This window comes from Capnocytophaga ochracea DSM 7271, assembly GCF_000023285.1.
GTDB lineage: Bacteria > Bacteroidota > Bacteroidia > Flavobacteriales > Flavobacteriaceae > Capnocytophaga > Capnocytophaga ochracea.
Genome location: NC_013162.1, coordinates 953,186 through 1,010,856, shown reverse-complemented (window position 1 = coordinate 1,010,856; position 57,671 = coordinate 953,186). Strand labels below are relative to the sequence as shown.

General features: G+C 38.8%; 53 protein-coding genes, 1 other RNA gene and 1 pseudogene. 29 read left to right on the top strand and 26 right to left on the bottom strand.

What is annotated here, in order from left to right:
• Positions 1–423 precede the first annotated feature (423 nt).
• Positions 424–2,646, bottom strand: coding sequence for an FAD-dependent oxidoreductase (locus COCH_RS04260; RefSeq protein ID WP_015782078.1), 2,223 nt, complete (start codon positions 2,644–2,646; stop codon positions 424–426).
• Between the two features lie 88 nt (positions 2,647–2,734).
• Between COCH_RS04260 and COCH_RS04255 the strand changes: the two genes are divergently transcribed.
• Complete coding sequence (locus COCH_RS04255) at positions 2,735–3,439, top strand: response regulator transcription factor (RefSeq protein WP_015782077.1); 705 nt, start codon at positions 2,735–2,737, stop codon at positions 3,437–3,439.
• 12 nt (positions 3,440–3,451) lie between these two features.
• Here the strand turns inward: COCH_RS04255 and COCH_RS04250 are convergent, their stop codons facing one another.
• From COCH_RS04250 to COCH_RS04235, 4 genes are all read right to left on the bottom strand, one after another.
• Positions 3,452–4,114: a hypothetical protein gene (locus COCH_RS04250; RefSeq protein WP_015782076.1), complete on the bottom strand. Its 663-nt coding sequence runs from the start codon at positions 4,112–4,114 to the stop codon at positions 3,452–3,454.
• 173 nt (positions 4,115–4,287) lie between these two features.
• A complete protein-coding gene (gene mutS / locus COCH_RS04245; protein ID WP_015782075.1) occupies positions 4,288–6,870 on the bottom strand; it encodes a DNA mismatch repair protein MutS in 2,583 nt (860 codons plus the stop codon).
• Positions 6,871–6,901: 31 nt separating this feature from the next.
• Complete coding sequence (locus tag COCH_RS04240; RefSeq protein ID WP_015782074.1) at positions 6,902–7,222, bottom strand: type II toxin-antitoxin system YafQ family toxin; 321 nt, start codon at positions 7,220–7,222, stop codon at positions 6,902–6,904.
• The gene (locus tag COCH_RS04235; protein ID WP_015782073.1) at positions 7,215–7,490 is read right to left on the bottom strand and encodes a hypothetical protein; all 276 of its coding nucleotides are present in this window, start codon (positions 7,488–7,490) and stop codon (positions 7,215–7,217) included. The genes COCH_RS04240 and COCH_RS04235 overlap by 8 nt, the downstream gene beginning before the upstream one ends.
• Positions 7,491–8,102: 612 nt before the next feature.
• Between COCH_RS04235 and COCH_RS12650 the strand changes: the two genes are divergently transcribed.
• Together COCH_RS12650 and COCH_RS04230 are read left to right on the top strand one after the other, a co-directional pair.
• On the top strand, positions 8,103–8,282 hold the full coding sequence (locus COCH_RS12650; protein WP_081433012.1) for a phosphinothricin acetyltransferase: 180 nt from the start codon (positions 8,103–8,105) through the stop codon (positions 8,280–8,282).
• Positions 8,283–8,356: 74 nt separating this feature from the next.
• Positions 8,357–10,489 carry a glycoside hydrolase family 65 protein gene (locus COCH_RS04230; protein ID WP_015782072.1) on the top strand — a complete coding sequence of 711 codons (2,133 nt, stop codon included), beginning with the start codon at positions 8,357–8,359 and terminating at the stop codon, positions 10,487–10,489.
• On the opposite strand, the gene COCH_RS04225 is transcribed toward COCH_RS04230, so the two are convergent.
• Entirely contained in the window at positions 10,482–11,189 is a 708-nt protein-coding gene (locus tag COCH_RS04225; RefSeq protein WP_015782071.1) for a WG repeat-containing protein, read from the bottom strand. The genes COCH_RS04230 and COCH_RS04225 overlap by 8 nt on opposite strands.
• Positions 11,190–11,209: 20 nt before the next feature.
• On the bottom strand, positions 11,210–12,001 hold the full coding sequence (locus COCH_RS04220; protein ID WP_015782070.1) for a hypothetical protein: 792 nt from the start codon (positions 11,999–12,001) through the stop codon (positions 11,210–11,212).
• A gap of 181 nt (positions 12,002–12,182) precedes the next feature.
• On the opposite strand from COCH_RS04220, the gene COCH_RS04215 reads away from it, so the two are divergent.
• From COCH_RS04215 to COCH_RS04205, 3 genes are all read left to right on the top strand, one after another.
• A complete protein-coding gene (locus COCH_RS04215; protein WP_015782069.1) occupies positions 12,183–12,515 on the top strand; it encodes a hypothetical protein in 333 nt (110 codons plus the stop codon).
• 115 nt (positions 12,516–12,630) lie between these two features.
• A complete protein-coding gene (locus tag COCH_RS04210) occupies positions 12,631–13,452 on the top strand; it encodes a class I SAM-dependent methyltransferase (protein WP_015782068.1) in 822 nt (273 codons plus the stop codon).
• A 386-nt stretch (positions 13,453–13,838) separates the two neighbouring features.
• On the top strand, positions 13,839–14,351 hold the full coding sequence (locus tag COCH_RS04205) for an OmpH family outer membrane protein (protein WP_015782067.1): 513 nt from the start codon (positions 13,839–13,841) through the stop codon (positions 14,349–14,351).
• A 118-nt stretch (positions 14,352–14,469) separates the two neighbouring features.
• On the opposite strand, the gene COCH_RS04200 is transcribed toward COCH_RS04205, so the two are convergent.
• The 7 genes from COCH_RS04200 to COCH_RS04170 all read right to left on the bottom strand — a co-directional run bounded on the left by COCH_RS04200 (position 14,470) and on the right by COCH_RS04170 (position 20,841).
• The gene (locus COCH_RS04200; protein WP_015782066.1) at positions 14,470–15,135 is read right to left on the bottom strand and encodes a LysE family translocator; all 666 of its coding nucleotides are present in this window, start codon (positions 15,133–15,135) and stop codon (positions 14,470–14,472) included.
• A 121-nt stretch (positions 15,136–15,256) separates the two neighbouring features.
• Complete coding sequence (locus tag COCH_RS04195) at positions 15,257–15,715, bottom strand: hypothetical protein (protein ID WP_015782065.1); 459 nt, start codon at positions 15,713–15,715, stop codon at positions 15,257–15,259.
• Positions 15,716–15,737: 22 nt separating this feature from the next.
• Positions 15,738–16,262, bottom strand: coding sequence for a hypothetical protein (locus COCH_RS04190; RefSeq protein ID WP_015782064.1), 525 nt, complete (start codon positions 16,260–16,262; stop codon positions 15,738–15,740).
• A 425-nt stretch (positions 16,263–16,687) separates the two neighbouring features.
• Positions 16,688–18,916: a ribonuclease R gene (gene rnr / locus COCH_RS04185; RefSeq protein ID WP_015782063.1), complete on the bottom strand. Its 2,229-nt coding sequence runs from the start codon at positions 18,914–18,916 to the stop codon at positions 16,688–16,690.
• Positions 18,917–19,442: 526 nt separating this feature from the next.
• Positions 19,443–19,637 carry a 30S ribosomal protein S21 gene (rpsU, locus tag COCH_RS04180; protein WP_015782062.1) on the bottom strand — a complete coding sequence of 65 codons (195 nt, stop codon included), beginning with the start codon at positions 19,635–19,637 and terminating at the stop codon, positions 19,443–19,445.
• A gap of 87 nt (positions 19,638–19,724) precedes the next feature.
• Positions 19,725–20,309, bottom strand: coding sequence for a TatD family hydrolase (locus COCH_RS04175; RefSeq protein ID WP_015782061.1), 585 nt, complete (start codon positions 20,307–20,309; stop codon positions 19,725–19,727).
• Positions 20,310–20,364: 55 nt separating this feature from the next.
• Complete coding sequence (locus tag COCH_RS04170; protein ID WP_041546676.1) at positions 20,365–20,841, bottom strand: CAP domain-containing protein; 477 nt, start codon at positions 20,839–20,841, stop codon at positions 20,365–20,367.
• Between the two features lie 161 nt (positions 20,842–21,002).
• Between COCH_RS04170 and ffs the strand changes: the two genes are divergently transcribed.
• An RNA gene (gene ffs / locus COCH_RS11095) (signal recognition particle sRNA small type) lies at positions 21,003–21,101 on the top strand.
• Between the two features lie 27 nt (positions 21,102–21,128).
• On the opposite strand, the gene COCH_RS04165 is transcribed toward ffs, so the two are convergent.
• Both COCH_RS04165 and COCH_RS04160 read right to left on the bottom strand, forming a co-directional pair.
• Positions 21,129–21,854 carry a molecular chaperone DjiA gene (locus tag COCH_RS04165; protein WP_002674396.1) on the bottom strand — a complete coding sequence of 242 codons (726 nt, stop codon included), beginning with the start codon at positions 21,852–21,854 and terminating at the stop codon, positions 21,129–21,131.
• 75 nt (positions 21,855–21,929) lie between these two features.
• Positions 21,930–22,790 (bottom strand): hypothetical protein, encoded by an 861-nt coding sequence (locus COCH_RS04160; RefSeq protein WP_015782059.1) that lies wholly within the window; start codon positions 22,788–22,790, stop codon positions 21,930–21,932.
• A 650-nt stretch (positions 22,791–23,440) separates the two neighbouring features.
• Between COCH_RS04160 and COCH_RS04155 the strand changes: the two genes are divergently transcribed.
• The 10 genes from COCH_RS04155 to aspS all read left to right on the top strand — a co-directional run bounded on the left by COCH_RS04155 (position 23,441) and on the right by aspS (position 34,111).
• Positions 23,441–24,730: a M23 family metallopeptidase gene (locus COCH_RS04155; protein WP_015782057.1), complete on the top strand. Its 1,290-nt coding sequence runs from the start codon at positions 23,441–23,443 to the stop codon at positions 24,728–24,730.
• A 272-nt stretch (positions 24,731–25,002) separates the two neighbouring features.
• Positions 25,003–25,959 (top strand): DNA cytosine methyltransferase, encoded by a 957-nt coding sequence (gene dcm, locus COCH_RS04150; protein ID WP_015782056.1) that lies wholly within the window; start codon positions 25,003–25,005, stop codon positions 25,957–25,959.
• Positions 25,956–27,107 carry a restriction endonuclease gene (locus COCH_RS04145; protein WP_015782055.1) on the top strand — a complete coding sequence of 384 codons (1,152 nt, stop codon included), beginning with the start codon at positions 25,956–25,958 and terminating at the stop codon, positions 27,105–27,107. Before dcm ends, COCH_RS04145 begins: the two co-directional genes overlap by 4 nt.
• A gap of 58 nt (positions 27,108–27,165) precedes the next feature.
• Positions 27,166–27,615: a hypothetical protein gene (locus tag COCH_RS04140; RefSeq protein ID WP_009410492.1), complete on the top strand. Its 450-nt coding sequence runs from the start codon at positions 27,166–27,168 to the stop codon at positions 27,613–27,615.
• Between the two features lie 258 nt (positions 27,616–27,873).
• A complete protein-coding gene (gene pgi / locus COCH_RS04135) occupies positions 27,874–29,493 on the top strand; it encodes a glucose-6-phosphate isomerase (protein WP_015782054.1) in 1,620 nt (539 codons plus the stop codon).
• Positions 29,494–29,566: 73 nt separating this feature from the next.
• A complete protein-coding gene (gene map, locus COCH_RS04130) occupies positions 29,567–30,373 on the top strand; it encodes a type I methionyl aminopeptidase (protein ID WP_015782053.1) in 807 nt (268 codons plus the stop codon).
• Positions 30,374–30,509: 136 nt separating this feature from the next.
• Positions 30,510–31,667, top strand: coding sequence for a DUF4595 domain-containing protein (locus COCH_RS04125; protein ID WP_041546921.1), 1,158 nt, complete (start codon positions 30,510–30,512; stop codon positions 31,665–31,667).
• 140 nt (positions 31,668–31,807) lie between these two features.
• Positions 31,808–32,032: a hypothetical protein gene (locus tag COCH_RS04120; RefSeq protein ID WP_015782051.1), complete on the top strand. Its 225-nt coding sequence runs from the start codon at positions 31,808–31,810 to the stop codon at positions 32,030–32,032.
• Positions 32,033–32,034: 2 nt separating this feature from the next.
• On the top strand, positions 32,035–32,340 hold the full coding sequence (locus tag COCH_RS04115) for a type II toxin-antitoxin system YafQ family toxin (protein ID WP_015782050.1): 306 nt from the start codon (positions 32,035–32,037) through the stop codon (positions 32,338–32,340).
• Between the two features lie 22 nt (positions 32,341–32,362).
• A complete protein-coding gene (gene aspS, locus COCH_RS04110; RefSeq protein WP_015782049.1) occupies positions 32,363–34,111 on the top strand; it encodes an aspartate--tRNA ligase in 1,749 nt (582 codons plus the stop codon).
• A gap of 326 nt (positions 34,112–34,437) precedes the next feature.
• On the opposite strand, the gene COCH_RS04105 is transcribed toward aspS, so the two are convergent.
• The gene (locus tag COCH_RS04105) at positions 34,438–34,989 is read right to left on the bottom strand and encodes a hypothetical protein (RefSeq protein WP_015782048.1); all 552 of its coding nucleotides are present in this window, start codon (positions 34,987–34,989) and stop codon (positions 34,438–34,440) included.
• A 398-nt stretch (positions 34,990–35,387) separates the two neighbouring features.
• Here COCH_RS04105 and COCH_RS04100 point away from each other — a divergent pair, with 398 nt between their 5' ends.
• The 9 genes from COCH_RS04100 to recA all read left to right on the top strand — a co-directional run bounded on the left by COCH_RS04100 (position 35,388) and on the right by recA (position 46,541).
• The gene (locus COCH_RS04100; RefSeq protein ID WP_422647619.1) at positions 35,388–35,969 is read left to right on the top strand and encodes an outer membrane beta-barrel protein; all 582 of its coding nucleotides are present in this window, start codon (positions 35,388–35,390) and stop codon (positions 35,967–35,969) included.
• 1,163 nt (positions 35,970–37,132) lie between these two features.
• Positions 37,133–37,711: an outer membrane beta-barrel protein gene (locus COCH_RS04095; protein ID WP_015782046.1), complete on the top strand. Its 579-nt coding sequence runs from the start codon at positions 37,133–37,135 to the stop codon at positions 37,709–37,711.
• A 125-nt stretch (positions 37,712–37,836) separates the two neighbouring features.
• Entirely contained in the window at positions 37,837–39,963 is a 2,127-nt protein-coding gene (locus tag COCH_RS04090; RefSeq protein WP_015782045.1) for a prolyl oligopeptidase family serine peptidase, read from the top strand.
• 276 nt (positions 39,964–40,239) lie between these two features.
• Entirely contained in the window at positions 40,240–41,616 is a 1,377-nt protein-coding gene (gene porK / locus COCH_RS04085; RefSeq protein ID WP_002674370.1) for a T9SS ring complex lipoprotein PorK/GldK, read from the top strand.
• 59 nt (positions 41,617–41,675) lie between these two features.
• Positions 41,676–42,341, top strand: coding sequence for a type IX secretion system motor protein PorL/GldL (porL, locus tag COCH_RS04080; protein WP_002674368.1), 666 nt, complete (start codon positions 41,676–41,678; stop codon positions 42,339–42,341).
• A 36-nt stretch (positions 42,342–42,377) separates the two neighbouring features.
• Entirely contained in the window at positions 42,378–43,958 is a 1,581-nt protein-coding gene (gene porM / locus COCH_RS04075) for a type IX secretion system motor protein PorM/GldM (protein WP_002674366.1), read from the top strand.
• Positions 43,959–43,971: 13 nt separating this feature from the next.
• Positions 43,972–44,871, top strand: coding sequence for a type IX secretion system ring subunit PorN/GldN (gene porN / locus COCH_RS04070; RefSeq protein WP_009418520.1), 900 nt, complete (start codon positions 43,972–43,974; stop codon positions 44,869–44,871).
• Between the two features lie 105 nt (positions 44,872–44,976).
• The gene (locus COCH_RS04065; protein ID WP_002674362.1) at positions 44,977–45,303 is read left to right on the top strand and encodes a nucleotide pyrophosphohydrolase; all 327 of its coding nucleotides are present in this window, start codon (positions 44,977–44,979) and stop codon (positions 45,301–45,303) included.
• A gap of 68 nt (positions 45,304–45,371) precedes the next feature.
• Entirely contained in the window at positions 45,372–46,541 is a 1,170-nt protein-coding gene (recA, locus tag COCH_RS04060; protein ID WP_015782044.1) for a recombinase RecA, read from the top strand.
• A 73-nt stretch (positions 46,542–46,614) separates the two neighbouring features.
• On the opposite strand, the gene COCH_RS04055 is transcribed toward recA, so the two are convergent.
• From COCH_RS04055 to COCH_RS12375, 9 genes and pseudogenes are all read right to left on the bottom strand, one after another.
• The gene (locus COCH_RS04055) at positions 46,615–47,280 is read right to left on the bottom strand and encodes a DUF4377 domain-containing protein (protein ID WP_015782043.1); all 666 of its coding nucleotides are present in this window, start codon (positions 47,278–47,280) and stop codon (positions 46,615–46,617) included.
• A 65-nt stretch (positions 47,281–47,345) separates the two neighbouring features.
• A complete protein-coding gene (locus COCH_RS04050; protein WP_009418499.1) occupies positions 47,346–47,840 on the bottom strand; it encodes a TlpA family protein disulfide reductase in 495 nt (164 codons plus the stop codon).
• 108 nt (positions 47,841–47,948) lie between these two features.
• Positions 47,949–48,848, bottom strand: a complete 900-nt coding sequence (gene cysD, locus COCH_RS04045; RefSeq protein ID WP_002674358.1) for a sulfate adenylyltransferase subunit CysD — start codon at positions 48,846–48,848, stop codon at positions 47,949–47,951.
• A gap of 5 nt (positions 48,849–48,853) precedes the next feature.
• On the bottom strand, positions 48,854–49,087 hold the full coding sequence (locus tag COCH_RS11370; RefSeq protein ID WP_244834084.1) for a type II toxin-antitoxin system RelE/ParE family toxin: 234 nt from the start codon (positions 49,085–49,087) through the stop codon (positions 48,854–48,856).
• A gap of 63 nt (positions 49,088–49,150) precedes the next feature.
• A complete protein-coding gene (locus COCH_RS04040; protein WP_009420581.1) occupies positions 49,151–49,387 on the bottom strand; it encodes a hypothetical protein in 237 nt (78 codons plus the stop codon).
• Between the two features lie 5 nt (positions 49,388–49,392).
• Positions 49,393–49,821 carry an energy transducer TonB gene (locus COCH_RS04035; RefSeq protein WP_015782042.1) on the bottom strand — a complete coding sequence of 143 codons (429 nt, stop codon included), beginning with the start codon at positions 49,819–49,821 and terminating at the stop codon, positions 49,393–49,395.
• Between the two features lie 784 nt (positions 49,822–50,605).
• Complete coding sequence (locus tag COCH_RS04030; RefSeq protein ID WP_015782040.1) at positions 50,606–52,924, bottom strand: outer membrane beta-barrel protein; 2,319 nt, start codon at positions 52,922–52,924, stop codon at positions 50,606–50,608.
• A gap of 322 nt (positions 52,925–53,246) precedes the next feature.
• The gene (locus COCH_RS04025) at positions 53,247–54,197 is read right to left on the bottom strand and encodes a PhoH family protein (protein WP_015782039.1); all 951 of its coding nucleotides are present in this window, start codon (positions 54,195–54,197) and stop codon (positions 53,247–53,249) included.
• 149 nt (positions 54,198–54,346) lie between these two features.
• Positions 54,347–54,506: pseudogene (locus COCH_RS12375) on the bottom strand (phosphinothricin acetyltransferase).
• 571 nt (positions 54,507–55,077) lie between these two features.
• Here COCH_RS12375 and COCH_RS04015 point away from each other — a divergent pair.
• The 3 genes from COCH_RS04015 (at position 55,078) to COCH_RS04005 (ending at position 57,549) form a co-directional block, all read left to right on the top strand.
• Positions 55,078–56,196: a DUF4434 domain-containing protein gene (locus tag COCH_RS04015; protein ID WP_015782037.1), complete on the top strand. Its 1,119-nt coding sequence runs from the start codon at positions 55,078–55,080 to the stop codon at positions 56,194–56,196.
• Positions 56,197–56,217: 21 nt separating this feature from the next.
• Positions 56,218–56,640, top strand: coding sequence for a ribose 5-phosphate isomerase B (gene rpiB / locus COCH_RS04010; protein WP_015782036.1), 423 nt, complete (start codon positions 56,218–56,220; stop codon positions 56,638–56,640).
• A gap of 168 nt (positions 56,641–56,808) precedes the next feature.
• On the top strand, positions 56,809–57,549 hold the full coding sequence (locus tag COCH_RS04005) for a tRNA threonylcarbamoyladenosine dehydratase (protein WP_015782035.1): 741 nt from the start codon (positions 56,809–56,811) through the stop codon (positions 57,547–57,549).
• The last annotated feature ends 122 nt before the right edge of the window (positions 57,550–57,671 follow it).

Below are 57,671 nucleotides of genomic sequence, written 5' to 3'. Positions count from 1 at the left end.
TGGGTATGTGCGGGCTGTTAAATTAGCAGATTAGCAAATGTGGAAATTAGAAAATGGTGGAGGTTTGAGGAGTTCGGAAGGAAACGGAAAAGTTCGGAAGAGAGGAGGGAGGGTTTTTGGTGAAAAAAGGGTGTAAGGAGGGTGGGGTTAGCTTATAGAGAGCTTATAGGAAGCTTATACGAATCTTGGAAGATTGGTATAGAAAGGGTGTATAAGTGGTTGATTTGTAATGTGATACAACAATACAAAAAATGTTAAAAACGGGGTTTCGAGGCGAAAGAAAAGGAATCCTCACCCCGTCCCTCTCCAAAGGAGAGGGGAATGTGGTGACGGAAAAGTAATGCGAGTTATACAGGCAGGTGCGAGGTCGTGGCACGACAGGCGAGTAGAGACTTTGCCAAAGTTTTTTATATAACTATAAAATTACCCTCCGAAATCGTCTTTAAAGATGGTTGTGGCGGGTACGTTTTCTTTTAACAAGAGCTCTTGCATTGCTTTGGTAAAGCTATTGGTTCCCACGATGTAATAGTCACAATCGGTGAGGGTGTGGAGATGCTCCTTTAAAAAATCGGTATTGAGGCGCTTTTGGGTGGCGGTGAACACAGGCAGATAGGTATAGTTAGCCAAAGTGCTATGCTGTAAATCGTTGTGAAAAGCAGCTGAGGCTTCGGTTTTATTGGAGTAAAATACTACTACTTCACCTGCAAATTGCTGTTGTTCTAATGTTTTGAGCATCGGGAGTACGGGGGTAATGCCAATGCCTGAGGCGAGGAACACAATGCGCTTATTTTTTCCTTTAAGAGTGAAATTACCCATAGGAGCGAATATCGTGGCTGTATCACCTATCGCCATTTCGACAACACTTTTCTTAAAACTGCTATCGCTGAGGCGCATTGCAAACTGCAAAGTATCTTCATCAGGATGAGAGACCATTGAGAGCGGGCGCAAAGGCATATCCAATTCGGTATAACGAGGGTTGTTGAGCCTCAATACGGCATACTGTCCTGCTTTATACTGCAAATCTTTAGGTTTTTCAAAAGTGAGCAAGATAGTATTATGGGCGATAAATTCTTTTGCTAAGAGTTTTACACAGCGTTCATCGGCGAGAGTTGAGGGTGGGTAGTTGTGCCATTTCACTTGGGTTTTCATCTTGCTTGCCGTCATAAAACCGCTGTAAATCGCCCCTGAATAGCCACCCCCCGAAGGCGCCCAAGCTGAGGCAAAGTACAAGTTTTTCAGCGGTGAAGCGGTGAGTTTATCGCGTTTAGGGTAGGTTTGTTTCACCGATTGCACATAGCCATACGGAGTGCCCTGCGGATTTAAAGTGTATCTTTTTATGGTTTTGGCAGTGGCTACCTCATAACACTCCAAGTATTCGAGAATAGTAGGAAATTCGGCTTCTAAACGGGTTAAAAACAGCTGTGCGACCCTTTCCTTCTTCTGTTGATATTCCGCTTCGCTGAGTCCTTCCCATTCTTTGAGGTAATCCACGGCACAAATCACGGCTACCGTCTTCCCCTCAGGAGCTAACTGAGCATCTATCCTTCCGTAATTCACAAAAGTAAATGATTTTTGAGCCCAATCGCCCTGCGAATCGGCTTTTACATCTTTCAGTTTATAATCTTTTTGACCTTGAATGATGGTAGAATAGTGGTTTACGCCGAGTTTTTTCAAATCGGTATTGAAGCCCAAATAGATGGTGAGCAGTGAGCAGGCGAGTTCTAAAGGCGCTACCTTTTGCGCTAATTTAGAGCGATAAGGCTCGGGGAGCATTTGAGCTACAATAGGTTGGGCGGCATTGGCGACCACGGTATCGGCATAGAGCGATTGCTTAGCCGCCGAAGTGTTGAACGTATCGCGATAGCTCACCCCCACTGCTTGGTTGTTTTCCACTAAAATCTCTTCTACGAATTTACCCGTAAGCACTTGTCCGCCACGTTTTTCGATAAAGCGCACCAAGTAGTTAGACAGCGACTGTGAACCCCCTTTTACGAAGTTGCCTCCTCCGTTTAAATAGCTACCTTGCGCCATCAGGAAGTACATCAGCGAGAGGTTATAAGGGTCATCGGTATAATAACCCAAATTAGCCGTGAGTACGTTTTTGAGTGCTTCATTTTTGATATTTGCATCGAGCCATTTACCCACATTCATTGTAGAAGTTTTGATGATGGTAGGAATCAAGAAAGGCATCAGCGGGTAGAGCAATATATTGAGCCATTTGCTACGGGGGAGTCGGCGCATTTCGGTGTAAAGCCTATTGATGAGTTCAAAAAAGCGTTCTATTTCGACTTTACTATCGGGAAAATCGGCGATGAGTTTTGCTTTGGCTTCTGCCCCGTGATGAAGAGTACACTGGAAGTTTTGCTTCTTCAAATGGTAGAATTCGGGTACTTTTAGAAATTCTACTTCCTCAAACACCCCTAAAAGTTCTAAGATAGGACGTTTAGGGTCAGTTTCGTTCAATCCGTCGATTTCGTGCAAACCTACTTCCATTAGGTAATCTTTACGTTTGAAAGCAGTAGCACAACCACCTGCGATATAGTGTTGTTCGAGCACAATTACCTTCTTGCCCCAGAGAGCCAAAGTAGCTCCAGCGATGAGTCCGCCCAAGCCACTACCTATAATAATACTGTTGTAATTTTTCATCTTTGAGAAATAATTATTAATTTTGGGGCAAAATTACGGCGGTTGCGCAATTGTGGCAATACGCAAAAATAACCATTTTTAATTGACGATGAGCACCTCAGCCTCTATGGAATTCTTAGCACAGAAGTATATCCCTTATGCCAAAATGCTAGCAAAAATAGGGAATAATGCCGTTTTTATAGTAGATAAAAACGAGCATTTCTATTTTATTTCCGATAAGTTTAAACTCTTTGGTTACGACGATATTCCTAAGAATGACAGTAGTGAAATGCAAGATTATCCGCTAAAACGACGCATTCACCCCGATGATTTGGCGATGAAAGAGCTCATAGATGAGAAGATTTACGAGTTTCTATCGTCCTTACCCAAAGAAGAACAAGTGCAGTACAAATACATTTACGACTATCGCGGAATGGCAACCGATGGCACTTATGGGCGCGTGACTAACGAGGTGCAACTATTAGAAGTTACTGACGATAATTACCTCGCCTTAGGCATTATAGAAATTGCCCCTGACCAATCGGAGAACTTGCCGGTAAGGGTGCAAATGAAACACTGTATCACAGGGGAGATTATCCCCATAAAAATAGAAGAGGAAGATTTTGTGCTTACCCCGCGAGAAAAGGAAATACTCACACTTGCCTCGCAAGGCTTTTCGAGCAAAGAAATAGCTGAACAGTTATTCATCAGCACTTACACAGTGAATAGGCACCGGCAAAATATACGGGAAAAATTCAATGTCGAAAGCCTTATAGAAGCAATTGATTTAGCAAGAAGGAAAGGAATATTGTGATAAGTAACAGGTTTAATACGCTGTTACCTTTTGAGCAATACTTTCGTAGTGAGTGAAAATACGATAGGTACCTACTTTCATTATTTTATTCTCACTGTCTTTTTTTTCAGTAACTGTTAGTACAAACGCTAAGTTTTTAATACCTTGAGGAGTCAGTTCTCCTGAAATTAGGGTTACATCGTTATTCTTTACACCTTCTGTATTAGCAGCGTGGTTTAGGAAGACGGTAAACTTGTTACCACTACCTGAAATGATAGCACCAGAGCCTGTAGCTGTATCAAACACTCCGAATTTCAGTGCTTTGTAATCAGATTTTACCTTTACTCCTTGTTGATCATAAAACTTATATTTATAATCGGCAGCTGGATCTCCTTTGGTAAAGTAATGATCGTCGGGGTCGCTGGTGTAAAGGAATTTGAGATTGTCGAGCAAATAGATACCCTCGATATTAGGTGGATTAGTTCCTTCGTGAATGGTCATTCCGTTGGCAACCATTTCGGTAAGAGTTTTGTCGGGCAGAATAGTTTTAGCTTCCTTAGGAATATTGAAGTTTGTAACTTCGATATCATTTTTATCCTTGTTCTTTTTGCTGTCGTTGTCATCTGATTTAGAGCATCCAACAATTGTAAGCAGTGCAAATACGCCTGCACAAAGTGTGTAAATTGTTTTTTTCATTTTTATTATTGTTTTTTAGGTGTTAGGTGTCAGGGGGTAGGTTTCTAACTTTGGCAAAGGTCGTAGCACGACGGGCGAGTAGAAACTTTGGCAAAGGTGCGAGCCACACAGGCAATTTGAAACTTTGACAAAATTTCTAGCACTACTCATTTGCTAATTTTCATATTTGCTAATTAGCTAATTCGTTTTCTCATTTCGTTGAGTTTCATCAGTGCCTCTACGGGAGTGAGGGTGTTGATGTCGAGACTGAGTAAATCTTCTTTTAGGGCTTCTAAAAGTGGATCGTTCATATCAAAGAAGCTCAATTGCATTTCTTTTTGGGCGTTTTTAACCACTTCGGCAGTGGGTACTACATTATGACTCTCTTCGAGCTTTTTAAGCATTTTATTCGCCTTCTGAATCACATATTGGGGCATTCCCGCCATCTTCGCTACGTGTATCCCAAAACTGTGCGCTGAACCGCCCTCGGTGAGTTTGCGCAAGAAAAGTACGCTGTCTTTGGTTTCTTTTACCGATACATTGTAATTCTTGATGCGCTCGAACTGCTCACTCATCTCGTTGAGTTCGTGATAGTGGGTAGCAAAAAGGGTTTTGGCTTTGCTAGGGTGCTCGTGCAAATATTCGGCGATTGCCCACGCTATGGAAATACCGTCGTAGGTGCTAGTACCACGCCCGATTTCGTCCAAGAGCACCAAACTTCTATCGGAGATGTTGTTCAAAATAAGGGCTGCCTCGTTCATCTCCACCATAAAAGTAGATTCGCCCATAGAGATGTTATCGCTTGCGCCTACACGGGTGAATATCTTATCAACTATACCTAATTGAGCAGTAGCAGCAGGTACAAAACTACCTATCTGTGCCAAGAGTACTATCAGGGCGGTTTGTCTCAGAATAGCCGATTTACCCGACATATTAGGTCCGGTAATCATTATGATTTGCTGGCGTTCGCGGTCTAAATACACATCGTTGGCAATGTAGGGCGTACCTACGGGTAGTTGCTTCTCAATCACAGGGTGGCGACCGTCCTTAATTTCAATGGCATACCCTTCGTTCATCTCGGGGCGGTGATAGTTGTTTTCCATTGCCAAAGTAGCAAAACTACAAAGGCAATCCAGCTGACCGATAAGGGTGGCGTTCGTTTGTACCTGACCGATATATTCACTGATAAAAGCAATCAGTTCGGCGTATAGCGATTGCTCTAACTGAGCGATTTTTTCTTCAGCTCCTAATATTTTGGTTTCGTATTCTTTGAGTTCTCCGGTGATATAACGCTCGGCATTCACAAGAGTTTGCTTGCGTATCCAATCGGGCGGGACTTTATCTTTATGGGTGTTGCGCACTTCGATATAGTAGCCAAACACGTTGTTGCTATCTATTTTCAGAGAAGGAATACCTGTGCGTTGGCTTTCACGCAAGAGCAAATCGTCTAAATAACTTTTGCCCGAATGCGAGAGTCCGCGTAGTTCGTCCAATTCTGCCGAAAAACCTTTGGCGATAGCATTACCTTTGGCTATGTTCACAGGAGCATCTTCACTAAGTGTTTCGGCGATGCGTGCGCTGAGCTGTTCGCAACTGTGGAGTTTATCGCCCAAAAGGGTAAGCGATTCATTGGCAGAAGCCAAACACAACTGTTTTATCAGGGGGATATGTTCCAAAGAAGCGCGCAATTGCACTACCTCCCGCGGATTGATTTTAAGGGTAGCAACCTTAGAAATCAGTCGTTCGATGTCGCCCATATGACTGAGGGCAGTTTTCACCTGCTCTAATACATCGATGTGTTTCAAAAAGTAATCGACCACCTCGTGACGCTGACGGATTTTGTCTAACTTCTTGAGCGGTAACGCCAACCAGCGTTTGAGGGTACGACTGCCCATAGGCGATAGCGTTTTATCAATCACATCGAGCAAACTCACCGAGGGGGTGGTATTGCCCACATAGAGTTCCAAATTGCGAATGGTAAACTTGTCGAGCCATACATAAGCCTCTTCGGCGATGCGCTGAATGGCAGTAATGTGTTGGAGTTGGTGGTGTTGGGTTTCGGATAAGTAGTAGAGAATAGCCCCTGCAGTAAGAATTGCTTCGGTGAGTTCGTCTACACCAAAGCCTTTGAGAGAGTTGGTTTGGAAGTGTTTGGTAAGTACCTGCTGGGCATAATCATCTTTAAAAACCCAATCTTCCAAGTAGAAACAGTGAAAGTCGTCGCCAAAATGCTCAGCAAATTCCTTTTTTTGTTGTTTAGCAACAAGCAGTTCGCTGGGGCGGAAGTTCTGCAAGAGCTTATCGATATAGGTTTTTTCGCCTTGTGCTACCAAGAACTCACCGGTAGAAACATCGAGAAAAGCTGCCCCGCAACTTTGTTTGCCCAACCATACTGAGGCTAAGAAGTTGTTGCTCTTGCTTTGCAGTATATCGTCGTTGAGGGCGACTCCTGGGGTAACAAGTTCGGTAACACCTCGTTTTACGATGCCTTTCACGAGTTTAGGGTCTTCCAGCTGGTCGCATATTGCCACGCGGTAGCCTGCTTTTACGAGCTTGGGGAGATAGGTATTGATAGAATGGTAAGGAAAACCCGCCAATTCACTGCGCTCGGTGCCGTTGTTGCGGTTGGTGAGCACAATGTCGAGGGTATGAGCGGCTTTTACGGCATCTTCACCGAAGGTTTCGTAGAAATCGCCTACCCTAAACAGCAGTAAAGCATCAGGATATTTGCTTTTTATCTGATTGTACTGCTTCATCAAGGGGGTTTCTTTTGCCATATTTTTTAGTGAAAAAGTGAAAAAGTATTTATTATTTCTTATTTTTATAAAAAAGCTCTGAATGACTACCTATTCTATCTAACATAATTGTTTTTTCAGTATCATCTTGTTCCCAAATAAGTAGTAAGTCAGGTTCTATATGACATTCCATACAACCTTTATAATTTCCTGTTAAAAGATGAGGTTTTTTATCCATTGGGATACCTTCAGAACCTTTTTCTATCAAAATATTAATTATTTCTATAATTTTTGATAGCTTAATAGGTTGATTTTTATATTTTTTTAGATCCTTTTTAAAGGTCGTAGCATAGACAATACGATACAAATCTTTATTTTCTTTTGTGTCATTCATCTTCTTCAGATAAGATATCGTTAATCAATTCTTGAGCATTTGTATAACCTTTTACGAGTCCCTTTTTATATTTAGCGAGTTCTATTCTTCCTTCCTCAATAGCTTTTATAGTTTCTTTATTAGGAATATATTCCTCTACAGGTTCCGCTACTATAGTAGGTTCTACTATCACATTATATTTCTTGAAAAGAGATTCAAACATAGGTACGTCTCCCTCAGGGATACTCACATTGTAATTGACCATTTTATTGTAATTTACAGTTCTCATATTCTATTTTTTTTTGCAAAGATAATAATAATTTGCTAATCTGCTAATTTTACAATTGTCTATTCTATATCGGCAGTGGAATTATACTTTTGGATAAGAGTGATAAAAATTGTTTTTTGATAGGTCAGACTTGTTGGACAAATTGGATAGGTTAGAGAGAGCGGAAGGAAACGGAGAAGTTCGGAAGAGGGAAGGAAGAGTTTTTGGTGAAAAAAGGCTGTAAGATGGGTGGGGGTAGCTTATAGAGAGCTTATAGGAAGCTTATACGAATCTTGGACGATTGGTATAGGATGGGTATATAAGTAGTTGATTCATAATATAATACAACAAGGTTAAAAATGTTAAAAACGGGGTTTCGAGGCGAAAGAAAGAGGAAGAGGTGATAGGCCTTAGGCCATAGGCACTAGGGGGGAGTACGACGGAAAAGCGAGAGAATGACGAATGACGAAAAAGGGGGAATGTGACGAATCATTTATTGGGTAAGCCCCCGAACCCCCGAAGGGGGACAAGCTGGAAAAGGAGACAAACCTCCTCCTTTACACATACTCCGTTCTTGTGGGGTACATACCCAGCTGTCGCTGGCTACCTCAATGAGGGGGAATATGACGAGTCATTTATTCGGTAAGCCCCCGAACCCCCGAAGGGGGACAAGCTGGAAAAGGAGACAAACCTCCTCCTTTACACATACTACGTTCTCACGGGGTACATACCCAGCTGTCGCTGGCTACCTCCAAAGGGGAATTAATGATGGAAAAGTGTAATGGTAATCATTATTGGGTAGGGTATTTATGAGCTAATTTTACAAATTTGCTCGTTTGCTAATTATCTTCTACCTTTGCACTTTAAACTTGTGAAGACTAATAGCTATGAACACGTGGAACATTATCGTAGAGGGCTTTAATAAAGCTGAGGTTACCAAACACGAAAGTATTTTCAGCCTTGGAAATGGGGCTATGGGAATGCGCGCTAACTTTGAAGAGGACTATACGGGCGATACACTTCAAGGGAGCTACATCGGTGGGGTGTATTACCCCGATAAAACCCGAGTGGGCTGGTGGAAAAACGGCTATCCTGAGTACTTTGCCAAAGTGCTCAATGCGCCCAGCTGGATAGGACTGCACATCAAAATAGACGGGGAACTATTAGACTTAAATACTTGTTTGGAGGTAAAAAACTTCCGCCGACAACTGAATATGAAAGAGGGTTGGTACGAACGAAGGTTTACGGCTACGCTTCCTAACGGTGTGGAAATTGCTGTAAAAGTAGTGCGTTTGCTCTCGTTGCGTTATGATGAAATAGGAGCTTTACGTTATGAGATTAGTCCTCTTAATGCTGATACTTCCATAGAAATAGAAAGTTACTTAGACAGTGGTATTAAGAATAATGATGCTAACTGGGACGAGCTTTTTTGGAATACTTTGGAAATTTCTTCGGAAAACAACTGCGCTACTATACTTGCTGAAACTAAAAAGACAGCCTTTAAAGTGCAAACCTTTATGGAAAATCATCTTTTTATAGAAGGAAAAGAACTGAATATCAGTGAAAAAGAAAATAGAAAGGAGAACTATATAGGGTTGCAGTATGAAGTAACTGTTAAGCAAAACCAAACCTTTCGTATTGAAAAATATGGTGGCTATACACCTTTGACAAAGTCTAAAACTTTGTCAAAGGTGCGAGACGCACAGGCATTAACATTTGAGGGGTTATTGGAGATGCAGAAAGAAGATTGGGCGGCGATATGGGAAACATCGGATATTGTGATTGAAGGTGATGAGAAAGCACAACAAGGTATCCGGTTTAATATTTTTCAGCTCAACCAAACGTATCAGGGCAAGTATGCCCATTTGAACATAGGACCTAAGGGTTTTACGGGGGAAAAGTACGGTGGTAGTACCTATTGGGATACTGAGGCTTATTGCCTGCCTTTTTATATGGCTACCAAAGGCGCGGAAGTAGCTCGCAATTTGCTGTTGTACCGCTATAAACAGTTGCCACAAGCTATTGAAAACGCCCAAAAACTCGGTTTTACTGGCGGGGCTGCACTCTACCCTATGGTAACAATGAACGGTGAAGAGTGCCATAATGAATGGGAAATTACCTTTGAAGAAATACACCGCAACGGGGCGATTGCTTTTGCAATTTATAACTATACACGCTATACGGGCGATGAGTCGTACCTGAAAGAATATGGAATGGAAGTGCTTATTGCTATCGCACGTTTTTGGGCACAGAGAGTCAATTTTTCAGAAGAAAAGAAACAGTACGTAATCTTAGGAGTGACAGGACCTAATGAGTACGAAAACAATGTGAACAATAATTTCTATACGAACTATCTCGCCTCTTGGTGTTTGAGTTATGCAGCGACTATGGCACTGAAATACAAGAGCGAAAAGCAATGGGTGACTATTAAAGAATTGAAGGAGTGGAGTGATATTGTGGAACATATGTACTTGCCTTATAGCGAAAAGTATGATGTATACTTGCAACAAGACGGTTTTTTGGATAAAGACCTCAAGCCTGTGAGTGCCATTCCTACTGGGGAGCGCCCGCTCAACCAACATTGGTCGTGGGATAGGATATTGCGTTCGCCTTATATCAAACAGGCAGATACGTTACAGGGATTTTATTTCTTTGAAGAGCGATTTACCAAAGAACAACTTCAAAAGCACTATGAGTTTTATGAGCCTTTCACCGTACACGAGTCGTCACTCTCACCTTGTGTGCATAGTGTCCTCGCATCAGCCTTAGGGAAGACAGAGGAAGCCTACGCGCTCTACCTGCGTACAGCTCGGCTTGATTTGGACGACTACAACAAGGAGGTACACGAAGGGTTACACATCACCTCGATGGCGGGCACGTGGCTCAGCATTGTAGAGGGCTTTGCTGGTATGCGTGTAAAGAACGGTGCACTAACGTTTACGCCTCGCTTGCCTAAACAATGGAAGCGTTTATCGTTTAAAGTGATATTTAGAGGAGAAGTAAAAGAAGTGATTATTTAAATGACAAAAGATTACCTTCTTTATCTATATTTACCTCTCTGCCTTTCTTTATGAGGATATAGTAATAATCTTCCCATTCCTCATTGCTTTTAGTATAGGGTTCAGCCTGTTCATATTCAAAAGGAATGATTGTATTACCGAGATTATCAATCATTCCCCACTTACCTTTATACTTCACCATTGCCTTTTTACTATCGTTGAAATCATCAGCGTCATCATATACAAAAGGCAATACTACTTTACCTTTAGTATTTAAATAGCCATACTTATTACCTTGTTTAACACGAGCCAGACCACCGAAAAAGAAGTCTATTTCGTCATACCAAGGGGTGAGTGTTTCGTTATTAGTACTAAGAAGTTTTTTCTTATCATTGAGTTGTACAATAAAAACACCTTCGGAATACGAAATAAAATTATACTGAGCAGGAATGAGTTCTTCACCCGAAGGGCGTATCACCCCATATAAATTATTAATGGTAACATCATAAAAAGGTATTTCGGCAGAAGGGTAGATATTGATATAATCATACTTCAAAGGTGCTACGACGGTACCTTCGGCATTTACGAGTCCGTATTTATTATCTCTTCTTACCATTGAAATTCCGTTTTGAGACGGATATACCTCATCGTATTTTCTGCGCCAATCGGTATTACAAGCCGTACAGAACAAAGCTAAAGTAATAATAAATAGTCTTTTCATAAGTATATGTATTTTTAATATTAGTATTTTATTTCTCTTTCTGTAAATCCTACGATATATCCATTGACGAATACAATGCGAGTAACCCAATTACCTTGCTTATCAAAAGTATGTTCAAACTTCTGGTTATTTACGCCGGTAGGAATACCTTTTTTATCATATGTATAATGCATTACATCGGGTTTGGTGTTTCCCTCAGCAATACTGCGTTCCACTACCCTACCCTCACGGTCGTAACGCACTGAGATGCGCATCTCGGTAGGTGGATTTCCTTCGGTTACCATTTTGAGCAAAGTGCGCTGATTATTTTTATCAAACTCCTGGAATACCTTCGCTTTGCTATCGGGTGTTACTAAGAGACCTTCGGTAGGGTTACCGTTGGCGTCCCACTTGTTAAAAGTATAGGTTTGTGTAGGCGAAGCGCTACCCTCCATCATTGTACGATAAGTTACTAAATGCCCTTGGTTATTATATTCATAGAGTCCTGTAGAACTCTGTATACCTCCGTGAGCCATTCTCAATATTTTCACTTGTAGAGGTTTTTGCTCAACATTGTAAACATAGTCGTAACGCAAAGTAATACCACTATATTTTTGTTCTAACTGCAAGGTGTTTCCTTCTTCATTAAATTCATAATAATTTTCGGTTGCAAGACGTTTTTGTTTAAGATTACCTTGAAAGACGTCATAAGTACGTTCAATAAGAGCTTTTGCTTTACCATTGAGTTCTTTCTCCAAACGTGTAGCTGGAGTATTGATAATTTGTGCCATTCCGATAAAAGGAAATAACAACAGGAATGAAAACTTTTTCATACTGATATATTATTATTTTACGCCGACAAAGGTAATAAATATTTTTAAATAAAGCTATATATTCAATTCATAAATGTTCCACGTGGAACATTTATGAATTGACAATTGAGAATTGATAATTAACAATTCATTTGTTTATCTGCTAATTTCTCACTACTTTTGCCACATACTTTTTACTTATATGAATCGGTTTATAGTAAACAGATATTTAGTACCTAAGGGTTTTAGTGGTATTACCCTCTACCCCTTTATATTTACTAATGATACAAAACTATTGAAAGATGCACAATTCATCAACCACGAACGCATACATTTAGCTCAGCAACGAGAACTCTTGGTGATATTTTTCTATATATGGTATCTTGTGGATTTCATACTGAAATATATTAAGTATAAAGATAAGAAGAGAGCTTACCAAAATATCATCTTTGAACGTGAAGCGTACGAGAATGATTATAACCTTGAATATTTGAAGAAGAGAAAATTGTTTGCTTTCTTACGAGGTAAAAGGTAACAAGTAAAAGACAAAAAGTAAGTATATAAGAAATGTTCCACGTGAAACATTTTCAATTGATAATTCACAATTGATAATTGACAAGTAGTAACTAACGACTAAACACTAACAACTAATGACAATTAAAGATTACAGCGTATCACAAGAGGATTTTACCCTCGTATATGATTCATTATTAAAACTTTACCGCACTACTCCCCTACCTAATGACCTTGAAAAATACTATGAGAGTGAGAATTATATTTCGCATACAGACAGTCGCAAAACACTATTTGATAAACTCTACCAATGGGTAAAAAGTTATAACTTAAAGCACAAAATAAAACTCATTAAACAATACAAAAAAGGAAATGTTCGTCTGCTTGATATAGGTGCAGGCACAGGCGACTTTGTGCATAGTGGTAAAAAGTATGCACATTGGGAGACTATGGGCATAGAGCCCAGCGAGAAAGCACGTACCAAAGCAAAAGAAAAAGGAGTTTTGTTACAAGCTGATTTTAGCAACCTCCTCCCCCACTCTTTTGATGTGATTACTATGTGGCACGTATTGGAACACGTACCTGATGTAACACAAGAAATACAGCTTATCAGTAACTTACTGAAAGAAGGTGGTTTAGCGGTTATAGCTGTACCTAACTATCGTTCCTGGGACGCACAGCTCTACGGAGCCTATTGGGCAGCTTATGATGTGCCCCGACACTTATGGCATTTTTCTAAGGATAGCATCGAACAGCTTTTTGCCAAAGAAGGTTTTGAGTTGCTTGCCACCCACCCTATGCTTTTTGATGCCTTCTATGTGAGTATGCTTTCCGAGCAATATAAAACAGGAAAGAAAGATTTTCTTAAAGGTTTCATCAACGGAGTCCGTTCAAATTATTATGGTTGGAGGAAAGGAGAATACTCATCGCAGATTTATGTTTTAGGAGTTAGGGGATAGGGGTCAGGTTTCAGGAATCAGGAGAAAGTTTATTTTTTAAAAAACACATTTTTGAAGCTAAAAATAGCAAAAACTTAAAATAAGACGTTTTTATAAGACTTCTCAACTGTTACCTTATACTTTATTACTTTTTAAAAAATAATACTTAAAACAAGCTGTAATAAAGTCATTTTTGATAAAGTACACTTATAGAAGATTATTTCTGATATAGAATAAATTTATACAAGGTAAAAAAAGATAGCAAAATGTTTCACGTGAAACAAGGTGTAATGAATAGGGACGAAAGAGAGTATTTTTACTTTTTTAGTAACAAAATTAAAAAATATTTCTTTTACACGTAAAACTTTCTTACTTTTGCCACGTAATTCAAATTAAACATTATAAAAATGAAAAAACTCATCTTAACAGGCGTAGCACTGCTCGCCCTTACTGCTTGTACCGACAAGGTGGCGTTTGTAGATAACTCTAAACTTCTAAACGACTATCAAGAAAAAAAAGACATCGAGGCAAAACTAAAAGGACAAATTAGTGCCTACGAACGAAAACGCGACAGTATTTCAATGGCGTTCCAAACTGAAGCGCGTGCTTTCGACGCTCAGGCTAAAACTCTCCCTCAGAACGTAGCTCAGAAAAAATACAACGAACTGATGCAAAAAAGCCAAATATTGCAACAACATTTGCAACAAGAGGAACAAAAAATACAAATGGAAAGCCAAACTCAAATGGATTCTTTACTCAGCAAAGTGAAGAAAAATATTAAAGAGTACGGAAAACAAAAAGGTTACACTTTCATTCTTGGTGCTAATGACGGCGGTAGTGTACTCTACGGTACTGAGAAAAAAGATATTACCAAAGAAGTTACTGAATACTTAAATAATCAATACAAAGATAAGAAGTAATAAGGCCACAGACATTAGGCCATAGGCAATAGAAAATAGACTTTGTCAAGAGGTAAAGACCCGCGTGGCTTACAACTTTTGGCAAAGTTTTTTTATACACTATTTGTGCGAGTTGTACTTAATCAGTTAATTGTAATACGTTAGGAAAGAATGCTTGAAGTATCAAGAAAACTCCAAAGACTAACAATATAATGCTAATCGCGCGTTTAATTTTGTAAATATGAAAAGCAGTAAGTCGGTTTTTGAGTTTCTTAGCAATGAGAATTTTAAAAATATCTATACCAAAGTATACTAAAATAATAGAAGTGAAAAATACAAATATTCTACTGGCATTCATATCGAGTTTAGGACCAAAAACAATAATAATTCCCAACCAAAAACCCAAAACGCCTATGTTGATAAAATTCAGTAGAAAACCTTTGATAAAGAGGGCTACATAGTTCACTTTCTCAGCTACTTGCAAATAGGCATTCTCTTTGTTATCTATTGTTTTCTTGAAGTCTTTTTTTAGTTTGATGAACGAGATGAGTCCGTAAGTTATCATTATGAGCCCACCAGCAAAGAAGAGTTTAGGATCGTCCTTAATTTCGCGCAACAGACTGCTGGTAGTGAAATAGACAATGAGAATGAAAATAGCATCGGCTAATACTACTCCAGAATTGAAAGCAATAGCCGCCCTGAATCCTTTAGTAATGGCTGTTTCCAGCAATACAAAGAACACAGGACCTATGGTAAAAGCTAACAACAAGCCTAAAGGTAATGCAAGCAATACATCCGCAAACATCTATTTCTACCTAAAATTTGATTAACTGCACAAAAGTACTAAAAAACTACTGAAACACAAAAAATAAGGGAGAAGTTTTTAATACCTCTCCCCTACTCTATTGAAATTCAGTTGTTAGTCATTAGAAAACTACCAAATATTCTGTAGTATCTGAAACAAAGAAAGTTTTAGTATCTGGAAGATATACTACGTGCAAGGTTGTTCCTTGCGCTCCAAAATTCTTTACAATATTCTCTATTGCAGCTTCTTTAGTAGCAAATTGAGACTCATAATCTTCTTCATAACGCATACCTAATACAGTATATTTAGTATCGGAAGGTTTGTAGAAAAGAGGAGCTAAACCAATAGCCATATCTCCTTCAGCTTCTTTGTTAGAAAGTACTTCAATAGTTTTTTGAGTAGGATTTGCTTTGAAAGAAACCCAGCGCACTAAGTCTTTATCTTGCGAGGGTTGCATCACTACTGAAGCAAAATTATCATAGGATAACTGCTTATCATCAGTAGTATTATCCTTAGAGCAAGATATAAACGCTATGCCAAAGCATACCATTAGAAATAAAAATTTAAATATTTTTTTCATAGTATAAAATTTTGAATTTAAACTAAAATTCTCCTTCAACTTTTGATGACACTAATTCATCAATATTAGCTGATATATAAAAAGCTTTTATATCTGGAACATAAACCATATTAGCTTTACAAACAGTTGCGCATCCTCCTTGATTCAAGCAACTTTTAACTACACCTAAACAACTATATGCTTCACATTTTTTACTCCAGCCTTTATCACAAGTTACAATATAATCATACTTTCCTCCTTCATGAGAAGCTTCAAGCTCGTAATGCTTAACTATAGCATCCCAAACTACTTTTTCACTGGGAAAAGCCTCAGTACTTGACAATAAAGTAATAGTCTCATCTTTCGCATTAAATTCGTAAGAGATAAAAAGTACCTTATCTTCTGGAACGCTTACTTCTTTTTCTGAAACAGTTTTAAAGAAGTCTCCATAAGTCATTGACTTATTTTGCAAATCTTGCAATGGATCTTGATTTTTATCCTTAGAGCAAGACACTAACGCTACTACAAAACATAGTATAAAAAACGAAATCTTTATGAGTCTTTGCATACTAACTTTTTTAGTTAAAAAATACTTCTTTTGCACGTTTTTTTTATGAAGACAGTAATCCGTAGCTCAGTTAGGGGAAGTTATTTTTAAGGAAAAATTCTCACTATATTTCGTTTATAGAAGAAAACAACAAAATATATCTCCAAAGGAAATAATATCAGTATCAGGCATAGGCATTAGGATTTTATAGGACAAAGGTATATTATATTTTTATAACTTCCAAATATTTTTACAACTCTTTTAGTATCAATCTACAAAATAACTTATAATTATTTATATATCAATATTTTAAAAATATATTAGTAAATACATATTGTTACTCAATATATTATTAAAAGCATAAAAAACTTTGCCAAAGGTACGAGCCGTACGGGCAAGAAACTTTGGCAAAGTATGTGATGCAAAAACTGCTTGTTGTGCTACGACTAATCAATCAGTTCAAAATCTAATTGCTTTTTCATCAGGTCGGTGTTTTTCACACGTATCATTACTTCGTCGCCAAGCTGATAGGTTTTGCCAGTGGCTTGTCCTACCAAGGCGTATTGTTGTTCGTCGAAAGTGTAATAATCATCTTTGATATCACGAGCGCGTACCAATCCTTCGCATTTGTTGACCGTAATTTCTACATAAATACCCCATTCGGTTACACCCGAAATCACTCCTGCAAACTGCTGATTTTTATGGGCTTCCATATATTTCACCTGCATATATTTGATAGAATCACGCTCAGCTGAGGCTGCTAAACTCTCCATTTGTGACGAGTGTTTGCATTTGGTTTCATATTCAGCTTCGGGTTGTGAAGGGGCGTTATCTAAATAGAGTTGCAAAAGACGGTGTACCATCACATCGGGATAACGGCGTATAGGCGAAGTGAAATGGGTATAATACTCAAACGCCAAACCATAGTGTCCTATGTTTTTAGTAGTATAAGTAGCTTTTGCCATTGAACGTATTGCCAAAGTATCGACTAAGTTTTGTTCTTTTTTGCCTTTTACTTCTTCTAAGAGATTATTAAGTGAATCGGTAGTGGTTTGACGGTTGTTCAAGTTCAAGCTATAACCAAATCTACTAATTACCGCATTGAACTGTTGCAGTTTATCGGCATCGGGTTCATCGTGTACGCGGTATACGAATGTCTTTTTCATTTTGGCTACATACTCAGCTACCTTTCTGTTAGCCAAGAGCATAAACTCTTCAATCAGTTTGTTGGCTTCCTTGCTTTCTTTGAAATATACGCCTGTAGGGTTGCCATTCTCATCGAGGTCGAATTTCACTTCTACTTTATCAAAAGTAATAGCTCCCAAACGCATACGCTTACGGCGAAGTTTTTCGGCTAAGGTATTGAGTGTGAGAATAGCCTCTACTACCTCAGCAGGTATTGCACGCTCTTTATCGGTAATGGAAGTTTCAGCAGGAATGGTGTACCCCTCCCCTACTTTGGCTTGCTCTATTACTGATTGTGCTTCTTCGTAAGCAAACCTAAATGACGAGTGTGTTACGGTGCGTCCTATCCAAATATCTACCACTTCAGCCTTCTTATTCATCTCAAACACTGCCGAAAAGGTGTATTTATCTTCATCAGGACGGAGTGAACAAGCGAAGTTACAGAGCACTTCGGGTAACATTGGCACTACCCTATCTACCAAATACACAGAAGTAGCACGATTGTAAGCCTCTTCATCTAATATAGTACCTTCTTTTACGTAGTGCGATACATCGGCGATATGTACTCCTATCTCGTAATTGCCATTCTCCAAAAGTTTGAACGACAGTGCATCGTCAAAGTCTTTTGCATCACGAGGGTCGATAGTGAAAGTGAGGTTTTCACGCATATCACGACGACGGGCAATCTCCTCATCAGTAATAGAAAGGTCTAACTTTTTAGCAAAGGCTTCTACCTCTTCTGGATAGGTGTACGGCAGACCATATTCGGCTAAGATAGAGTGCATTTCGGTAGTTTGTTCACCTGGTTTACCGAGTATCTGCTCCACTACCCCCATAGGCGAATCACTTTTGTCTTTCCAATCTTCTATGCGTACAATCACACGGTCGCCGTCCTGAGCACCATTGAGTTTATCTTTTAACACAAAGAAATCAGTATACATACGGGCATCGGTAGGGACAACAAAAGCAAAGTTTTTGTGCATTTGCACAGTACCTACAAAGCGCACTTTGTTGCGTTCTAATACCTTACTAATTTCTCCTTCCATCTTATTGCGATTTCTAAAACGTGGAAATACATACACTTCCACCAAATCGCCGTGGAGAGCTTTATTTAGAAAATTCTGTGCTACAAAAATGTCGTTGTCTAAACCATCAACTATTACATAACCATTACCGCGCGCACTCACATCAAGCGTACCTACATAATAGTGTTGCATAGGGATAGCTTGATACTTCCCACGGTCGATTTCTACAATGCGTTTTTTCTCTTTCAGTTGTACGAGTTGTTTCACCAGCATATCACGACGTGGTGCATCGGTAATGTGGAGTTTGGCAGCAATTTGCTTGTAGTTAAAGCTCTCTTCGGGGTGTTCTTGTAACACCGAGAAAATCGCTTTGATAAGCTCTTGCTTGTTGCGTTTAGCTAAACTCTTATTCTTTTTAGGTTTTCCTGATTTTCCTTGCTTTTGAGTTTTATTTGTTTTTTTCATATTGCAAAAGTAAATATTTTTGAGTTATCAACAATCACCAAATTATAAATTGAAAAATATTTCTTTTTAAAAAAAGAAGGGTTATTATTATGATGACGTTCATAAGAGGGATAAAATTAAGCCTAAAAACTTGCTTTTTTCAGTTTAAGAATATTATGATTAGTTATCAACAATAAAAAGTGATTTACGGTTTTTTAAATGAATATTTTAAGCAAAATTGTTGATAACTCTTTTTGATATTATGCACAACTTTTTGTTGAGAACTTTTCACTTAGCAGATTGTTTATAACTGACAAAAAGTAGTGGATATTTTATAAGAAATAAATTTGCTTTTTTCATCTTCATTTTTGTATACACAGAAAACATAAAGAAGCAAATATTTTAGTGTTTTTTCTTCCTCAAGTTATACACAATTTAAGAATGGACAATGAACAATACCGATAAGGATAATGAACAACACTCAAATAAAAAAAGTAGGAACGAATATTATCCGTTCCTACTAAAAATTGAATATCTCCACAATGAACTATACTTCTTCTTGATCTTTCAAGTACTGAATGTATTGTGCTTTTTGGATTTCGGCTCTTCTACGCACAGAAGGTTTAGTGAAATGTTGTCTTTCACGTAGTTCACGTACTACACCTGTACGGTCGAATTTGCGTTTATAACGTTTTAAAGCTTTATCGATGCTTTCTCCGTCTTTTAAAGGAATTATTAACATAAAGATACACCCCCTTTCAATTTTCAGGGCGCAAAGATATGAAGTAATTAGCAAACGAGCAAATTTTTTAACTAGAAAATTTTAGATTTAGGTTTCAGACGTGATAAATCTGGCTTGTTTGACTTGTTTGATAACTAATGGTTGAATGCTGTCATCGCTTTCAAAAAACCGGTATTCAGGGGGGATTTTCTTAAAGACTTCTTGCAATTGATGAGAATAGAGTAGGGGAGTGCCAAAAGAAATGGCAATGCCGTGAGCAATGAGCTCTTGTGCTACTTTTAGGTTTTTTCTGAAGCCGTGCAATATCCATAACTGTTGTGAGCGGGTGCGTTTGCGGAGTTGTATTACTTCGGCATAAGCTTTCACACAGTGAATGATAAGTGGGAGCTCTAAACTTTCGGCTAATTCTATGTGCCTTAGAAAGATTTCTTGTTGTAAGGGTAGGGGAGAGGTAACGTTCTTATCGAGACCACATTCACCTATTGCCCAGCAGTTGAAATGCTGGGCTAAGGGTATGAGTGCATTCCACTGCGCCTCAAAATCGTTTAAAAACCAAGGGTGAATACCTACTGAGAAAGGTTCGCTAATATCGGCGGTAAGTGGATATTGATTGCGAATCACCAAAGTATCGGAAGTTGAATGCTGGGTATGCGAATGAACGTCGAGGTACATTTCTCAGGTAATAATAGGCAAAATCCGTTATTGCGGAGTATATCAGTAATAAGTATTATTTGGGTGCGGCAAAGAGTTGCGTCCAATACTTACCGCTACGACCAGCACCTACTTCGGTAACTTGGGCATTCATAATATTAGCGCAATGTCCTGGACTTTCGAGCCAACTTTTCATTGCTTCTTCTTCATTTTGTTGTCCCATAGCTACATTTTCAGTCCACGTAGCCCATTCATAACCAGCGTTAATAAGTCTCCCACCAGGATCTTGTCCGTTTTTACTATAGTGAGTTAATACGTTGCGTTTAAGCATATCGTCACTATGGGCTTTGGCTACTTTTCCTATTGTTTTATTCCACTTTACAGGAGGTACGGGTTTAAAATAATTACTACCACAATTGCAGCCTTTTTGTCGTTGCTGATTGATAAGGGTGAGCATCTTGTCAGAGTTCAAACCTGTGGTCTCACTATCTTGTGATTTACTACACTGTAACGATAGGAGTGCTAAGAATAAAAAGAATAGTTTTTTCATTATTGATATTTAATATTTTTCTTTGTTCTTTAACTGTTTTAATTAGATTTTGAAAGGTCGTTATACGATACTTTTGTGTGCAAAGGTAATAAAAATAGAGTTACTAAACAAGAAAAAAAATAGAAAAAATTTGCTATGTAATAAAAAAGTTGTACTTTTGTCGCCGGCAAGTCCTACACGACCAGCTCCTGAAAAATCCTCCAGGGTGGGAACACAGCAAAGGTATTCGGTTGTAGCGGTGCGATGTAGGTAGCTTGCCACTTTTTTGTTTATAAGGGTAAGCTATTTAGTTAGTTCATTCCTCTTTGGCGTGCGATTTGTTCATAGGCTTGTTGTACTTGTTTGAACTTTTCTTCGGCGCCTTTTTTTATGGCTTCATCTTCTGTAATCACTCTATCGGGGTGATATTTTTTTGCCATATTTCTGTAAGCTTGTTTTACTTCGGCATCAGTAGCTTGGGGGCTTATACCTAAAATAGCATAAGCATTTTCATTGGGAGTTTGGGTATAGCTATTACTACCATAAGTGTTAGCAAACATTGCTTTGATACTTATAAAATCACTTTTTTCTATCTGGAAGTAATAGGCTATTTGCTCTATTTGTTGTACTTCGTCTTGGCTTACTACTCCATCGGCTTGAGCAATACCAAAGAGAAAATAGAGGATTTGCAAGCGTGTTTCGTAGGTAGTACGCGCTCGTACGTACATTGCTACTCGGGGAGCTTCTATCTGGCGTCCTTTTATTAGTTCATTAAAACTGCGAAACACGGCATTAGCGCGTTCTTTACCATAAAGACGCACAAACTGCAAACGCACGAAATCTAATTCGGCTTGGGTAACACGTCCGTTGGCTTTGATAACTAGGCTACAAAGTGAGAGGAGATTCAGCTCGAATGTAGCGGGTGATATATTTTGCTGAAATGGGTTGCGAAAGGGCTGTTCGGTGGGTAGCTGTTGGGAAAGTTGTCTAAAAAGCCAAAAGAAAAAAAGAAATATAAGAATAGAGAATAAGCTCATACGATAAAAATTTTAATAATGCCAATAATACCAGAAATGCCAATAATACCAATAATTAAATATGAAGCTAATTTACTAATAATATGTGATTTCTCTTTCTACGATATATACTAATTTGCCTTCGGAAAAGCATTTCTTCTCTATCCAATTACCTTTTTCATCGTATTGATAAGAAAAGGTATAGTTTATTTTTTTTGCTTTATTATGGGTCTTCTTTTCGAAAATTAAGAGCATTTCAGTAGGAAAAGGCTCTTTTTTATAGGTATACACTGTTTCGAGGCTTTTATTCTTTTCGTTGGATTTGGTTATTTGGTGGGTAACGAATCCGTTTTTATTATACTTTGTCTTCTTGGTGTATTTTACTGATTTATCGGGATTGTAGACTTTGGTTTCGAGTTGGTTATCCTTCTTGTCGTACTTATATGAAGAGTAGTTTTTGATACTTTCATCGGTGTTGTAATAAGTAGCATAGGTAGGGTAACTACGTTTGTTTGTATCACTTGAAAGTACTAAATATTCCTTACCTGTTTTAGGAAAGTAGACAGTTTTCTGCATTTTTTTCTCTTTATCGTCATAAGTAAGGGTATACTCACGCAATAGAGTATCGGTTTCATCGTATACTTTTAAGTTTGTTTCTCGGTTATTATCGTCGTAAGTTACTTCTGTTTTAAGGTTGAACACATTTCGGTCGGCAAACATAATTTGTTGGACAACATATCCTTGCTCATTGGCTAAGAGAAACAGATTTTCATCGTAATAGAATTTCTTTACAGCTGTTTTTTGAATGCGGTGTTTCTTGTTTTCTTTTACTTGATAAGGGATAACGCGCACGGATTTTACGTTGCCTTTTAAAAAGAGTTCTTTGAGCAAAAATATGTTCTGCCCAAAGGCATTAGTGGCTGTTAGTAGGGCAATGAGAGTATAAAGATATTTCATAATAATTTGTTTTATGGGGGCAAAGATAGGAGGTAATTAGCAAATGAGCAAATTTGGAAAATGAGAAAATTTGGAAATGAGAAAATGAGAAAATGAGAAAATGAAGAAGAGTCTGGTTAGGAGCTCTCGGGGAGACTCGGGAAAGTGAGCCACACAGATAGTTTTTAAGAGAAATAGGGATAAGGATTTTCAAAAAGAAAAATTTACTATTGTATAGGTAGCTTGGACGAACCTTAAACGAATCTTGAACGAATGTTGGACGATAGATGGCGCTTTTTTGGGAGGAGGCATTTTGTAAAATGGAGTTTTGGTGGAAAAATGTACTACTTATATAGCTTGTAGGGTAGAAAAATGTACTGAGTAGGGGAGAGGGCATTTGGGTATGGCTAGGATTTAAGAAAAAGATAAGGCGAAGGGTAGCGGTAAAAGTGTTGAAAAAGAGGACATAGAAGCAGTTTGCAAAAATTGAGGTATACAGCTTAATACATTAATTATGAATAAATTAAAGGAGGTATATGCAGTTTTTTTAGTTTTTTTATTTGCGTAGTTCATTTTTTATTTGCACCTTTGTAAGATTTTTTGATACACTTGCGCCCTAAATGGCTTGGTGTTTGTGAACTAAAAAATGTAAAAACAGAAACAGAAAACTTATGATGAAGAAAGTCCTTTATTTTTCATTTTTTGCACTTCAGCTTTCGGTATTCACGGCTTGTAATGATACCCCTAATGCTGAGAAGGCAACAGCTTCGGCTACTGTTGAGGCACCTAAACCTCCGGTGTATGAATTTGGTTTCAACCTGAACGATTACACGATAGTGAAAGACACGATTAAGCAGGGTGATACCTTTGGTAAACTATTAGAAGAGAACAATATAGGAGCGGTGGATATTCATAATATCACCCAAAAAACCAAAGGAGAGTTTAACCCTAAGAATATACGTACGGGTAAGGTTTACGCTTTTTTGTACGATAAAAAAGACCCCTCGAAACCCCATAGCTTTATCTATCAGCCGAACGTTACGGATTACGTAGTGGTGCGTCTTGGAGACTCGGTTCACGCTTACAAAGCGCAACGCAAAGTAACGATTGTGGAAAAGGCATTGGCAGGAAATATCAACAGCAATCTTACAGTTGATGCGCTTGCGGCGGGTATCAGTGCGAATGCTACCTACCAAATGGGACAGATTTTTGATTACACCATCGACTTTTTCCGCTTGCAAAAAGGTGATAATTTTAAGATTATTTATGAGGAACGTTATGTGGACGACACTATTTTTGCGGGAGTTGAGAGAGTGAAAGCGGCTTATTTTGAGTGGCAAGGGAAACCTTATTACGCTTTTAACTTCACTACCGATTCGGCAAAAGGCACAAATGGTTATTACGACGAAAAGGGGAATATGATGAAGCGAATGTTTTTGAAATCGCCTTTGGATATCTTCCGCATTACGTCTAAATTTGGAATGCGTTTTCACCCTGTGCTTCACCGTATGAAGGGACATTTTGGTACCGACTATGCAGCACCTACGGGTACGCCTATACGGGTGACGGCATCAGGAACGGTGATTGAGGCGGGCTATAGTTCGGGTAATGGTAACTACGTGAAGGTGCGCCACAACAATATGTATACAACACAGTACTTGCATATGTCGAGAATATTGGCACGCAGAGGACAACACGTATCGCAAGGACAGGTGATTGGACTTGTGGGAAGTACCGGCTTGGCAACAGGTCCTCACGTGTGCTATCGTTTCTGGAAGAATGGAAGACAAGTAGACCCACTCAGAGAGAAGTTACCAGAATCGGTGCCTATTGATGCGCGACTTAAAGCTAAATATTTGAAGGAGATTGCGCCACTAAAAGAACAGCTTGATGCGCTAAAAGCGACCCCTATTGAAATGGAAGAGGAGGTAACGAATGTACAAAAGCAAACGGTGTCGTAACAATGGTTAATGATTAGTGATTAATGGTTAATTGAGCAGAAGTACGAATTTTTATTAGAATAGAAGGTCGTAGCACGACGGGTAAGTACGAGTTACATAGGCGATTATATAAAGCAATTTTAATTGTTTTTAATGAGAACTTGATGTAAACGAGTGATGCTGTACTTCCAAAATAGGAACTAATTAGTTTTTAAAATTAAAAGAGAATCAAGGATACGCCTTTGAGAAAGGGTTATTTAGGACTTTAGAGAGAAAAATAAGAGTTTTTGGATATGGGAAAAAGCGTTAAATTCATAGATTTATTTGCAGGGGTAGGGGGCTTCCGCTATGCTTTGCAGAATATAGGGGCTGAATGTGTCTTTTCGTCAGAATGGGACAAGTTCGCTCAGCAAACCTATAAGCTAAACTATGGAGAAGTTCCTTTTGGCGATATTACTTTACAAGAAACGAAAGATAATATTCCTAATGAATTTGATATACTTTGCGCAGGATTTCCTTGTCAAGCATTTTCTATAGCTGGATATCAAAAAGGTTTTGAAGATATTAGGGGAACACTTTTTTTTGAGATAGAAGAAATAGTAAGGAAGCATCGTCCTAAGGTTATTTTTTTAGAAAATGTAAAGAACTTAGTGAGTCACGATAAGGGTAAAACATTTAAGGTAATAACGAATATCTTAGAAGAGAAATTAGGTTACAAGATATTTTATAAAGTCCTCAATACAATGGAATATGCTAATATTCCACAAAATAGAGAGCGTATTTTTATAGTAGCTTTTGATCCTAAACAAGTTCCTAATTATAAAGAGTTCCAATTTCCTGAAAAAATTAAACTTACTAAAACGATTCATAGCTTTTTAGAGAAAGGAAAACAGAATGATTATTTTTATTATCAGCTATCTCACAAATACAGTCCAGAACTTATTAAAATAGTAACACGTAAAGATACTATTTATCAATGGAGGCGTGTGTATGTTCGAGAAAATAAGAACAATGTTTGTCCTACTTTAACAGCTAATATGGGTACAGGGGGACATAATGTACCGATTATTAAAGATAATTTTGGTATTAGGAAGTTAACCCCACGAGAATGTTTTAATTTTCAAGGTTATCCAAAAGGCTTTATACTTTCTAAAGAAATAGCTATATCAAAATTATATATGCAGGCAGGGAACTCTGTGACAATGCCTTTAATTCAAAGAGTAAGTGAACAAATTTTGAAAGTGTTATGAAGTCATTTGCTAAAATAGATAAAGAAAAGAATGGTGATTACTTGAAATTACTTTCTGCGGTTTCTAAGTTATCAGGACTTTTCAGTGAAAGTATAATTCCCTATATTAATTATAGGGTAGTTGAAAATGTTTTTTGTAAAAGTTTTGATGCTGAAAATCTTTCTCGTTCAGACACTGCTTTTGATGCAAATTACGAATCTATTGGAGTAGGATTAAAAACATTTACTTGTCCTTCAAATAGTAGTATAGAAAAAGTGGCTGAATTTAATTCTTTATCAACAATATTAAAACCTTTGAAAGGAAAAGAATTAGCACTAAAACTTGCAAAATTTCGTAATGAAAGAATAGATTTAGCCAATAGACTTTATAACATTAATAACTCACTATATCATATAGTAGCGAGACGAGAAAAGGAATTAATTCTGTTTGAGACAGACTACGATAAGATAGATATAAATAATATTCATTCTATAAAAGATACCAAGGCAAGTCTACAATTTGATGATGGTAAAAATCAGTATAATTTTAATTACTCGAAAAGTACTCTTTTTAGGAAATTTTATATTCCGCAAAATGCTTTTCATTTGCCAGTAGAAATTATAGAAGACCCTTATCAATTACTTTTAGAATTATTTGGAGATAAAGTTTTTAAACCTGCTAAAGATAAATTAATTAAAGGTATAAACTATGTGATACTTCCTTTGTACGGCAGAAAGCAAAAGAGAAAGTATGTCTTTGAGAAAAGTGGACTCAATCAGTGGAATGCTGGAGGGAGAAAAAGAGATTTAGGAGAAATATATATCCCTATACCAATTGAAATTCATAAACAGTTTCCTAATTTCTTTCCTAAAAGAGATGTACAGTTTAAACTTAAAGTCCCCACAGGAGAGATTCTCAGTGCAAAAGTTTGCCAAGATAACTCAAAAGCATTAATGACAAATCCTAATAAAGCTCTTTCAGATTGGTTATTAAGAAAAGTTTTTCAAGTAAAAGAAGGAGAACTTTTAACTATTCAGAAGATGAATGAATTAGGATTTGATAGTATTATCATTATTAAGGAAGACGAAGAGAATTACAAAATAGATAAAGCGAGACTTGATAGTTATGAAGTTTTTATCAATGGGAGCTCTGTCGAAAATGAAGAATAAGAAGAGAAAATGGTTTGATTAGTTTAAATATCAGAAAAACGTTTAAAATATTATTTCAATGAAAAAGTTTATTTTTTATCTATTGGCTCTTGTGGGCTTTACCGCCTCAGCACAAGTGTATGAATTTAAGGTAGTAACCGCTATTGAATCGGTGGTACCTTCGGGAGCAGGACGCTCGCGACTTATCTCGGCTAATGAAACACGCAATTATAAAGAATTTACCACTACGCGCTCGGAAGAAGGAGACGAACGCAACAAAAGCGACCGTGATGAGATTCGCGTAAGGGGCTTTGATGAGACCAAACTCCTCAACTTCTTTAATCTCGGGGGGATTCGTTTTCAGAACATCGCTGCCAACGATGCTCTTATCACTTCTAAGTTGAACACTATGAGTGAAGAAGGCTGGGAACTTGCTTTTGTTACCAGTGGAGTAGAGAGCAATGCAGGAAGCAATGATTCTACTGGTATTTTTATCACCCGTTTTGTGTTTAAAAGACTGAAAAAGTAAGTTTCATTAAGTAATTTGTCAATTAGTAAATTAGCCAATGGTGAGGCATCATTATCTTGTAGTTTTGCACCCTGAAAAGACAGATGTTAGTTGCTATTACATAGATTATAATTAAACAAATAGAGAATTCAACTGATTATTAAGATAATTAACTTTGCCAAAGTTTCAAACTTTGGCAAAGTGAAAGGTGCAAAATTTACAGACTAATTTGTGATTGACTATAAAAAGAATAACAACATTAAACATATATAAATAAAAATGTTAAAAAACAGTAATCCAACACAAACCAATGCGTGGAAAGCATTGCAAAAACATTTTGCGGAAGTAAAAGACCGCCATATGCTTTCTCTATTTGAGAAAGACCCCACTCGCGCGGAGAAATTCGCCATCAAATGGCACGACTTCTATGTAGATTATTCTAAAAACCGCATAGACGAAGAAACTCTTAAACTCCTTGTGCAACTCGCCGAGGAATGTGGTTTAAAGGACGCTATTGGCAAATACTTCGGTGGCGACCTTATCAACAACACCGAAAAACGCGCGGTTTTGCACACTGCCCTTCGCGCGCCCGAAAACAGCGTGATAAACGTAGATGGGAAGAATGTAATGCCCGAAGTAGCGGCTGTAAAACATAAAATCAAACAGTTCAGCGAAGAAGTCATCAGTGGCAAACGCAAAGGCTATACTGGTAAAGCCTTTACCGATGTGGTGAATATTGGTATTGGTGGGTCTGACTTAGGTCCGGCAATGGTAACTGAGGCGCTTAAATTCTATAAGAATCACCTCAACGTACACTTCATCAGCAATGTAGATGGTGACCACGTGCTTGAAACTATTAAGCACCTTAACCCAGAAACTACTTTGATAGTGATTGTATCTAAGACTTTTACCACATTGGAAACCCTTTCTAATGCACTTACTGTAAAAGAATGGTTCCTGAAATCGGGTTCAGAAAAAGATATTGCTAAACACTTTGTAGCGGTATCGACTAACTTGCAAGAAATCGATAAATTCGGTATCGACCCTGATAACGTATTCCCTATGTGGGACTGGGTAGGTGGACGCTTTTCGTTGTGGAGTGCCGTAGGTCTCAGCATTGCCCTATCAGTAGGTTATGACAATTTTGATAAGTTGCTCAAAGGGGCTCACGCTATGGACGAGCATTTCCGCACTGCTCCTTTTGAGAAGAATATTCCGGTAGTCTTGGCATTGCTAAGTGTGTGGTACAACAACTTCTACGGAGCCGAAAGTCAAGCGATCATTCCTTATACTCAGTATTTGCACCGCTTGGCGGCGTACCTACAACAAGGTATAATGGAAAGTAACGGTAAACAAACCGATCGTGATGGCAATCCTATCCCTTATCAAACTGGAGTAATTATCTGGGGTGAACCAGGAACCAACTCTCAACACGCGTTCTTCCAGCTCATCCACCAAGGTACTAAATTGATACCTACTGATTTCATTGGCTTTAAACACTCATTGCACGGCAATACCGACCACCACAACAAGCTAATGGCTAACTTCTTTGCACAAACCGAAGCCCTCCTCAAAGGTAAAACCGAAGCCGAAGTACGCAAAGAAATGGGTGACAAGGTAAACGAAGCTTTAGTACCTTTCAAAGTGTTTACAGGGAACCGCCCTACAACCTCTATCCTCATCGATAAACTCACCCCTGAAAGTTTGGGTAGTCTTATCGCAATGTATGAGCACAAGATATTTGTAGAAGGTGTGATTTGGAACATCTACAGCTATGACCAATGGGGCGTAGAGCTCGGCAAACAGTTGGCAAGCAAAATCCTTAAAGACATCGCCGCTACCGAACTTTCTGCTCACGACAGCTCTACAACCAATTTACTAAAACAATTCAAAAAATAGAAATCTAATTACGAATGACGAGTTACGAATGACAAAACTTTCGTAATTCGTCTTTCGTAATTCGTTATTACAAATGATTCACATTAGAACAGCCGAAGAAATAGAACTACTACACCAAGCAGCCCAAGTGGTATCACGCACTTTGGGTATAATGGCAAAAGAAGTAAAACCAGGGGTAACCACCCTATATCTCGATAAAATCGCCGAAGAGTACATCCGCAGTCAAGGGGCTATCCCAGGATTTTTGGGTTTGTATGGCTTCCCTAACACCCTATGTATGAGTCCTAATGCGCAAGTAGTACACGGCATCCCTAACGACCGTCCGTTACAAGAAGGCGACATCATCTCAATAGATTGCGGAGCATTGAAAAACGGTTACTATGGCGACCACGCTTATACTTTTGAAGTAGGCGAAGTAGCCCCCGAAGTAAAAGAACTATTGCGCGTAACCAAAGAATCGCTGTACATAGGTATCCATCAGTTTCGTGCGGGTAACCGAGTAGGTGATGTAGGGCACGCTATACAACAACACTGTGAGGCACACGGCTATGGAGTAGTGCGCGAACTCGTAGGACACGGCGTAGGGCGCAAAATGCACGAAGACCCCGAAATGCCTAACTACGGCAGACGCGGTAGTGGTAAAAAGTTTAAAGACGGAATGGTAGTAGCCATAGAGCCTATGATTAATATGGGTACCAAGAGCATACGCCAACTCAAAGACGGCTGGACAATCCTCACCGCCGACGGCAAGCCTTCTGCCCACTTTGAACACGATGTAGCCCTCATAGATGGCAAACCTAAATTGCTCTCCACCTTCAAATACATATACGAAGCCTTAGGCATTGAAAGCAATGAGGAAGACGAATTTTTGCTTAATTAGCAAATTTGAAAATTAGTAAATTAGCCAATGAGTGTGTTACTACACTTTGCCAAGGTTTTCTGCCCGTACGGCTCGCACACTTTGGCAAAGTTGGATTCCCTATGATATAGTAATGAATTATTTAAAATTATCAACAATGAAAAAAGCCTTATTTTTAGTAGCAACTGCCATCCTTACTTTAGTTTCTTGTGGAAAGAGCGACGACAACCCAACACCTGATAATCCAATACCTGATAACCCTACCCCTCCTAAAACCACAAAGGTAAAGAGAATTAAAGAGGTAAAGATTACCTATTTAAATAGAAAAAAGAACCCTAATATCGACCCAACCTATTTTCTAAATGGTGAACCTAAGTTTATATATACTTTAGAAAATGGAGTCTTTGCTTATGAATATGACGCACAAGGGCGCATTTCAAAATTCACTTCTGATAAAGGAGGTGAACAAGTAACCTATGAATTTAGTTATTCTCAAGGAAAAATTATAGCAAATAGTGGAAAACAAAATTTTGAATTTCCTTTAGATGAGAAAGGTTACTTAAAAGAGACTGGCGGACATAATTATTTCAGCTATGACGAAAAAGGTCAGTTGTCTAAAATTGATAATAGTAACTTTATTTGGAAAGATGGCAACCTAACTGCTGAAACTTATACCTCTACTTCTTGGGAAGGAACAAAAGAAACTAACGAAATGAAATTTTCTTACTATCCTAACGAAAATAAGAATCGCTTTTTTATCTTCAACAACGAAGAAAGAGGTGAAATAGATGTCTATACCACCTATTTTTATTTGCTAAATGCACTTCCGGTAGGTGTCCCCACTAAAAATCTATTGGAGTCTATCTCTAAATCTTATACGTACAAAAAGGAAAACGCATCGTATGCCTCACTTATAAAATTTACTTATGCTTACGATAAAGACGGCTATGTAAGTCGTATAGTAGAAAATCGTTCTGGTGATGATAACGGAGTAAGTATCTCTTCTGGTGCAATTTCAGATGAAGACATAGAAAAATTAGAAGCTCTAATTACTAAAATAAAGGCAGGTACTGTCAAAAATATGACTTACAAAGAGTTCACTAATACCAATGGCACTTATAAGTTTAGTATCACCCATAAAGAGCACATCACCAAAGATTCTAAAGGCAAACCTATTGATGTAAAATACGAACAAGAGAGAATTTATACCTTTTCTTATAAAGAAGAAAGTGGCAAGAGAAAGTATTTGGAAAGAAAAGAAATAGTGTTTACCAAACAAGACGCCTCTACTATTTACGAAATCAGCTATTATTAATATGAATCAAGAGTTGAAAAATAATAATCTCTGATTAACAGAATGTTATCGCTTTTGCGTCGCATTTCCCCCTTTAGAGGAAGTCAGCGAGTAGGCGTATAGAAGAGTATCAAAAGTAAAAACCTTAAAAATTGAATATTATGTGTCTATTAGTTTATCCTAAAACTCAAAATCAAATCAATGTACTAACTACCCTATTCAAAGAAATGAACATTGATTTTGAATACACCCCCCCTCAAGAAGAGAGCTATATCCCTAATGATCTTACTCTACAAGCTATGAAAGAAGCCGAAACTATGGCTAAAGAAAAAAACAAAAAGAGCTATGCAACCGTAGAGGAATTAATAGAATCTCTTAAAAACTAACTATGGAAGAAGAAACATTTAAATATGAAATATACTATACAGGACTTTTTAAAAAGGATTTTAAAAAATTCCTTAATGATGAGACCAAAGTAAAGAAGATTACTGACACTATCACATTGTTAAAAAAAGGAGGAGTTGAGGCTCTACCTGATTATATGAGACCCCACAAACTTACAGGTAATTATAAAGGTCATTTAGAGTGTCATATCCTACCTGATTTATTGATAATTTGGTTGCAATATGATGAGGAACAAAATGAAATTTACTTGGTAAGAGTAGGTTCCCACTCCGAATTATTTAAAAAATAGCACTAATTCATAATTAAAATAAATGTACAGAACGCATACTTGTGGAGAGCTACGACTCTCTCACGAAAAACAACAAGTAACCCTCAGCGGATGGGTACAACGCATCCGCAACAAGGGATTTATGATTTGGGTAGACCTACGCGACCGCTATGGCATCACCCAGCTTATTTTTGATGAAGAACGCACTGATAAAACAGTCTTCGAGCAAGCTAAAACCCTCTCTCGTGAGGACGTGATTCAAATTCAAGGTATTGTGATCAAGCGCGAGGCAGCCAACGCAAATATTCCTACCGGAGAGGTGGAAATCCTCGTTACAGCACTCACCTTGCTTAACCATTCCGAACTCCCTCCTTTTACTATTGAAGATAATACCGATGGCGGTGAAGACCTCCGTATGAAGTACCGCTATCTCGATATACGTCGTACCCCTGTGCGCGATAATCTTATTTTCCGCCACAAAGTGGGGATAATGGTGCGCAACTACCTCTCTGGACAAGGCTTTATAGAGGTAGAAACGCCCGTGCTTATCAAATCAACACCCGAAGGCGCACGCGATTTTGTGGTACCTAGCCGTATGAACCCAGGTGAGTTCTACGCACTCCCTCAATCACCGCAAACCTTTAAGCAGCTGCTAATGGTAGGCGGATTAGACAAGTACTTCCAAATCGTAAAGTGCTTCCGTGATGAAGACCTTCGCGCCGACCGTCAGCCGGAGTTTACCCAAATAGACTGCGAAATGTCGTTTGTAGAACAAGAGGACGTTATCAGTACTTTTGAAGGTTTGGCAAAACACCTCCTCAAAGAACTCAAAGGCTTAGACTTTGGGGCTTTCCCTCGTATGACCTACGCCGAGGCGATGAAAACTTATGGCAACGACAAACCCGATATCCGTTTTGGTATGAAGTTCGGCGAACTCAACGACCTTGCGCAACACCGCGATTTCAAGGTGTTCAACGAAGCCGAATTGGTAGTAGGGATTGCCGTACCTGGTGCCAACAGCTACACCCGCAAAGAGATTGATGCTTTGGTAGAATGGGTAAAACGTCCGCAAGTAGGCGCTTCCGGAATGGTATATGTAAAATGCAATGAAGATGGTAGCTTCAAATCATCAGTAGATAAATTCTATAACGAGGACGACCTCAAGGCGTGGGCAGAGCGCACTGGTGCCAAAGCAGGCGACCTTATCTGTATCCTTTCAGGTAAGGCAAATAAAGTACGTGGGCAACTCAGCGCCCTCCGTATGGAACTCGCTGAGCGTCTCGGCTTGCGCAACCCCGATGAATATGCACCACTTTGGGTCGTAGATTTTCCTCTTTTGGAGTGGAGCGAAGAAGAAGAACGCTTCTTTGCGATGCACCACCCTTTCACCTCGCCTAAACCTGAGGATATTCCGTTACTTGATAGCAACCCTGGTGAGGTACGCGCCAATGCTTACGACCTCGTGCTCAACGGTAATGAAGTAGGTGGGGGTTCTATACGTATCTTCAACCAAGAGTTACAAGCCAAGATGTTCCAGCTATTGGGCTTTACCCCTGAGCAGGCACAAGCACAATTTGGCTTCTTGATGAACGCCTTCAAATACGGCGCTCCTCCTCACGGTGGCTTGGCTTTTGGCTTCGACCGATTAGTAGCACTGCTCGGCGGACAAGAAACTATCCGCGACTTTATCGCTTTTCCTAAAAACAACAGCGGTCGCGATGTGATGATTGATGCCCCTTCGCCTATTGATGAGGCACAACTGAAAGAACTAAGCATTCAATTAGTAAATTAACGTGAGTTTGATGTAATAAAAATATAGCTTACGCTACAGAAATCTTACAAATCTTTAAAAAATTAAACAAATAAACAGCTTTGCTGTTTTAAATGTCTCGCACAGATTTCACGGATTTCACAGATTTAGCACAGATGATTCTTTTGTAAAACATCATTGTTCCACGGATTGCTCAGCTTTAGCTGAGGAATTTCACGGAACAGTAATGAAAAAACAAATGTAAAACAATATTGTACATATCGAACAGACGTTAAAATAGTAAATAAAAGGCTGTCACAAACTAAAATTTGCGACAGCCTTTGTTGTTTTTTAACTTAAAAATATCTTTACTTCTCTCTTTCCTCTATTGTTAGAATAGATAAAGGATTGTTAAGCTCAAATCGCTTGGTCTTATGGATAGTTCTTAGATCATACAATGCGTTTTTGTGCATAGAAGAACCTTGATGAAATCCCTTACGAAAGTTAGGGTTAGCTTCTAAATTTTTATACAACTTCTTATAAAGAGACTTAGCAGAAGCGTCCATTAGTTTGGTAATGAGAATCATCCGCAAGTAAATACACTCTATAATGTCTTCCGTTTCTCTTCCTCCCGTACCTTCTATAACATAAGGCAGTATATCTTGATCATAAATACATTTTTCAGTATCTATGGTAACATCAGGGCTAGAGACAATGATAAACTGACGGTAGGTAAAACCCTCTATATCTTCAAGCATTATTGAGGGGATAGCACTTTCATTCTCTCGGGTGATAAGAATTTGCCTATATCCTCCCTTACCATCTCCTACCTCTATATAGAAAGAGGCTCGGCACTTGTCCAATATATCTTTAGCATTTGCGTAAAACTCTTGTGCAGAGGTCAATATCCAGTGTTGCATATTTTTGATATCTATTTACTTATTTGGCAAAAATACAACTTATTCTTGAATTTACTAACTATACTTTTGTCCTTCTCTTTATAAAAACACTATCTTTGTCCTTTCTTTAAAAACCACTCACCTATGGGATACTATATGTTTGCTTACGGAGTAAAAACTCCAGAGATAAAAGCTGTTTTGGCTCTAAAAGCGAAACTGAGGAAGAAGAGACAAAGGCTATAGTTATGAACATATTATGGGACTAAAAGAGAACATCGATTTTTGTCTTGAAAACGAATTAGATATGGTAGCTTTTTGCCATTAAGTGAAAAGTGAAAAAGCATTTTTTTGTAATTCGTATTTTGTAATTCGTAATTATTTTGTATCTTTGCCTTAATTAAAAACAAAAAATGAATAGTATGAAAAGAATTTTATTAGTAGTAGCCGTTGTTTTTGCAACTGTTACCTACGCACAAACTGGAAAAGGAAGCTGGATGGTAGGTGCCGATTTGGGTCTTTCATTTCAATCTAAAAACTTAGTAGTGAAAAATGACCAAGTTACAGAATTAGATCAAACAGTAACTACTTTTAAAATCACACCTAACTTTAATTACTTTGTGGTTCATAATTTAGCAGTAGGTTTAGGAGTGAGTTATGAACATTCAAAAGATAAAAGGGGAGATAATTGGGAATACAAATCGAATACCCTTACAATTGCCCCTAATGTGCATTACTATTTTCCTACAGGTGGAAGTTTAGCACCTTTTGTGGGAGCAAAAATAGGTTTTGCAAGCAGAGAAAACCAACCGGGCACTAATGGTGAGTGGAATGGTTTAGTAGTAGGAGGTAAAGCAGGCTTGGCTTACTTTGTAAATCGAGGTGCTGCTCTTACAGCCTATGCAGAGTATGACCATTTTTCTTTAAAAAATACAGATAACAGTAAACGCAAAGCAAAAGAGGGTGTTTTGGGTGTAGGTATAGGAGTAGCTTTGTTCTTCTAAGCAGGAAATCCTTCATAATTATATAAGTATGGGGTGTTTTAAAAAGTAGTGATATTTTTTAAGACACCCCTTTTTTAGTTGATATAATAAAAATGTAGCTTACGCTACAGAAAGTCTTTCAATTGACAATTGATAATTGATAATTGACAAATGTGATGGGCACGGATGGGGAACTTCGTTGCTGGATTTACAAGGATTGTAATACAAACGTAATTGTAAATCGGTGTTGTAGATTTTGAATAGGTGTTAATTAAGGTGGTTTGGATGTAATAAAGGTGTAGCTTACGCTACAGAAATCTTACAAATCTTTAGAAAATCAAACAAATAAATAAACAGCTTTGCTGTTTTAAATGTCTCGCACAGATTTCACGGATTTCACGGATAGTTCAATTGATAATTGACAATTGACAAATGTGATGGACACGGATGGGCAACTTCGTTACTGGATTTACACAGATTATGATACAAACGTAATTGTAAATCGGTGTTGTAGATTTTGAATAGGTGTTAATTAAGGTGGTTTGGATGTAATAAAGGTGTAGCTTACGCTACAGAAATCTTACAAATCTTTAGAAAATCAAACAAATAAATAAACAGCTTTGCTGTTTTAAATGTCTCGCACAGATTTCACGGATTTCACGGATAGTTCAATTGATAATTGACAATTGACAAATGTGATGGACACGGATGGGCAACTTCGTTACTGGATTTACACAGATTATGATACAAACGTAATTGTAAATCAGTGTTATAGATTTTGAACGGGTGTTAAATAAACTTTAGACGGAACCGCAGTGGCTCTACAGTGGGTCTACAGTGGCTCTACAGTGGGTCTACAGTGGGTCTACAATAAAGGTTAATTAAATTATAATTGAATATTAATAGAGTTTATAGTGCTACTATCTACTAATGTCACTCGTTTTGCAGGTTAGACTTCTTGGACAGGGGTGGACACACGGGTAGCCGTAGCACGGCGGACGATTAACTTTGGCAAAGTATATACCGCAAACGAGATTAATAATTAGAATTACATATTGAACAGACGTTATGGTATAAACATTCTAAAAGATAAAACAAAGCGAAAAATTTCTTTAAAAAAATTTGCACATTCGAAAATAAGTAGTACCTTTGCCTTATTAATAACAATAAAAATATAGAATTGTATGAAAAAATTTTTATTAATCGTAGCAGTTGCTTTTGCAAGCGCTACATACGCACAAACTGAAAAAGGAAACTGGATGGTAGGCTCTGACTTGGCTCTTTCATTTGAATCTCAAAAAACAACTGTTAGAAATGATGGAACTAAAACAGGAGAAACAACAGTTTCTACATTTAAAATTACTCCAAACTTAAACTACTTTGTGATTGATAATTTGGCAGTAGGTTTGGGATTAGGCTATGAAAGTAAAAAAACAAAAGGTGAAGATGGAGCAGAGAACACCTTTACTGTTGCTCCTACTGCACACTATTATTTTCCTATCGGAGGAAAATTGGCACCTTTTGTAGGAGCTAAAGTAGGATATGCTCACAAATCTGAAAAAGGCTCAACAAGTGACGCTAATAAATGGAATGGTTTAGTAGTAGGAGGTAAAGCAGGTATTGCTTACTTTGTAAATAATGGAGCTGCTCTTACAGGTTATGTAGGTTATGACCATTTTTCTTTAAAGAATAAGCAAGCAAACAAATTTAAAGCTCAACAAGGTACTTTCGGTGTTGGTATTGGAGTAGCTTTGTTCTTCTAAGCTGAGAAATTTATAACTGAATTAAGAATATGGGGTGTTTTAAAAATAGCAATATTTTTAGGCACCCTTTTTTATAGATAAAAGCGAACCTATATTTTTAAAAGACATTACTAATAATTTATAATATGAAACATTCCTTATTCTCCGCAACGCTACTTCTTTTAGTAGCCTGCAACCAAAACCCTAACAACACTAACGACGAAAAGATGAACTATCCTCAAACACGTATGGATAATACCGTTGATACTTACTTCGGCACTCAGGTGGCTGACCCTTACCGTTGGCTTGAAGACGACCGTTCTGCTGAAACCGCTCAGTGGGTAAAAGTGCAAAACGATTTTACGTTTGGTTATCTCTCTAAAATACCTTATCGACAAGCAATAAAAGAGAAACTCGAAAAACTTTGGAATTATGAGAAACTGAGCGCTCCTTTTACCGAAGGCGATTATACCTATTATTACAAGAACGATGGCTTACAAAACCAATCGGTGCTCTATCGCAAAGATAAAGAAGGCAAAGAAGAAATTTTCTTAAATCCGAATACTTTTTCTAAGGATGGAACAACTTCATTAGGAGACGTCGCTTTCTCCGAAGATGGTTCGTTAGTAGCTTATCTCATTTCAGAAGGCGGTAGCGACTGGAGAAAAGGGATAGTGCTCGATGCGAAAACTAAAAAGGCAATAGGTGATACCTTAGTAGATATAAAATTTAGTAGTATAGCGTGGAAGGGCAATGAAGGCTTCTTCTATTCCAGCTACGACAAACCCAAAGGCAGTGAGCTATCAGCAAAAACCGACCAGCACAAACTTTATTATCACAAACTCGGCACATCTCAAAAGAGTGATAAGCTCATTTTTGGTGGTACACCAGCTGAGAAATATCGTTATGTGTCGGGCACAGTATCCAATGACGGGAAATATCTGTTCATTTCGGTTGCCAATGCGACCTCAGGTAATAAACTATTTGTAAAAGATTTATCAAATCCTAAATCTTCTTTGGTAACTATTACCAACAACTTCGATGGAGATACAGGATTTGTAAATAACCAAGGCACAACGCTCTTTTTAGAAACCAATATCAATGCGCCTAACGGTCGCTTAGTGAAAGTAGACTTTAAAAATCCACAGCCAGAGCATTGGCAAGATGTTATCCCTGAAACCAAGAATGTGCTCAGTATTACTACCGCAGGCAAATACTTATTTGCTAAATATATGGTAGATGCTCTTTCTCAGGTAAAACAATACGACTACGAAGGGAAGCTCATTCGCGAAGTGAAGCTCCCCAGTATAGGTAGTGCGGGAGGTTTTTATGCTAAAAAAGATGAAACACACACCTATTTTAGTTTCACCAATTACGCATATCCTACCCAAATATACAAAATGGATTTGGCAACAGGAGCTACTGAACTCTATTGGAAACCCGCTATTGCTTTTGATGCCACTCACTACGAATCTAAGCAAGTGTTTTATACCTCTAAAGACGGCACAAAAATACCAATGATGATTACCTATAAAAAAGGAATCAAACTCAACGGTAAAAATCCTACCTTATTATATGGATATGGAGGGTTCAATATCAGTTTGATGCCTACATTCAGTGTTGCCAATGCGGTGTGGTTGGAACTCGGGGGGGTATATGCTGTTCCTAACTTACGTGGAGGAGGGGAATACGGTAAACAATGGCACGATGCAGGCACTAAGATGCAAAAGCAAAACGTATTCGACGATTTTATAGCAGCTGCTGAATATCTTATAAAAGAGAAATACACCTCTCCCCAATACCTTGCTATCAGAGGAGGCTCTAACGGAGGACTCTTGGTAGGAGCTACAATGTTACAACGCCCCGACCTGTTTAAGGTAGCTTTACCCGCAGTAGGTGTACTCGATATGTTGCGTTATCACACTTTTACTGCAGGAGCAGGCTGGGCTTATGATTATGGCACATCTGATGATAGCAAAGAAATGTTTGAATACTTAAAAGCCTATTCACCCTTACACAATGTAAAACAAGGAGTAGCTTATCCCGCTACCCTTATAACAACAGGAGACCACGACGATAGAGTAGTACCTGCTCACAGTTTTAAGTTTGCTGCGGAATTGCAAGCAAAACAAACGGGCAACAACCCTATTCTTATACGAATAGAGACTAATGCAGGGCACGGAGCAGGAACACCAGTGAGCAAAACTATAGAACAAAACGCCGATTTGCAAGCATTCACTCTTTGGAATATGGGGATTAAAACACTCCAATAAAGAGTAGGGGAGAGGAAAAAGGAAAATAGCTTCGTAACAATATTACACAGCTTTTTATACTATTTAGTAGCCAAAAGTGTTTACAAAAGAAGTATTAAATAGGGTAAAAAGTAAACTCATTCTTTTACTTTTTTTTTACATTTCAAAGGGTAAAAGGGGTTAAAATGTAAAAATAGTGTTAAAGTTTGTAGGTTATTGAAAAATATTGTTGAATAAATTTTGTGTGTATAAAATAAATGCGTACGTTTGCGCCCTAATTAAATGTGAATTTAAACAATGTTTATGGCAAGAAGAATATTTGTAATGCTACTTGTACTATTAGTACTAGCTGCGTGTAAGCGTGGCGGTGGCGACAGCAAAGGAGAGCTTGTAGGTGTTAAGGGGAAGAGCTGGAAACAGCCTGCTCCTTACGGTATGACGCTTATTCCGAGTGGTTCTTTCATTATGGGTAGTTCCGATGATGATAAAACTGCGAGTTTTAACGCACCAGTGAAAACTGTGAGCGTGGGGTCGTTCTATATGGACGAAACCGAAATCACAAATAGTGAGTATCGCCAGTTCGTGAATTGGGTTCGCGATTCAATTATCCGTACTCAGTTAGCTGAAATGGCGGAACAAACCGGTCAGACCCAAGGCAGTGGAGGTATCGGTGAATACGCATACTTAGATGCGAACACCGAGAAGATGAATGCTTATCAGCAGTATCTTCAAAACACATATGGCGACCAAAAAGCACGAAAATTGAACAAGAAAGTAGCACTTATTTGGGACACTAATAAATTCCCAGATGAATACTACTCGGAAGTAATGGACAAAATGTATTTGCCCGAAGAAGAAGCTTACAATGGCAAACGCATTATGGACGTTCAGAAGTTCGAGTTTAAATATCAATGGCTTGATATGGATAAAGCCGCTCGTACGCGTGGTAACCGTAAAGACTTCATTAAAGAGGAAATCGTGAAAGTATATCCTGATACTACTGTGTGGATTCGCGACTTCAACTATTCTTATAACGAGCCAATGCACAACGACTATTTTTGGCACGAAGCTTATGGCGACTATCCTGTGGTAGGGGTTAGTTGGATTCAAGCCAAAGCCTTCTGTGAATGGCGTACTCTTAACAAAAACTCTTATCAAAAATCAAAAGGTGATTACACAGTAAACTCTTTCCGTTTGCCAATTGAATCGGAATGGGAATACGCAGCACGTGGTGGTCTGCCAGGAGGTACTTATCCTTGGGGAGGTCCTTATACCTATGATGATAGAGCTTGTTTCCTTGCAAACTTTAAACCAATGCGTGGTGACTATGCTGTTGATAATGCACTCTATACCGTAGAAGCTAAGTCGTACGAACCTAATGGTTACAACCTTTACAATATGGCAGGTAACGTATCAGAATGGACAAACACCTCATATGACCCCAATTCATATGAATATATGTCTACTATGAATCCTAACGTACTTGATGACAAAAATCACCGTAAAGTAATACGTGGAGGTTCTTGGAAGGACGTTGCCTTTATGTTACAAGTAAATACCCGTGATTATGAGTACCAAGACTCAGCCCGTAGTTATATAGGGTTCCGTACCGTACAAGATTTTATGGGTATCAGCGACAAACAACAAGCTAAATCAGCAAGAGGATACAGATAGTATTAAAAGAAAAATCAAACAAATTAACTAATAAATTTAACAAATAAAAAAAAAGTCTTATGGCAGGAAGTAGATCAACAAAGAAATTGTTTAATATGGTTTATGGTATAGGTGCCTCAGTTGTAATTATCGGTGCCTTAGCCAAAATTTTGCACGTGGATATCTTAGGTATCAGCGGTGGCGTATTGTTAGCAGTAGGGATGGGAACAGAAGCATTCGTCTTCTTCTTCTCAGCTTTTGAACCAATAGATGAAGAGTTCGATTGGTCATTGGTTTATCCTGAGCTAAAAGGAGGTGCTCCATCAGGACGCCAAGGAGCTTTGGCTTTACAGTCAGGAGAAGATAAGATTCTTAGAGAATCATTATCACAAAAATTAGATGGTATTTTAGCAGAAGCTCGTATCGATGCTAATATGATGCGTTCATTAGGAAGATCTATTGAAAACTTTGCAGAAGCAAGTAAAGAAATCGCTCCAGTGGCTAATACGATGGTGGCTACTCACAAATATGGTGAAGAGCTTTCAGCAGCAGCATCAAACTTAGAGTCATTGAACAGCCTTTACAAACTACAATTGGAAAGAACAGAAAGACAAGTATCTGCACAAGCAGGTGTTGTTGATAACTTAGATTCATTAAATCAGCAAATGCTTACGTTTAAAGACAACTTAAGATCTTTGAACACTATCTATGGAGGAATGTTATCTGCAATGGGCGGCGCACGATAAGAGTAATTATTTATTAACTTATTAAAAAAATAGCTTATGGCAGGTGGAAAATTAAGTCCAAGACAGAAGATGATTAACCTGATGTACTTAGTATTCCTTGCGATGATCGCATTGAATATGGGCAAGCAAGTACTAGATGCATTCGGGTTAGTGAATCAAAAGTTTGAATCATCAAACAAAAGAGCTAATGAAGGCACATCTAATGCTTTAGCCGAATTAGCAAATAAAGCAAATGAGAATCAAGCTCAATATGGTGAGATATATGAACAATCCAAACAAATAAAGGAACTATCAGATGGATTGTACAGCTATATCCAAGATATTAAAACCAAAGTAGAAGATGTAATTGGTCAAAAAGACATTCCTGTAAATCAAAGAAACTATCAGGCAATGGATCAGTCAGATTTTACTGATAATTATTTCTTTGCTGAGGGAGCACAAGCTAAAGCTCACGCAAGTGAATTCATTGAAAAAATGAAAACCTATCGCGAAGGAGTATTAAAAGTATTGGGAGATAATCCAGCTTATAAAGCTTTGGCCGATAAAGTAAGCGTAAACTTTAATACTGACGACGTAAAGAATAGAGAAGGCAGAACCGTAAAATGGTTAAATTTTAACTTTGAAGGGTTTCCTTACGTTGCAACTTTGGCAAAACTCTCAATGATGCAGTCAGACATCTTAACTACTCAACAAGAATTTTTCGATACTGCTTTGGCAGGTAGCTTGAAATCACAAGTTTCAATGACTAACTATACAACTTTACTTGAACAAGGTAAAGGAGCGTATTACCAAGGTGAGAAATTCGATGGTTCTATCGTATTGGGTAGAAAAGACGCTACTACACGTCCTAATGAAGTAGACATCGCTATCGACGGTAGAAAGTTAGGAACAAGTGAATACACTATTGAAGATGGTCGTGTGAAATTAAACATTTCAGCAGGTAATACAGGTGACCACAAAATTACAGGTAACTTGTACTTCGACCAAGACGGAAAACGTATTGCTGTTCCTGTAGCACAATCTTTCTCAGTGATTCCTAAACCAAACTCAGCAGTTATTTCAGCTGATAAGATGAACGTAGTGTATCGTGGTGTTGCTAACCCTATCACTATCTCTATGCCTGGTGTTCCTGATAACAAAATTTCAGCATCAGCACCTGGTTTATCTAAAGCGAGTGGTAGTGGTGCTTGGGTAATGCGTCCAGGACAAGGTAGAGAAGTTACTATTCACGTAACAGGTGAGCTTGCAGGACAAAAATTCAGCTCTTCTAAAATGTTCCGTATTAAAAATATCCCACGTGCTGTAACCAGCTTGGGCGGACAAATAGGAAACGCTAAATTACCAAAAGCAAACGTATCTGTAATGCCTGTGATGGCTGTTTTGGAAGACTTCGACTTCGACTTGAAACTACAAGTAAACGAATTTAAAGTGTTCATTCCAGGACAACCAAGTGTATACGTGAAAGGTAGTAGAATGAACGAACAAGCAAGAGCAGCTGTTCTAAGAGCTAAACGTGGTGATAAAATCCAGATATTTGACGTAAAAGCAAGTATCATCGGTAATTCTGACCTCAGATTACCTCCTGTATCACCAATCGTAGTTGAAATAACAAACTAAGACAAACATTATTATGCACGTAAAAAATATAATATTATTATTGCTTTCAGTATTTGCATTTCAGCTCTCCAAAGCTCAGGTAAACATTTTAAACGCAAAAGTAGCAAGCGATATAGGTGTTAAATCTGAAGCTCGAATAGAAGCTGATAATGACAAACCACTACCTTATGGCTATGTGGACGACCGCGATATCCTTTGGTCAGTAGAGGTGTGGGAAGTAATCGACCTCAACGAGAGAGCTAACTTTCCCCTCCTTTTCCCTACCGATACCTTGGAAATAGATGCTTATCGTCGCTCATTGTATGATGTACTTTTGAAGAACATCAAAAATGGTAAAATTCAAGATATCTATGTAGATTCTTATTTTACTCAAACAAAAACAGCTGAGTCAATAGAAGCATCACTATCAAAGGTAGATACTTTAGATGTAGGCTATGAGCAACTTAATGCAGGTGAAGCTCTTTCTCCTGAATATGTAACTCATAGAAACTTAGAGTCTGCAGATATCGCTCAGTACCACATTAGAGGTATTTGGTATTTCGACAAACGCCAAGGTGAATTAAAATATCGTTTGCTCGCGTTAGCTCCTGTAGCTCCCGACGTAAACTTTATAGATTCTGATGACTCTACTATGTCGGCATTAGTACCTCTATTCTGGGTATTCTATCCGCAAGTACGCGATATTTTGCACGAAGCGAAAACCTTTAATAGGAAGAATGATGCTCGCCCTGTATCTTTCGACCACGTTTTAAATGCACGAATGTTTAGTTCCGTGATATTTAAAGAAGCGAATGTATACGGCGACAGAAAAATCAAGGAATTCCTTCCTGATAATGCACTCTTCCAATTGTTAGAAGCTGACAAAATTAAAGAGAAAATTCGCGACAGAGAGCAAGATATGTGGACAAACTAATTTTAAATTCACAGAAATATTCTTTAAACTGCTTTGAAAGAGCGTTGCTATCAAAAGCAATGCTCTTTTAAAGCAGTTTTTTAATAGAAAATAAATTTGTAAACTATGGATATCAAAAATGCACAATTAGCAGTTGATAATTGGATAAAAGAACACGGGGTTCGCTATTTTAATGAACTTACCAATATGGCACAGCTCACTGAGGAAGTAGGAGAGGTTGCCCGTATTATAGCTCGCCGTTATGGAGAACAGTCCGAGAAAGAAAGTGATAAAAACAAAGATTTAGGCGAAGAACTCGCCGATGTAGTATTTGTAGTACTTTGCTTAGCCAATCAAACAGGGATTGACTTGCAAGAGGCTTTCGATAAGAAGATGCTAAAAAAAACACAACGTGACCACGACCGTCATCACAATAATGAAAAACTAAAATAATTACACTACATTATTGTATTTATCATTAGATTTTGTATCTTTGCCCTATTAAAACAACGTAGTATAAAATGGCTAAAACAACAAAAGATAACAAGGAAATGAGTGTAGAAGAGGCTAAAAAACAAGCTCTAAAACTCACCTTAGAAAAATTAGACAAAACCTATGGCAAAGGAACTGTACGTGCCTTAGGCGATAATCCTGTCGAAGACGTAGAAGTTTACTCTACGGGTTCTATCGGGCTCGATGCCGCTTTAGGCGTTGGAGGATATCCTAAAGGGCGCGTAATCGAAATTTATGGACCTGAATCTTCTGGTAAAACAACTCTTACACTGCACGCTATCGCCGAAGTACAAAAAGCTAAAGGAACAGCTGCTTTTATCGATGCTGAACACGCTTTCGACCCTGTTTACGCACAACGCTTAGGTGTAGATGTTAAAAATCTATTGATTACTCAGCCTGACAGTGGCGAACAAGCTCTTGAAATTGCCGATGCTCTTATTCGTTCCAATGCAGTAGACCTCGTAGTAATCGACTCGGTGGCAGCACTTACTCCCAAAGGTGAGATTGATGGCGAAATGGGAGACTCTAAAATGGGACTTCACGCCCGACTAATGTCTCAAGCTTTACGCAAAATCACCGGTAGTATTAGCAAAGCAAAATGTATTGTTATTTTCATCAATCAGTTGCGTGATAAAATAGGTATTACTTTTGGGAACCCCGAAACAACTACAGGGGGTAATGCACTTAAATTTTATGCTTCTGTGCGTATAGATATCCGTAAAGACGGAGGACCTCAAGGAAGCGCAGCTATTAAGGACAGCAATGGCGAAATCATCGGTAATAAAACCAAGGTGAAAATAGTTAAAAACAAAGTAGCATCGCCTTTTAAAACCGCTACTTTCGATATTATGTTTGGCTTAGGTATCTCTAAGTCTGCTGAACTTCTTGAGTTAGGCGTTGAGGCTGATATCGTAGATAAAAGCGGTGCTTTTTATAGCTATAAAGGCACCCGATTAGGTCAAGGACGTGACGCCTCTATTGCAATGCTTAACGACAATCCAGAAATAGCTGAACAAATAGAAGTAGAACTACGCGAATGGCTTAAACATAATGAACTCTCTTCTAATCCTAAAAAAGGTAAAAAGAGTACTAAGGCTAAAGATAAAAAGGTAGTAGAACCCGAGTATTCTGAAGAGGAATACGATGAAGCCGATACCTATGACGAAGAAGATGATTAGTTAAAACCAATATAATCAAGAAAGGCTGTGCAGAACGCTCTGCACAGCCTTTCTTTTTTAATAATTGAAACAACTATTTCTTTGCAAAAGTAAGGAGTACGCCTCCTTGTTTATCGGTAAGCAACAGTTGGTCTCCTTTTAGTTGGTATTGTCTTACCTTTTGCATAGCCATACCAAAAGCATCAGCAACCTCCATTTTTTCTACACAAAGCATTAGTGTAGAAGCTAAATCACCAAATACAAGTTCTTTATCGGTGAGGGTTTTAATACTTCCCATAAAGGTATTACAGCTGTCAGAGCCGTTCACCTTCATTTCACTGATATTGAGTTTTAATGTAGGCTGTGCCTCAGGAGTGATAACCATTTCTCCCATACTCACCAGTTTCCATTCGCCTTGCAAATCAAACCGAGAGTCTTTCACCTTTTCTATTTCGCGCACCAAAGTATAAGCAATATTTGGTGCACCGGCGGAGACGTCTTTCAGCGGTTTTTCGCTTACTTCTATCTTCTTAAAGTAGCCTTCTTCAAAGGTAAAACCTTCAATAGGAGCACAAAAAGCCTCCCATTGTGCTTTACTTAAATTATCGCCTTTGTACACTTGCAAGCATTGCATTTTGCCAGCTCCTGCACTGCTTTCTACCTGGGAGCTATTTACCCAATATACCGCTTGGGTACTGGTAGAGCAACTCCCCAATCCTATTGCTACGCTCAGTAGCATCATAAACTTGATTTTCTTCATTGCAAATATTTTATATATTTTTTTAACGTCAATTCGATATAACAAAAACGCCCGTCGCGTTGCGACTATTTGATGTATTTCTTCAGCGTTTTCATTAAATCATTAGCTCTTAGGTTATCTCCTTGCGACAATAAGTTTCCTTCCGGGTCTATGAGAAAAGGCGCAGGGATACTCGTTACCCCATATTTCTCAGCGGTTTTGCCATCGTTGTCCCACACATTATGCCACACCATTCCTTCTATTTTGATAGCGTCCTGCCAAGCGTCTTTATCCTTAGGTCTATCTATCGATACTGATAGAATTACAAAATTCTTCCCTTTGAACTCTTTATACGCTTGTTTGAGGTATTTGTTTTCCTTCTTGCAAGGCATACACCACGAAGCCCAAAAGTCTACCAGCACATATTTACCACGTAACGAAGATAACGCTAACTTTTCACCATTAGGCTGTGGTAAGTTAATTTCAGGTACAAGGTTATGGCGTTGCAACGCTTGTGCAAAGGATTCCGCAGTTGCCAAAAAGAAAAGTGCTAAGGCTGTAAATAAAAATCTTTTTCTCATTCGTAATCTTGTTTTTTAGTTATTGTCTTTGCTCATACAAAAACCTGACCAAAGTCGTAGCACGACAAGCAATTCTTCATATCAGAATTAACCACTAACTACTAATCATTAAAAATATCCTCCTTTTTTACGGTCTTCCATTGCTGCTTCCGTTACTTTGTCGTCTATGCGGGTCTCACCGCGCTCCGAAATACGCGAGGCAGTAATCTCATTCACCACCTCTTCAAGAGTCGCTGCATTGCTCTCTACGGCAGCAGTACAGGTCATATCACCTACCGTGCGATAGCGCACACGCTTGTTTAGGATAGTATCGTTTTCATCTATCTGGATAAAAGGCGACACCGCAATAAGTCTACCTTCGTACTCAATCACCTCGCGATTGTGCGCAAAATAGATAGAAGGAAGTGCTATTTTCTCTTGCTGAATATAATTCCATACGTCTAATTCCGTCCAGTTCGAGATAGGAAACACCCGCACGTTTTCGCCTTTCTGTATCCGACCGTTGTAGATGTTCCACAGCTCCGGACGTTGCAACTTAGGGTCCCACTGACCAAATTCGTCTCTTACTGAAAAGAAGCGCTCTTTGGCACGTGCTTTCTCTTCATCTCTACGCGCCCCTCCTATGCAGGCGTCGAAGTGAAACTCCTCAATAGTGTCCAATAAAGTGTGTGTTTGCAACCAGTTACGAGAAGCAAACTTACCTTTGGGCTCAGTGAGTCCTTTCGCTTTAATGGTGTCTTCTACTTGTCGCACAATCAGTTCCGCACCTATGCGTTTAGCAAGGGCATCGCGATATTCAAGAGCTTCGGGGAAGTTATGACCCGTGTCGATATGTACCAAAGGGAAAGGAATCTTCATAGGAGCAAAGGCTTTCATTGCCAAGTGCACCAAGGTAATAGAGTCCTTACCACCACTAAAAAGCAAGGCAGGACGCTCAAACTGCGCTGCTACTTCCCGCATTATGTAAATACTTTCAGCTTCTAATTGTTTTAAATGTTCTTTATTCACGATTGTTATTCTTTGTATCTTACTTTTCTGCTTGTATGCAGAATATTTATCACTGTTATTGTTGTTGTTTTTCTTTTAGGCGTAACTTTTATCACATAATAAATCCCATAAGGGAATACTTTGGTAAAACACACTCTGATTTCCCTATATCTTTTAGTAAACATATAAGGATAATCTTTTATGTATTCAAAACATTTATCTATCTCTTGGAAGAAGCGGTTAGCTAATTTTTCATCAATATCAGTATAATAATCAATATCTTTGATAGGTTTTTTTCAGCTCTTTTTCCTACTCTAAATGTGTCAGAAGCCATATTTCTGTTTGAATTTTAGTTTTAAAACCTCCCAGTCTTCTGCTTCACCAGTTTCTTCAAATTCTTTTAAGCTTTCATCTAAAATCTCTTTATGCCATTCTGGAATCTCTTGAGTATTACTTAAATCAGCCTTCTCAAAACGCCATTCATTATAGGTTTCCATAGGGATAACAGCTAAAATGTCATTCCCTTCAGAATCTTTTATGTATTGTGCAGTTGTGTTCATAATTACTAATCTTTTAATCTGAAATTAATAGGATACTTATAATAGCAATCCACAGCCTCCCCTTTGATATTCTTAGCTGGATACATAGGCGGAAAGTTCTTAAACAAGTCTATTGCTGCCTTTTCCAATATAGGGTCGCCTCCTTCAGCTCCTTTAATTTTTAGAACCCCTTGCTTATTAATCACTATATCAAGCACCACTTGCCCTTGTACGCCCCATTTCAGAGCTTTCTCAGGATATTCGAAGTGCATTACTACCCAATAGTCCAAACATTCTTTCACCGTCCTATCTACCATTTTTCTTGCTGAGGTATCAAATATACTACAATAAGGAAGCTTTACGGGTATTAATAAAGCGTCTTCTTTTTCTTGTGCTTGTACACTCAAACAACCTATTAACAAGGATAGTACGGTGAGTAAATATATTGTTTTCATCAGTCTCGCTCATTTTGTTCCACATAGTCATCAACAGGTAATCAGAGACATCGCTTGTGCTCCCACTCCTCAAGAAAATGCTAATAATAGTAACGTTAGCAAAAATAGTATTATGATAACTAACGTAACTTAGAAAGTACAAAGGTAGTACATTTTTTTTGATTTCAAAAATATACTACCTTTTAACAATTGTTTTCTGCTCTTTTCTCCTTTTCCCGTCGCTACATTCCCCCTTTTCCGTCACTACATTCCCCCTTTGAAGGGGGCTAGGGGGATGTTATCCCTTTAAAGGAAATCCACATCGTCACTCTTCATTCTTCATTCGTCATTTCTTCCCCTTTCCGTCGCTACATTCCCCCTATTGCCTATGGACTAAGGCCTATCACCTATTCCTCTTTCTTTCGCCTCGAAACCCCGTTTTTACCATTTTTAACCCTGTTGTATTGTACTATGAGTCAATCACTTATATACCCTTTCTATACCAATCGTCCAAGATTCGTATAAGCTTCCTATAAGCTCTCTATAAGCTAACCCCACCCTTCTTATACCCTTTTTTCATCAAAAAACCTACTTCCCCTCTTCCGAACTTCTCCGATATCTTCCGAATTCTCCTAACAGTCCCAACTATCGCTTTTTCATCTCAAACTTTGCCCAAGTTTCAAACTTGGGCAAAGTTGAATAAACTAACAATCCTCATTTTCCCATTTCCTAATTCTCTCATTTTCCCATTTTCTAATTCTCTCATTTCCTCATTTTCCCATTTCCTCATTCTCTAATTTCCTCATTACAAGCGGTTCTTCTCTTCTTCTCCCGCACCTTGTCCTTTATACTTGCTTTGGGTGGTGTTGAAATTGTAGTTCAGTCCTACTTTAAAACTTATATTGCTGTAATTCTCAGCAGTACTATTGCTAATGTACGGATTTTGTACGCGTGTGTGCTCATTGAGACCGTTATAAGGGTCGGAAATTACGGTATACACCGTAAGCGATTGGTGGAAGAACATACGGGCAACCCCTACGACTATTCCGCTCATATCCTTGTAGGCGTAGACTTCTCGGTTTGAACCTTTGTTCATATAAATAAACATCGCCAAGATTAACCAGTTTTCAGTAGGAGTAATTTGGTTCATCATTTCTACCATAAACCTACCTTCATTGGTGTAAAACACATTGTTAGCAAAAGGTTTTTTATAAGTGAGCGTAAGTTTAGGCATCCATTTACCTATTTGGGTTTGCGCATTGAGCACACATTTCAGCTCGCTAAAATCATCGTAATTGCGAAGGGTTTTCTCAACGGCATCGGGATTGATGCTTGAGAGTTGGTAATCGGAATAAATACCCTTGTGAATATTAGAATAACTTACCGAAGCCGAAATAGGACCATAAGTAGCCAAGGCATTCCATTCATCAGTAAGCTGAGGCACAATATATGGGTTTCCACGATTGTACAAGAAAGGAGAACTATAAGTGTTGTAATCGCTGAGCTCATAAAAAGCCGGACGTTTAATTTTGCGTGCATAACTAAAGGTCAGTTGAGTTTTATCCCAAGGGAATGCGATAGAAATATTGGGTAACCAATCGCGGTAGGTCTTGCTTTTTACGGGGCTCTTTTGTCTGTTTTCGTAATAACCAAAGTCGGCGTACTCGTAACGCGTACCGAGTTTCAAATTCACCTTTTTGATAGGGTAAGAGAAACTCACAAAACCAGCCGAACGCGTTTCGGTATTCTTAATATCCGAAGCCGAAAGCACATTATCGGTATAGTCCTCAGTGCGATGCAGGTCGCTTGCTTCTACGCCATAGTTTATAGCGCCCTTGCCAAGGGTTTGCAAGAAAGTAGTTTTGAGTCCCCACCAATCGGAAGCAGCATCGGAATGGGTGTGCACGTTACGAGAGGTAGCACTTAGGAGGTTGCGCTCCACAATATCGGAAGTGTTATCGGAACGCTGACCGATATAATCTACATCAGTTTGCAGTTTCAGTTTGTCGGTAAGTTTACCTTCGTAATAAGCATTAATGCTTAACTTTTTATCTTGGCTAAAGCGGTCGTATTCATTGAGCCCTTTGGCAGTAAGGACGTTATTTTTGAAGGTAGCAGTCTCTTGGGTGCTAAACCTGTGTCCCACCCAAGGTTCTATACTCCCTCTCACACTTGCGCCTATGGAATGTTTGTCCGAAATCTCGTGAGCTACCCCTATTTTAGCATTTATTCCTTTGGCATTACTCCTATTAGTTTCGTCGCTCGTTACGCGCCAATCATTACTTTGGGTATGTACTTGCAAATCCTGATAGAGGTCGGCATTTTTCTTGTTGAAGTTGTTGAAGTTGCCTATAGTAGTAAACCAGTCGGTTTTGCCTTTGCGATAGTTGAGACTAAGCCAAGTAGTTATTAAGGCTCCTTTTTTTAACACATAATTTTCATTTTCAACCGACCCGCTGAGTCCATCGCCTTGTTTCTTTTTCAGTTTGATATAAATTACCGCACCCACCGTATTGTCGTGTTCCGCACCAGGTTGGGTTTCCAGCTCTATGCTCTCAATATCTTTGGGCGATAACTGATTCACCTCATCTAAATTGCGCACCCTGCGGTTATCGATGTAGAAGATAGGATTGCCTTTGCCAAACACCTCATAACCTCCACCGGTGTAGGAAGTGCTCACCCCAGGCAAGAAGTTGATAAGCATTTCGGCTTTGGGTAGGTTCTGCAAGGTCGATTGCGCCACATTGGTACTGATGCGCGTACCCTTTTGTTCTAATATCGGGCGATGAGCTGTTACCACTACTTCGCCCAACTGATTGGTAGCAGGGGTCAAAACAATGGTGCCCAAGTTGCTCCCCGAGGGGGTAAATACCTCCGTTTGATATTCCAAATGCGTAATTTTGATAACCACCTTTTTACCCTCAGCGGCATTGGGTAGTTCAAAAACTCCTCGCTCATTGCTTATTGCCCCTTTTACGAGAGTAGAGTCGGGGAGAGTCATTAGGAGCACATTGGCAGCACTCACTGGTTTTTTTTCAGTATTCAACAAGGTTCCTTTAAAAGAAGATTGTGCAAAGCCATTTGCCGTTACTGCTAATAGCAGTGATAGAATAATCTTTTTCATTGTTTATATGGTTTATGGTTATTAAATGTAAACTAATTAATTTCACGGCGCAAAGATATAACAGATAAAAGTATTATGCAATACAAAGTACCATAAAAATAGCTTTATTATGTCATTATTTTTTCATTACGCTGATTATCAATTATCTTTTCTTGATTATTTTTTAAAGAAGAGCGCTAATATCTTTCACTTTCTACTCTATAAACGAAGAATTTTCAGAAAGGTTGGAATAAGAAGTAAAAAACTTTGTCAAAGGTCGTAGCACGACAAGCTACTTCAAACACCAAAGTATATACTGTAAAAATTGCTTGTCGTGCTACGACTATTCATTGTTCTCAATCGTCTTATAAGCCTCTATAATACTGCGTACCAGTGGGTGACGCACAACATCTCTGTCGTCTAAGTGAAGGAAGGCGATACCCCGTACTTTTTGAAGGATAAGCATTGCTTCTTTAAGTCCAGAAGATACTTTGCGGGGGAGATCTATTTGTCCAGGGTCGCCGGTAATCATAAACTTGGCATTGCGCCCCATACGGGTGAGGAACATTTTCATCTGGGCGTGGGTGGTGTTCTGTGCCTCGTCGAGAATTACAAAAGCGTTGTCTAAGGTGCGTCCGCGCATAAAGGCAAGAGGCGCAATCTCTATGATTCCTGCCTCAATAAAAGCGTTGAGTTTTTCGTGCGGAATCATATCGCGCAAGGCATCATATAGGGGTTGCATATAGGGGTCGAGTTTCTCTTTGAGGTCTCCAGGAAGAAAGCCGAGATTCTCGCCTGCTTCCACTGCCGGACGAGTGAGGATAATCCTACGCACTTGTTTTTCTTTAAGAGCTTTTACGGCTAAGGCAACGCCCACATAGGTCTTACCCGTACCGGCAGGTCCTACGGCAAATACCATATCGTTTTGGTGCATCAGCTCTACTAATTTTACCTGATTTGGGGTTTGCGGACGTATGATTTTGCCATTCACGCCGTGCACAATGATGTCCTCTTCGCGCACTTTTTCGCTCTTCTCAGTACTAGTAGCCGAAAAAATACTATCGATAGTGCGCTCGTCTAAGCGATTGTATTTCGCGCAATAGGCGATAAGCTTTTCCATTTGTTTCTGAAAATCTTTTAGCAAATGTTCTTCGCCAAAGACAATAAGTTTAGACCCCCGTGCTACGATTTTCAGTTTCGGGAAAAGCGTTTTGATGTATTTTATATTATTTTCGTCTTCGCCACAAAACACTTGGGCGCTCACGTCAGTAAGTTCTAAGGTTAATTCGTTCACTTTATTTAGTTATCAGTTAAGAGGTATGAGTTAAAAGTTTTGGCAAAGATATGAAAAAATTGTCAATTAGCCAATTTGTTAATAAGCAAATCACTCGTTAGATAAGTCCGCCCCCTCTGCCCTGTCCAACAGCCTCTCTCACTAATTTTCTAATCTATTAATTTTTCACTTCCCCTTTCCGTCGCTACATTCCCCTTTGAATGGAAGTCCGCGAGAGCGGAGTATGTGAATAGGAGGAGGTTTGTCATCTTTTCCAGCTTGTCCCCCTTCGGGGGTTCGGGGGCTTACCGAATAAACGATTCGCCACATTTTTCCCCTTTGAAGGTAGCCAGCGACAGCTGGGTATGTGCCCCGCGAGAGCGGAGTATGTGATAAGGGGGAGGTTTCTTTCGCTTCCCCGTCACTACATTCTCCCTTTTCCGTCATACTTCCCCCTAGTGCCTATGGCCTAAGGCCTAGTGCCTATTCCTCTTTCTTTCGCCTCGAAACCCTCTTTTTCCCATTTTTAGCGTTGTTGTATTGTATTATGAATCAATTATTTATATACCCTTTCTATAACAATCGTCCAAGATTCGTATAAGCTTCCTATAAGCTCTCTATAAGCTCTCTATAAGCTAAGCCCACCCATCTTACAGCTTTTTTTCACCAAAAGACCCCTTAGTCTCCTTCCGAACTTTTCCGTTTCCTTCCGAATACTCCAACCCTCCACATTTGCTAATTTTCAAATTTGCTAATCTGCTAATTTCACCTCGCCTATCGTACTATGGCCGTCTGTGCGGCTCGCACCCCATTTACTAATTTCCTCATTTCCTAATTCTCTAATTTTCCAATTTTCTCATTTCCTAATTACTTCTTACCTTTGCAAAAAATATTAAATAAGATGAAAAAATTAATTTTATTTCTCACCATTTTAGGCGCTTTGCTATCAGTCTCTTGTAGCAAAAGCAACTCCGATGAACCAACCCCCAACCCTAACAACCCTATTGTTCCCACTCCACAACCCAACCCTAACCCGCAGCCCAATCCACAACCTAATCCGCCTACCCCTTCCCCTTCCGATAAAAAGATACTTACAGGTACCTTCATACAGCTCTTTAACAAAGGCGATTGGAGTGAAGCTCAATGGGACAATTTTTTAGCCGAAATCAAAGACTTGGGTATGAACACCCTCATCGTGCAATACATAGGATATATAAATCCTTCTAATAACCTCACTTGGTTCGATTCAAACAATAACTTTACTACCACCAAAATTAAACCTACCCTACAACGAATCCTCGCCTCAGCTCAGCGTAAAGGCATAGAAGTACACATAGGCTTGCTCTTTGATGAAAGTTATTGGCAACATCAAACCGATGCGTCGTGGCTACAAACTCAAGCCAATTATTGTATTGCTATTGCCGAAGATATCCAACGCCAGTTTGGTACTCACCCAGCCTTCAAAGGGTGGTATATCCCACACGAACCCGAGCCTTATGCTTATAATACCGATGATAAGATAGCTCTTTTCAGAGAGAAATTTATAGACCGCATCTCTAATCGTTTGCACCAGCTGAATAACAAACCCGTTTCAATTGCTGCCTTTTGGAATAGTGCACTTTCGTCTCCCGAACAGTTGCAACACTTTATGGCTGAACTCGCTAAGAGTAATTTAGAAATCATTATGTTACAAGATGGGGTAGGGGCACAACACGTAACCCTCAACCGCCTTGCTGAGTACTACCAAGCGGCTGAGCGCGGACTATTTCAGGAAAACAAAAACTATAAAGGCGTATTTTGGTCAGACCTCGAAACTTTTGCCTCTCCTAATGGTCAGGTACCTTTTCATCCCGCCTCTTTCGATAGAGTCAAACAACAACTCACTACCGCTTTCTCCATTCCCAAAGTAACCAAAGTAGTATCTTTTGCATATTTTGACGATATGTACACCCAAAGCCCCAATAAAGCCCAAGCCGATGCTCTACGCGAAGCCTACAAACAATATATAAAAAACAAATAACAATAAAAATAACTATAAAAAATGAAAATAGCCATAGGAAATGACCACGCAGGAGTCGATTATAAAAAAGCTATTGTAGCTTTTCTGGAAAGTAAAGGAATAGAAGTACTCAACTGCGGTACCGATACTTCTGAAAGTGTAGACTACCCCGATTTTGGTCACGCCGTAGCCAAAGCCTTAGAAGAAAACAAAGCCGACCTTGGTATTGTGATTTGCGGTAGTGGTAACGGCATTGCAATGAGTGCCAATAAGCACCCTCACATCCGCTGTGCAGTCTGCTGGACAAAAGAGCTCTCTGCTCTTGCCCGTGCCCATAACAATGCCAATGTGCTAAGCATTCCCGCCCGCTTTACCGCCATTGAGCAAGCCGTAGATATAGCCAATACCTTTCTCAACACCCCTTTTGAAGGCGGTCGCCACGAAAGAAGAGTAAAGAAGATTTAAATCGCATTTGCGTCGCTACACTTTGCCAAAGGTGCGGCTCGCTCCTTTGGCAAAGTTTACAACGTATAAAAGATTTCTCCTTAAAAACAGAAGCGTAGCTCTCAAATTTAAAAAGAAGCATTACGCAATCCGTCCTATCCGCATAATTTGCGGGAGACCAAAAATAATATGAATAATCATTGGTTAGAACGTACAGAGCTTTTAATTAAACAACAAGGTATTACCACTTTGCAAAATGCCCATATTCTCATTGCAGGTTTAGGGGGCGTAGGCTCTTATGCTGCCGAATTTGTAACTCGTGCAGGCGTAGGAGCTCTCACTATTGTCGATGCTGATACTGTTTCGCTCTCTAATATCAACCGCCAGTTGCCCGCCCTTCATTCTACGATAGGGCAAGCCAAAACCGAAGTGATGAGAGCACGTCTTTTGGATATCAACCCCGAGCTGAAACTCACCGTCATTCACGAATTCCTGACCCCTGAGCGCGCTTGGGAAATCGTAACGCCCGACTTCGATTATGTCATCGACTGTATCGATAGTATTACCCCTAAGCTGAACCTTATTCTTGCAGCTAAACGCAAACACGTAAAGCTCGTGAGTTGTATGGGCGCGGGAGGTGCTACCGATGTTTCCCAAATAAAAGTAACCGACCTGATGAAAACGTATAACTGTCCGTTGGCAAAGTTTATTCGCAAACGACTTAAAAACGAGCGTATTCACTCAGGTATAAAAGCCGTATTCTCTTCCGAAATAGTTTCCAAGGACTCTATGCAACGCACCGAAGGTCTTGACTATAAAAAGTCTTTTTATGGTACCATTAGCTTTATGCCAGCCGCTTTTGGGTTATACGCTGCTGCTACTGCGGTAAATTACCTATTAGCAAAACAACAAAATAAAGAAGGGCTTTAATTTAATATCAGTTCGTTATAACATAACACTGATTATTACTCTCTTTTGTTAAAACTAAGCAAAGAAAATCATCAACTTATAATACAATCAAGTGATTTTTATTTATAACAACGCTGAGGTAT

Coding starts and splice junctions, on each gene's coding strand:
- COCH_RS04095 (WP_015782046.1), top strand. CDS start 37,133: ATGAAAAAATTTTTATTAATCGTAGCAGTTGCTTTTGCAAGCGCTACA.
- COCH_RS04035 (WP_015782042.1), bottom strand. CDS start 49,821: ATGAAAACAATATATTTACTCACCGTACTATCCTTGTTAATAGGTTGT.
- COCH_RS04215 (WP_015782069.1), top strand. CDS start 12,183: ATGAATCGGTTTATAGTAAACAGATATTTAGTACCTAAGGGTTTTAGT.
- COCH_RS04120 (WP_015782051.1), top strand. CDS start 31,808: ATGTGTCTATTAGTTTATCCTAAAACTCAAAATCAAATCAATGTACTA.
- COCH_RS04100 (WP_422647619.1), top strand. CDS start 35,388: ATGAAAAGAATTTTATTAGTAGTAGCCGTTGTTTTTGCAACTGTTACC.
- COCH_RS04125 (WP_041546921.1), top strand. CDS start 30,510: ATGAAAAAAGCCTTATTTTTAGTAGCAACTGCCATCCTTACTTTAGTT.
- COCH_RS04015 (WP_015782037.1), top strand. CDS start 55,078: ATGAAAAAATTAATTTTATTTCTCACCATTTTAGGCGCTTTGCTATCA.
- COCH_RS04195 (WP_015782065.1), bottom strand. CDS start 15,715: ATGAAAAAAATATTTAAATTTTTATTTCTAATGGTATGCTTTGGCATA.
- porN (WP_009418520.1), top strand. CDS start 43,972: ATGCACGTAAAAAATATAATATTATTATTGCTTTCAGTATTTGCATTT.
- COCH_RS04065 (WP_002674362.1), top strand. CDS start 44,977: ATGGATATCAAAAATGCACAATTAGCAGTTGATAATTGGATAAAAGAA.
- map (WP_015782053.1), top strand. CDS start 29,567: ATGATTCACATTAGAACAGCCGAAGAAATAGAACTACTACACCAAGCA.
- COCH_RS04250 (WP_015782076.1), bottom strand. CDS start 4,114: ATGAAAAAAACAATTTACACACTTTGTGCAGGCGTATTTGCACTGCTT.
- rpiB (WP_015782036.1), top strand. CDS start 56,218: ATGAAAATAGCCATAGGAAATGACCACGCAGGAGTCGATTATAAAAAA.
- COCH_RS04090 (WP_015782045.1), top strand. CDS start 37,837: ATGAAACATTCCTTATTCTCCGCAACGCTACTTCTTTTAGTAGCCTGC.
- COCH_RS04230 (WP_015782072.1), top strand. CDS start 8,357: ATGAACACGTGGAACATTATCGTAGAGGGCTTTAATAAAGCTGAGGTT.
- COCH_RS04255 (WP_015782077.1), top strand. CDS start 2,735: ATGAGCACCTCAGCCTCTATGGAATTCTTAGCACAGAAGTATATCCCT.
- porM (WP_002674366.1), top strand. CDS start 42,378: ATGGCAGGTGGAAAATTAAGTCCAAGACAGAAGATGATTAACCTGATG.
- COCH_RS04140 (WP_009410492.1), top strand. CDS start 27,166: ATGAAAAAGTTTATTTTTTATCTATTGGCTCTTGTGGGCTTTACCGCC.
- mutS (WP_015782075.1), bottom strand. CDS start 6,870: ATGGCAAAAGAAACCCCCTTGATGAAGCAGTACAATCAGATAAAAAGC.
- porL (WP_002674368.1), top strand. CDS start 41,676: ATGGCAGGAAGTAGATCAACAAAGAAATTGTTTAATATGGTTTATGGT.
- COCH_RS04235 (WP_015782073.1), bottom strand. CDS start 7,490: ATGAGAACTGTAAATTACAATAAAATGGTCAATTACAATGTGAGTATC.
- recA (WP_015782044.1), top strand. CDS start 45,372: ATGGCTAAAACAACAAAAGATAACAAGGAAATGAGTGTAGAAGAGGCT.
- porK (WP_002674370.1), top strand. CDS start 40,240: ATGTTTATGGCAAGAAGAATATTTGTAATGCTACTTGTACTATTAGTA.
- COCH_RS04160 (WP_015782059.1), bottom strand. CDS start 22,790: ATGAAATATCTTTATACTCTCATTGCCCTACTAACAGCCACTAATGCC.
- COCH_RS04260 (WP_015782078.1), bottom strand. CDS start 2,646: ATGAAAAATTACAACAGTATTATTATAGGTAGTGGCTTGGGCGGACTC.
- rpsU (WP_015782062.1), bottom strand. CDS start 19,637: ATGTTAATAATTCCTTTAAAAGACGGAGAAAGCATCGATAAAGCTTTA.
- COCH_RS04050 (WP_009418499.1), bottom strand. CDS start 47,840: ATGAGAAAAAGATTTTTATTTACAGCCTTAGCACTTTTCTTTTTGGCA.
- COCH_RS04040 (WP_009420581.1), bottom strand. CDS start 49,387: ATGAACACAACTGCACAATACATAAAAGATTCTGAAGGGAATGACATT.
- COCH_RS04205 (WP_015782067.1), top strand. CDS start 13,839: ATGAAAAAACTCATCTTAACAGGCGTAGCACTGCTCGCCCTTACTGCT.
- COCH_RS04175 (WP_015782061.1), bottom strand. CDS start 20,309: ATGTACCTCGACGTTCATTCGCATACCCAGCATTCAACTTCCGATACT.
- aspS (WP_015782049.1), top strand. CDS start 32,363: ATGTACAGAACGCATACTTGTGGAGAGCTACGACTCTCTCACGAAAAA.
- COCH_RS04225 (WP_015782071.1), bottom strand. CDS start 11,189: ATGAAAAGACTATTTATTATTACTTTAGCTTTGTTCTGTACGGCTTGT.
- COCH_RS04105 (WP_015782048.1), bottom strand. CDS start 34,989: ATGCAACACTGGATATTGACCTCTGCACAAGAGTTTTACGCAAATGCT.
- COCH_RS04200 (WP_015782066.1), bottom strand. CDS start 15,135: ATGTTTGCGGATGTATTGCTTGCATTACCTTTAGGCTTGTTGTTAGCT.
- rnr (WP_015782063.1), bottom strand. CDS start 18,916: ATGAAAAAAACAAATAAAACTCAAAAGCAAGGAAAATCAGGAAAACCT.
- COCH_RS04190 (WP_015782064.1), bottom strand. CDS start 16,262: ATGCAAAGACTCATAAAGATTTCGTTTTTTATACTATGTTTTGTAGTA.
- pgi (WP_015782054.1), top strand. CDS start 27,874: ATGTTAAAAAACAGTAATCCAACACAAACCAATGCGTGGAAAGCATTG.
- COCH_RS04145 (WP_015782055.1), top strand. CDS start 25,956: ATGAAGTCATTTGCTAAAATAGATAAAGAAAAGAATGGTGATTACTTG.
- COCH_RS04240 (WP_015782074.1), bottom strand. CDS start 7,222: ATGAATGACACAAAAGAAAATAAAGATTTGTATCGTATTGTCTATGCT.
- COCH_RS04005 (WP_015782035.1), top strand. CDS start 56,809: ATGAATAATCATTGGTTAGAACGTACAGAGCTTTTAATTAAACAACAA.
- COCH_RS04210 (WP_015782068.1), top strand. CDS start 12,631: ATGACAATTAAAGATTACAGCGTATCACAAGAGGATTTTACCCTCGTA.
- COCH_RS04030 (WP_015782040.1), bottom strand. CDS start 52,924: ATGAAAAAGATTATTCTATCACTGCTATTAGCAGTAACGGCAAATGGC.
- COCH_RS04165 (WP_002674396.1), bottom strand. CDS start 21,854: ATGAGCTTATTCTCTATTCTTATATTTCTTTTTTTCTTTTGGCTTTTT.
- COCH_RS04055 (WP_015782043.1), bottom strand. CDS start 47,280: ATGAAGAAAATCAAGTTTATGATGCTACTGAGCGTAGCAATAGGATTG.
- dcm (WP_015782056.1), top strand. CDS start 25,003: ATGGGAAAAAGCGTTAAATTCATAGATTTATTTGCAGGGGTAGGGGGC.
- COCH_RS04220 (WP_015782070.1), bottom strand. CDS start 12,001: ATGAAAAAGTTTTCATTCCTGTTGTTATTTCCTTTTATCGGAATGGCA.
- COCH_RS04115 (WP_015782050.1), top strand. CDS start 32,035: ATGGAAGAAGAAACATTTAAATATGAAATATACTATACAGGACTTTTT.
- COCH_RS04155 (WP_015782057.1), top strand. CDS start 23,441: ATGATGAAGAAAGTCCTTTATTTTTCATTTTTTGCACTTCAGCTTTCG.